We start from the raw sequence: 57671 nt of genomic DNA, 5'->3' as shown, positions 1-57671 counted from the left end.
TGAGAGCACTTAAAAAAGATTTGTTATGACTTTGCAACAATCTTTTTTATCTCCATAGTTTGTCTCTATATTAACCCCAAGAAATATACCCAGATTGAGATCCTGATTTTATGGCCAAGATACTTGCCAATGCCTTGCTTCCTTTTGCTTTATTTAGTTCGGCTATGGTCTTGTTAGGCTGCGAGCAAGCTGTAGAGCCGCCTGTTCAACCCGATGAGATTAACGCTTCCAAGCCAGAGTTAAATTCTGAGCAGCCAGTATCTTCGGAAACAGCAGCTGAACGGAAAAGCGGTAACATGTTTTATATCGTTCGTGATGTGGCAGATATGCAGCTTAAAGCCGGTGATTATGTTGAGCAACTTAAACAGACACAATCTGAGTTACAAACCGCTCTCAATGACCAGGATCAGCTCAAGCTTCAGGCCACTGCCAACGCATTGAAACAACAGCTAAATGGCTTGAATCAAACGCTCAACAGCCTGAATTTAAAGAGCCAAGAGATTGATTCTATTCGCCAAAATATGATACAGGCCAATCAGCAAGTATTGGCTACTCCTTTATTCAAGGGCGACATTGACCTCACCCAGGTCGACTTCAAGAAAATTGAACAGCAGCTAAATAGCGTCCAGCTTGAAATGATTAAACTGGCAGGCATGCTGATTCCGGACAATCAGAAGCAGTCCACTCAGGAAGGTTAATGTCCAGATCGCCTAGCTCCATTCACCTCTAGCAAATGGGGCTGGGCGATTGGCTGGCTAAAGCCGCATATCCACTACAATACGACCATCAATTTTGCCATGTGTCATCCGGTCAAAAATATCATTGATATTTTCAAGAGGTTCCACATGAATATGAGCCTTGACCTTACCGTGTGCCGCAATGTCCAGGGCTTCTTTTAAATCCAGCCGGGTTCCCACAATAGAACCGCGCACGGTAATACCTTCAAGCACCATATCAAAGATTGACAAGTCAAATGTTCCTGGCGGCAGACCATTTAATACCATGGTTCCACCACGACGAATGATGGCAATCGCCTGTGCAAATGCCTTTGGTGATACAGCAGTGACCAGTACACCATGACAACCGTCTCCGGTCGCTTTCATCACTTCTTCTTTCACATCCACTTTCAGGGCATTAATAGCAACATCTGCACCTAAACTTTTAGCCAGTTCCAGTTTGCTGTCATCTATATCAATGGCCACGATATTAAAACCCATGGCTTTGGCATATTGAACTGCGACATGACCCAAACCGCCAATACCGGAAATGGCCACCCAGTCCCCAGTTTTGGCTTCGGTCATTTTCAGGCCTTTATAAACCGTCACACCCGCACACAGGATCGGGGCTATTTCCAGCAGGTCGACTCCTTCAGGAATCACTCCCACATAATTGCCATCGGCCAAACAATATTCAGCAAAACTGCCATTCACTGAATAGCCTGAGTTTTGCTGTTGCTTACATAAGGTTTCCCAGCCAGCATAGCAATGATCGCAGTGCCCACAAGCAGAATACAGCCACGGAACACCCACAATATCACCCACCTTTAAGTGCTCAATACCTGCACCCACTTCAACCACTTCACCCACGCCTTCATGGCCAGGAATAAAGGGTAAAGTCGGTTTGACCGGCCAATCACCGTGTACCGCATGCAAATCGGTATGACAAACACCCGTGGCAATAATTTTCATTAATACCTTACCGGGCGCAATTTTCGGAATTTCCACCTCTTGGATTTGCAGCGGCTGATTAAACTCAGTGACCACCGCTGCTTTCATTGTCGTTTTCATATTTATTTTCTCCCAATTACTCATATCAAGGAGCCAACATTTTTAAGCGCTCTTTCTTCACTATATCGAATAATAAATAACCAATAGTTAGAGATTTGTAGAAAATTTGCGTACTTCCAAATATGATTATCAGAAAGAAAAATACCGGGAGAGGACTGAAAAACTTAAAGCAGAGGGAGAACACGCCTCTACTGCAAAACACTGGATTGCCAAGATTAAGACTAAAAAAATGTTGTGGTTTAATATTTCTTGGATTCTAAAATTTAATACCAACCAAATTGTTAAGAGGGCTATCAAGCCCAGCTTTCTACGCCAAGTATCTTCCTCAGCTGTCAAAAATTACAAGCATCTAACCAGAATCAAGTTTTGGATCAAACTTTAAGGTCATCAATATTGTCAGAAATAGACAATGGCCTCGTGAGCTTATTGCTTGATAAAATTTTATTCTGCTTTTTGAGTGTTACGCCAGGCTTTAAATGCTGCCTGCATGGCATGCTGTTGATAAGGCTTGACCACACGACTTTCGAGAGTTGAAAAATCGCCTTTATAGACCAGATCCACCACCGATTTTGCCAGTTCCCGAATGCTGACACTACCCCGATGTTCATATTGCAAGATTTCTTGTGGTGTCAACACCACATCCCAGCAAGACAGTGCGGAACCCAGATCTACCGCGATACTGAGGTAATAATGAGCATCATCCTGATAGAGTTCCCAAAAGTGGGGTTCATGAGCAATAAGGTTCATATCAATTCATTAAGCAAATGATAGACTTAATATATTACATGAGCTGAATGAGAAGCTATGCAACTTTAGAGAGTATTTCTAGCCTTGCTTTCTATAGGATGAAACATAAAAAAACCACCCTTTCGGGTGGTTTTTCAATCTCAAACCGACAATTACATTGCGCGGTTTTTGATTTTGCGGATCGTTTCCAGCTGAGCAGCAGTTTCTGCAAGAGCAGCCAAAGCAGCAGCAGCATCCAAATCGCTCTTTTGATTGGCCAGCAATTGTTCAGCGTGTTTACGCGCTTCAATAATTGCCGCTTCATCCAAGTTTTCTGCACGGACTGCTGTATCAGCAAGAACCGTAACAACATGCGGTTGAACTTCTAGAATACCACCAGATACATAGATCAACTCTTCTGTACCATTTTCCAAAATAACGCGGATCGCGCCAGGTTGGAGCAAAGTTACTAGCGGCGCATGACCAGGCATAATACCCAGCTCACCACCAGCACCTTTTGCAATTAGCATAGTCACAGTGCCTGAGTACAAAGACTCCTGAACACTTACAACATCACATTGCATAGTCGCCATGAGAATCTCCTAAATTAGAGTAGCTAATTAAAGTTTCTCGGCTTTAGCAATCACTTCGTCAATACCACCAACCATATAGAACGCTTGTTCTGGAATGTGATCGTATTCACCAGCTAGAAGACCTTTAAAGCCACGAATCGTTTCTTTAAGCGGTACAAGTTTACCAGGCGCGCCAGTAAATACTTCAGCTACGTGGAACGGTTGCGAGAAGAAACGCTGGATCTTACGTGCACGGTATACAGTAAGTTTGTCTTCTTCTGACAATTCGTCCATACCAAGAATCGCGATGATGTCTTTCAATTCTTTATAACGTTGTAAAACGTTTTGAACTGAACGAGCAATCTCGTAGTGCTCTTGACCAACGACCAGTGGATCTAACTGACGTGAAGTTGAGTCTAGTGGATCGATCGCTGGATAAATACCAGAAGATGCGATGTCACGGCTCAATACAACAGTTGCGTCCAAGTGAGCAAACGTTGTCGCAGGCGACGGGTCAGTCAAGTCATCGGCAGGTACGTATACCGCTTGGATTGACGTAATCGAACCAGACTTAGTCGATGTAATACGTTCCTGAAGAACACCCATCTCTTCTGCAAGTGTAGGCTGATAACCTACTGCAGATGGCATACGACCTAGAAGTGCTGATACTTCAGTACCCGCTAGTGTATAACGATAGATGTTATCTACGAACAAGAGTACGTCACGGCCTTTACCGTTTTCGTCTTTCTCATCACGGAAATATTCAGCCATGGTCAAACCAGTCAACGCTACGCGTAAACGGTTACCTGGTGGCTCGTTCATCTGACCGTAGACCATTGCTACTTTGTCTAGAACGTTAGAATCTTTCATTTCGTGATAGAAGTCGTTACCTTCACGAGTACGCTCACCAACACCAGCAAACACAGATAAACCTGAGTGTGCTTTTGCGATGTTGTTGATCAGTTCCATCATGTTTACAGTTTTACCAACACCGGCACCACCGAACAGACCAACTTTACCACCTTTCGCGAACGGGCATAGCAAGTCAATGACTTTAATACCAGTTTCTAAAAGGTCAGTAGAAGCCGCTTGTTCTGCATAAGAAGGCGCTTGACGGTGAATTGGTAAACGCGCTTCAGTCGCAACCGGACCAGCTTCGTCGATTGGGCGACCAAGAACGTCCATGATACGGCCTAGAGTCGCTGTACCTACTGGTACAGAAATCGGCGCGTTAGTATTCGTTACGTTCAAACCACGCTTAAGGCCTTCAGTAGAACCCATTGCAATAGTACGAACTACGCCATCACCAAGCTGTTGCTGAACTTCTAAAGTAGTTTCAGTACCATCTACTTGGAGAGCGTCATAGATCTTAGGAACGCTGTTGCGTTCAAACTCGACGTCGATAACCGCGCCGATGATCTGAATGATACGACCGCTATTCATTGCTGTCTCCTCAATTCAAAATAATGTTAAACGGCAGCGGCACCACCAACGATCTCAGAAATTTCCTGAGTAATCGCGGCTTGACGCAGCTTGTTATAAATAAGTTGCAGGCTCTTAATGATCTCGCCTGCGTTGTCTGTCGCTGCTTTCATAGCGACCATACGTGCAGACTGCTCACATGCGATGTTTTCAATCACACCTTGATACACCACAGACTCGATATAGCGAACCAACAAACCATTTAAAAGCTCTTCAGCTTCAGGTTCGTAGATATAGTCCCAACCGTATTGACGGTTAAGATTCTTGTCTTCTTCAGCAGCTGCCAAAGGAACAAGCTGTTCGATCTTTTGATTTTGAGTCATGGCATTGACAAAGCCGTTTGATACCAGATAAATACGATCTAACTCGCCTTTATCATAAGCATCCAACATCACCTGTACAGAACCAGATAACTGCTCAAGACTCGGTGTATCGCCTACGTTTGTAGTCGCACCCAGCACTTTACCGCCGTAGTTTTTAAAAAACGAAACCGCTTTTTGACCAATTAAAGCAAATTGAACTTCAATTGACTGCTCTTGTTGCTGCTGGACGTGTTTAACCACTTTCTTGAACAGGTTAATGTTCAAACCACCAGCCAGGCCGCGATCTGAAGACACAATGATATAGCCAACGCGCTTAACCGGGCGGTCTACCATATAACGGTGTTTGTATTCAGGATTCGCTTGAACCAAGTGAGCAATTACACGGTGCATATTTTCGGCATACGGACGGCCTTGAGCCATGCGCTCTTGCGCACGACGCATCTTAGAAGCTGCTACCATTTGCATCGCGCGAGTAATTTTCTGCGTGCTCTTGATACTAGCTACTTTGGCGCGAATTTCTTTTAAATTTGCCATACGCTTAACCTAGTATTCGAAAGCCCTTGCGAGCTTCCGAAGGTTGATTCCGTGAACCAAACCAATACTAAATTCAACAAGGTTGAAAATTAGTAAGTTTGAGTCGCTTTAAAGCTTTCAATACCTGCTTTGATTGCAGCTTCGATGTCTTTGTTATAATCACCAGTGTCATCGATTTTTTGCATTAACGCAGCATGCTCTGAACGGAAGTAAGAAATTAACGCAGCATCAAAGTCTACGATTTTCTTCACTTCAACATCAGCCATGTAGCCTTCGTTAGAGGCATAAATTGAAACAGCCTGGTCAGCAATTGAGTATGGAGCATATTGTTTTTGCTTCATTAACTCAGTTACACGTTGACCATGTTCAAGTTGCTTACGAGTTGCTTCGTCAAGGTCAGAAGCGAACTGAGCAAACGCTGCCAATTCACGGTATTGTGCTAAAGCGGTACGGATACCACCAGACAATTTCTTGATGATCTTAGTTTGCGCTGAACCACCTACACGAGATACAGAGATACCCGCGTTCACAGCAGGACGGATACCTGAGTTGAACAGAGATGTTTCAAGGAAGATCTGACCATCAGTAATCGAAATTACGTTTGTCGGTACGAATGCAGATACGTCACCTGCTTGAGTTTCAATAATTGGCAATGCAGTTAGAGAACCAGTCTGGCCTTTAACTTCACCATTAGTGAATTTCTCAACATAGTCAGCAGATACACGAGAAGCACGTTCAAGTAGACGCGAGTGTAGATAGAACACGTCACCTGGATATGCTTCACGACCTGGCGGACGACGAAGAAGCAATGAGATTTGACGGTAAGCCACTGCTTGCTTAGACAAGTCATCATAGATGATCAGTGCATCTTCACCGCGGTCACGGAAGTATTCACCCATTGTACAGCCAGAGTACGGAGCCAGATACAGCATTGCTGCTGGATCAGCTGCAGCAGCTGCTACAACAGTGGTATACGCCATCGCGCCAGTTTCTTCCAGCTTGCGTACTACGTTGGCAATCGTCGATTGTTTCTGACCGATTGCTACATAGATACATTTAATGCCAGAGTTTTTCTGAGCGATGATCGCATCGATCGCCATAGCTGTTTTACCAGTCTGACGGTCACCAATGATCAACTCACGCTGACCACGGCCGATTGGAATCATTGTATCTACTGATTTATAACCAGTTTGTACAGGCTGATCCACTGATTGACGCCAAATTACGCCTGGTGCAACTTTTTCTACTGCATCAGTTAATTTCGCATCGATCGGGCCTTTACCATCAATCGGGTTACCCAAAGCATCGACAACACGGCCTAGAAGTTCAGGACCAACCGGAACTTCTAATACGCGACCTGTACAACGCGCTTTTTGGCCTTCTTGAAGGCTTAAGTAGTTACCTAAAACAACGACGCCCACTGAATCCTGTTCTAGGTTCAGTGCCATACCGTATAAGCCGCCGTCGAATTCGATCATTTCACCGTACATTGCATCAGCAAGGCCGTGAATACGCACAATACCGTCGGAAACCATAACAATGGTTCCTTCGTTCTTAGCGGTCGCGCTGGTGTCCAGATCGCCGATACGCTGTTTAATGAGCGCACTGATCTCGGATGGATTCAGTTGTTGCATTGCGCTATACCTCAATCTTTTTAAAGTTCAGTCTTCTTATATGCAATTAAGCCAGAAGACGAGTACGCATTTTTTCAAGCTTGTTAAGCGCAGAATCATCTATCACTTGGTCGCCTGCACGAATAACTACACCAGCAATAAGCTCTGGTTTTACTTCTACAGAAACATTTACCGCAGCTTCGAATTTTTTCTCGAGCGCTTGCGCTAACGTTTGTTCTTGTACAGAAGTTAATGGGAATGCTGATTCAATTACAACATCCACAGTATTGTTATTCTGTGATTTGAGCTGTTCATATTCTGCAGCAATTTCAGGAAGCAGAGTCAGACGGTCATTTTCTGCAAGCAATGTCAAAAAGTTAGACACTGCTGCGGTCTGATCTTCACCTAAAATTTTAGCAAAAAGAGCCACCTGCTCGGCAGGTGTAAGCTCAGGGCGATTTAGATAAGCTGAAAATGCTTCGTCTTGCACCGCAGCACTGAGCACTTCAAGTACAGTTGACCATGAGTCAGTTGCACTCTGCTCAGAAGCATAAGCAAATGCTGCCTTAGCGTAAGGGCGTGCCAACGTCAAGAGTTCAGCCATAATCCGCCTCTCTTAAAGTTTAGCAGCCAGCTGAGTCAGCATGGCATTGTGAGCTTCTGCATCAACTTGTTGGCTCAGAATTTTCTCTGCACCCGTCACTGCAAGAGCAGCAACTTGTTGACGTAATTCTTCGCGAGCAGAATTGATTTCTGTATCAACAGCTTCTTTTGCTTGTTGACGAATACGCTCACCTTCCGCAGATGCTTGGGTACGAGCTTCTTCTACCAATTGCGCTGCACGACGGTTCGCTTGTTCGATCAATTGAGCCGCTTGTGCCTTTGCTGCATCTAACTCAGCTTTCACTTGTGCTTGCGCGTCTGCAAGGTCAGCTTTCGCTTTTTCAGCAGCATTTAAGCCATCAGCAATTTTACGCTGACGTTCACTAATCGCATTGATTAGTGGTGGCCAAACGAATTTCATGCAGAATGCGACAAAAATCGCAAACGCAATCGCTTGGCCAAACAATGTGAGGTTGATATTCATTGCAAATTCCTCAAATAGTGAATTTCGGAATTAAGCTGATTAACCTACAAATGGATTAGCGAAGATGAAGAACAAGCCAATACCAACACCGATCATAGGTACAGCATCAAGAAGACCCGCGATTAAGAACATACGAGTTTGAAGCTGTGGAGCCAATTCTGGTTGACGAGCTACTGCTTCAAGGAAGCGGCCGCCTAGAAGACCAAAACCAATCGCAGTACCTAAAGCACCGAAAGCGATCAAAATAGCAGATGCAATTGCAACTAGACCTAAAGTGAGTTCCATGATAATTCCTCAGAGGTTAGGTTTATACCCAATTAAATTAAAAATTGTACCTAACCATCTTATGACAGTTAGGCAATTAACATTAATGCTTTTCGCTTGCCATGCTTAGATAAACAATGGTTAGCATCATAAAGATAAATGCTTGCAGGGTGATAATCAGAATATGGAAAATCGCCCAAGGCACAGACAATGCCCACTGGATCCAGAACGGTAATAATGCGATCAAGATGAAGATCAACTCACCCGCATACATGTTACCGAACAGTCGTAGAGCCAATGAAACTGGTCTCGCCAAGAAAGTGGTTAATTCCAGCAACAAGTTGAATGGAATTAAAAGCACTTTAGCAACTGGATTCTTTGGATTGAACGGATTCAGTGCCAACTCACCAACAAAGCCTCCAATACCCTTTTCGCGGATACTGTAGAATAAGATCAGGAAGAATACAGAAATTGACATACCTAAGGTAACGTTTGGATCTGTAGTCGGAACAATCTTAAAGTAAACTTGATGAGGATCTACACCAAGCATCGAACCAATCAACTGCTGAGCTGTATAAGGAATAAAGTCAACAGGGATTAAGTCCATCAAGTTCATGAGGAAAATCCACACGAAAATAGTTAATGCCAATGGTGCAATCAGACGTGACTTACCGTGGAAGGTGTCACGTACACTTGAATCTACAAACTCGATAATCATTTCAATTGCAGACTGGAACTTGGTCGGAACACCAGAGTTTGCAGCTTTCGCCACGACCCAGAACAGCAAACAGAAAATCAGACCCAGCCCGATAGACCAACCCATTGAATCCAAGTGAATAGCAGTGAACCCCATCTGTTGAGCTTCAGCACCGCTCTCGGCCAACTTCCATGTACCGTCCGGCATTTTGCCGTAGGTCATATTGGTCAAGTGATGCTTGATATACTCGGTCGAAGTAAGGGCATGTTCTTCAGCAGCCATAAATCACACCTGGTCAATGTCAAAAAACTAATAGAACAAGCGAACATCGCGTGCTGCTTGATATCTCGCCTGCTCAAAAAAAACTTTTCAATTTTTTGTTGTGCTTAAACTCGTTTTTGTAGACGTGACACCCAAAACGGAGCGACCCACGACATGGCCTGAACGAGCATAAAACCACAAAACAACGCCACCGCTGACAACGGCTTAACATTGCCTAAAATTAAAATGAAGCCAACAATCACGATTGCAAACTTGCCCATCATACCTTTATACATGTTCGAAAGAACCTGTTTAGAGGCACGAGCTCCCGCTGTCCGAAACGATTGCCATGAAAAATAACAGGTCGCAAGCCAACAGACGAACGCCCCTAAAGCGGCACTCAAGGCTGCGGTTGAGTCTTTCACGACCCAGCCGATCAAGGCTGAAACAGGGATCATACACGCTTGTAAGAGGACTAAAGCTTTCGCTAATCGTCGGTCAATCAAGCGACTAGTTCGGCTCATTATTTATTCACTCACTGCAAGCATGCTTGACAAGTTTAGCTGATGATTATTTTTAATCGCAGGCATTATAGAGTTACACCCCTGAACATGCAATCTTTTCCCGACCTTAGTCGTGTTTTTTTCCACAGGCCAAATGCTGGCAAACTAATCAAAACTTGTCTATTTTTTAAATCATTAGCGCGCACTTAACACGCAGTTCTGGGTTTGTCCAGCCAATTTCTGCCAGCCCTGTATAAAGTCCCCTACCCCATTCATGCTTTCATCCACCGTCTGAAAGACAATTGGCTGGAGTTTACGGTACTGACTTTCTCCGGCATGTGCTTCGGCCAGCAGGCACATTTTGGGTTGTGGACGGTGATCATGCAGGAACTTGATCTGTGCCATGGTCGGTGCCACATGCGGATCATCGGTCATGGCGCCCATGAACTTGAGGTTCAGCGGACGTTCCAGATACTGATAGGCATCGTGATAGGCCCAATAAGGACGGGCTTTGCTGACAGAGTGGTAACGCTGGGCTGTGGCCAACATGTTTTGCGCAAAGTCACGTGCATTGTTCCAGTAAATTTCACGATATTGCGGTAATTGCTGGGAACGCAAGGCCGCAATAAAGAAACCGATACGGACTGCATTATTCGGATCCAGCCAGACATGGGTATCGACCGTCTCCTTTAAGGCAGCACCTTTAGGATTACGCATCGGCAAGATACTCAGGATCCCTGATTCCAAAAGAGCGATACTTTTTTTATTGTCCAGCACTTTGGACAGCGGCGCTTCATGGGCCTGTCCCAGCCAGATCACCAGTCCGGCATCTTGAATGGTTTTACGGTGTGCCGGAGTCAGACTGACATCATGACCACTTTGATTGGCCAGTAATAAGGTTGGCTGCTCCGCCCCCTGGGTAATTTTCTTGGCAATCAGATAAATGGGCTGCGTCGAAACCACCAGACTTTGTGACCAGCTGAATGTGCTGAATAAAGCCAGACTACACAGGGCAAGGAAACGGAACATGAGTAGAACTCACCTAAAAACGAGGAAATTGTTAAGTGTTATAATATAACAAAATAGCAAAAATACCTATGCCTGATCGAAACTCCAGGTACTTCATGCTAAGATTTGAAATCTTTTTAATTTTCAGTTTCGCACTTGAGGTGAACTATGGGTTCATGTTCGCACGAGCACCACAACGCATTGCATGGCGTGCACGATCATTCAAATGTCGAGCGCCGTCTTGCAGAAGCGGAAAGTATTTGTGCAGCAACTGGAGCACGACTGACGCCGCTGCGCAAAGAAGTGCTGGAACTCATCCTGAAGGCGAGCGGCCCTATGGGCGCCTATGATCTACTGGCACAAATGAAAAATGCCAGTGACCGTCCTGCTGCACCGCCTACCGTCTATCGTACCCTCGACTTTCTATTAGAAAAAGGCTTTATTCATCGCCTGACTTCTATTAATGCCTATATTCCCTGCTGTCATCCGCGTGAAGGTCACCAGGCTGCCTTTTTAATTTGTACGGCGTGTAAGGCCGTCAAAGAAGCTTCTGCACAGGATCTGCTGAATCAGCTAGATGCTCTGGCCGCCTCTGATGGTTTTAGCTCACACCACAGTATTATCGAGATTTCAGGAACCTGTCAGCAGTGCCAGAACAAAGCATGAGCTCCGATCCTCTGATCCAACTTTCGAATATTTGGGTCAATATTGATGAGCGCGACATTTTAAAAGCCGTAGACTTTTCTTTACAAGAGAGAGAAATTGTCACGCTGATTGGTCCGAATGGTGCAGGTAAATCTACCTTAATTAAAGTCATGCTCGGAATTGTAAAACCACAATCCGGTAAGGTACTGAGCAGCCGGAGCTTAAAATTTGCCTATGTACCACAAAAATTCAATCCATCGCACAGTCTGCCTTTACGTGTCAAAGATTTACTGGCTCTAGAAAAATGTCCAGCCAAAGTTAAAGCAGAAATTATTCGTGATACAGGCATCAGCAAGCTGGAAAATTCCAAGGTGCAGCAATTGTCAGGTGGGGAACGGCAACGTGTATTACTGGCACGCGCCCTGCTGCGCCAACCGGATATTCTGGTTTTAGATGAACCGATGCAAGGTTTGGACATTCAGTCTGAAGCAGAACTGTATGACTATGTACGCAGTCTGCCAGAAAAATATGGCTGTGCCATTTTGATGGTGTCGCATGACTTACAATGGGTGATGCAAGGGACCACGCGTGTCGTCTGTTTAAATAAACATATTTGCTGTAGCGGCTCTCCAGACACGGTACAGCAGCACCCTGAATACCAGGCCATTTTTGGTAGTAACCGGGTATTCTATCAACACCATCACGAGCACTGCGCGCATGGTGATTCGGCCATCCCCTGCCAACAGGACCCTCGTCCACATATTCACCCCGAGCCGGAAGCTTAAACCATGATGGACTGGCTAGACCTCCTTTTACCTGCCTGGATCATGGGAACGCTCCTCGTGTTCCTCACAGCCCCACTTGGCTGCCTGATGTTGTGGCGCCGTATGTCCTTTTTCGCTGATACCATGGCACATGGGACTTTGCTCGGTGTGGCGATCGCGGGGGCCTTAAGCTTACCGCTCTGGATCGGTGTAACCTTTCTGGCTTTACTGCTGGTGGCTATTCTCTGGATATTGCATGACCCACGCCTGCCGAATGATGCTTTGCTGGCCCTGTGTTCGGCGACTTTGCTCTGTTCAGGTCTGCTGTTTATCCAGCATTTACCCAGTTTAAGACCGGAACTACTCAGCTATTTATTTGGTGATCTACTTACCATTTCATGGGCAGATTTACCGACCTTTGCAGCGGTCATTATTCTGGCCCTGGCGGTGCTCTATAAAAACTGGCAGGCACAGATCCAGATCGCGATTGATCCGGATATGGCAGTCAGTGAAGGGGTGAATGCCAAATGGCAGCGCCTGATCTTTATGCTGCTCTTGGCTTTATTTACCGTACTCGCGCTGCGTGCAGTAGGCTCCTTACTGATGGGTGCATTGCTGGTCATTCCAGCCTTAACTGCCCGACTGTTAGCTCATTCTCCCAAACAGATGGTGATCTGGGCTTTTGTGATTGCACAGATTGGCGTGACGGTTGGGCTGTGGTCAAGTGCCGGCTTAAATACTTCGACCGGCTTAACCATTGTCCTGACCATGGCCATGTTATTTGCCCTTATATTTACCCTACAAAAAGTTAGAAAATCAAACTAGGCTGCCATGACGAAGCGTTACTTTATCAGTGCCTGTCTGCTTGGCCAGAAAGTTCGTTATGATGGACAAGACTGTCTAATCAAAGAAATCGTTGAGCAGCTCCTTGCTCAGCAATATGTCAGCTTATGCCCAGAAGTTCATGGCGGCTTGGCCATTCCACGCCCGCCCGCTGAAATTCAACAGGGTTCTGGACTGGATGTACTTCATCAGCAGGCATCGGTCTTGGATAGAGAGGGAGAAGATGTATCACAGGCCTTTATACAGGGTGCTTATGCGGCCTTAAAAGTTGCGCAGGATTTTCAGGTTACAGACGCGATTTTAAAAGCCAACAGCCCTTCATGTGGTAGCCATCTGATTTATGATGGTTCGTTTACGGGAAATAAAATTCAGGGAGATGGGGTTACCGCAGCCTTATTTAAGCAGCATGGTATAAAGGTCATCACAGAGGAAGAGTTTCTAGCAAATTTATCCAGTTTGAATTCTTGAATTTTTTGATCGCTGTCCGAGAAGCCCTATACTCAGCCATTCTAAAAACAACAGCTTATTGATGAATATCCAGACCATTGATCTTTTGACACGCTACCATATTTAGGCGACTCAACGTCTGACGGCAGCACTTGAACCTCTCTCTGATGAGGACTTCTGTAAGGACTGCGGTCTATTTTTTCAAAGCATTTCCGGTACTTTCAATCATTTATTGCTGGCTGACCACTTATGGTTTTCCCGTTTCTATCACGGGTTTTCACCGATACTACCTTTAAATCATATTCTTGAACCAGATCGTACGGCCTTGCTCAAACGACTCAATCAAAGCTGTCTGCAATGGCAAAGCTTAGGCACTGCTTTAAATCAAGACCTTTTAAATAGCTTAATCAGCTATCGAAGCTCGCGTGGCCAAGCTCTGCAACTTCCTTATGCTGCCACATTAATACACGTTTTTAATCATGCCACCCATCACCGTGGGCAAATCACTGCTGCCCTCATAATGCTAGACTACGCCTCGCCTGAACTGGACATGATATATATGCTTCTAGATAAGCAAAACCCCTCAACTCATTGATGTACCAGACTTAATAAAAATGCCGCGCCCGCAAATAAGACCGCAAAACTCCGATTCATCACCTTTTGCTGTTTCGCTGAACTAAGTAAGCGTAAAACTTTGGCAGCAAGTCCGGTATAACCGGCCATCACAATCAGATCAATGATAATCATGGTTGCGGCCATAATTACATACTGAATCCATTGCGGTTTGGACAGATCCAGAAACTGCGGCAATACAGCCAGCAAAAATACAATCGCTTTGGGATTACTCAGATTGACCAAGAAACCGTTTAACAGCAATTTTCCGGCTGATTTACGGGCCAGTTCATGCTGAATCTGGATAGATTGCACTGGTGCTTTCCATTGTAAAAAAGCCAGATAAAGTAAATAGATAACTCCAAACCATTTCACCAGCAAAAATGCCCAAGGTGTTGTGGCAAAAAGCACTCCTGCCCCGGCTGCTACAATTGCAATTTGTACCAGCAAGGCCAGCTGTAGGCCCAGCGCATTCCAGTATCCCTGACGAAAGCCATAATTCAAGCCACTCGACATGGACGCAATTGCACCCGCACCCGGTGAAATACTAATCACCCAGCAGGCCAACATATAGGCAAACCAAACTTGATAGGACATGACATAGCTCAGTAGCAGTTTTGCCGAGTATTATATGACTTTTCCAATATCTTCAGGTCAAAATCCTGGTGAAATTCAAGTCGAATACTATTCACTCTGTAGCGATTCAGGCACAATAGTTTGATTGAAAAACAGAAATTTATTACAGGATTCATGAATGTCTGCCCAATCTGTAATTTTGCCATTACCCTCAGATCATGCTCGTTTTATTGTGCTACGTCTGCAAGATTTAAGCCTTGAAGAACTTAAACAACAATTAGAACTGTTATTTAGTACCCGTGACCGTTTGATTACCCAGCATCCTCAAGCACAAATTAAAACCGCAGTCGCTTTTGGCCCTGAGCTTTGGTCACGACTTTATTCACAAAGCCCTGCCGGCTTTCAACAGCTTGAGCCGATTCAGGGTTCATTTGACATGCCAGTCGTACCTGCAGATGTTCTGATTCATATCGCCAGTGCACGCGCAGATATCTGTTTCGCTTTAAGCCAGGCTTTTTTTGAAGGCATCCGTGACAAAGTTCATGTTCTGGATGAGCGTGTCTGCTTCCGTTATTTTGATGGCCGTGATATTACCGGTTTTATTGATGGGACAGAGAACCCGCAATTTCCTGATGACCGTGCTGAGGTCGCTTTACTCGGTGAAGATGCAGGCATTTTCCAGGACGGTTCATTCATTTTCGCACAGCGTTATGCACATGATCTGGAAAAATGGAAAAAGTTAAAAGTTGATGCCCAAGAACAAGTGATGGGTCGTAGTAAACTGGAATCCATCGAACTGGAGGATGAGGTAAAACCTGAAAATGCGCACGTTGCACGTACTGTAGTGGAAGATGAGGAAGGTGAGGAAATGGAAATTCTGCGTCATTCTCTACCTTATGGTGATGGCCGTGGTGACCAAGGTCTATTCTTTATTGCCTATACCAAAGACTTAACCATTATTGATGCCATGTTAGAGCGCATGTTCGGTACCTCTGGCGATGGAATCCATGACCGCTTGCTACATTTTGTAACTCCAATGGATGGCGCCTATTACTTTGCACCGAGTGAGGAGTTGCTGGAAGAGGTGTTGGAAGGGTAAGAATAAAAAAGCCGGCGTAGGTCTGATTTTTATAAATATTTGAATTAATTAAATAACCTGAATCGCAGATAAGAAATTCACTTAAAAAAAAGGTGGCTGAAAACCATTAGGGAGTTACCACACCACCTACGCCTTCAGCCACCATGTTCCATTTCACATATTTCTTCTGCATCATTGATGATTTTTTCAGAAATTTGAAGCAACCTATTGGAATTTTTTAAAATACAGCAACAAACGTTTGAGAATGGGATCTTTTCTTAGCCTCGCTCTTTAGTGAGGCTTTGATGTTTCTAAAGCTTTCATTTTCCTGTACGCATGCCTTAAACTGCTTGTGCAGTCACTTGTACATACCGCACCACGCCGTCCTGATAAAGCTTAGCGCAAAGCTTCGCAGTCATCTGAATTTTAAAATCATCCAGCACTTGCGCTTTAATGTTTGGTTTGGATTTGTTTGAATTTAAAGTTGTTTCAACATAATTCGCAAAGCCTGAAAATACGGCTTCAGTCAGATCTTCAATCTGAATATTTTTAAATTCAAATTGGGTTAGACAGTCCTGTAGGACCTCTACACTCATTAAGTCGTTTAAATTCACATCAGCAGATTTAAGCAGCAGCTGATATTGACGTTGTTTAAATGGACTTAAATATTCCCAGTTTTTGGTCAGGACCAGATGATGAAAACCGATTCGTGCATTTGAATTCAAAACATTGCGAAGCTGCGCCAGGAATAACGGCACAGGGCTATGATAGGCCGCATCCAGACTAAGCACGACATCAAAACGCTGGGGCAATTGCATGTCTTTTAAATGCAGAAAAGATGTCTGATAAATAGCATTTAGCTCGGGAAGATGCTGTCGAATATTGCTGACATAAGCAGGCTGTAACTCGACACCTGCCAGATACTGGACCTGATACTGCTGTTGCCAATGCAGCAAACTGGCTCCCTGACCACAGCCCAAATCAAGTAATTTATCTTTTGAATTTAAATGGACGGCTTGCGCCAGATGGTCAGCCAGATGACGGCAGGCCGTGACATAATCCTGCTCACCTGCCTGCCAATATCCCAAATTGCTCCAGGGCAACTGTGCCTGATCTCCCAACAATGTTGCCTGAATGGCATATTTATGTTGAGGAATAGCTTGACGCAGTCGCTGGAGCCATTTCATTTTAGTAACCGAGTTGTGGAGCAACCTCTACTTTAGGTTTGAGTCCTTTAAATGGCAACGGCGCACCCAGAATTTCTGCAATTTTCATTGCCGAAGTTACGGCCGATTCCAAAATCGGCAAGCCGTCGCATGACCAGGAACCACAGAAGAAGACTTTACGGTTCAATTCCAGATGGCGTTGCTGTAATTCCTGATTTAGGGCGACCGTATTGGCATCTACCACCGCACGGGTCAGCTTCACCGAAGAAATGATTTTTTTCGGATCAATGTCAGTGACTGGACGCCAGGTCTGAAATACCGGAGACTTACCCACCAGGGTCGGTTCAATGGCATTCAGCCAGATGGTAAACTGCTGACGGGTGAACTTACGGTCCATCATATAGCTCAGTACAGCCCAGTCTTTACGCTTCGGCGGCATCACGCTGCTATCGCTATGAATTACCAGCTCACCCTGTTCAAACTTAAATTTCTTTAACAGCGCAATGTCATCTTTGAATTGTGACTGATCGAGAAATTCTTCAATATGCACGGTGGGTGTTGCCACCACCACCCGGTCAAAACTTTTTACCAGACTGGCCGAATTCTCTACCAGTACCTTGTCATCCTGCTGCTTGATAGACACAATCCGTGCGCCGCTTTCGATTTCAATGCCTTCAATCAGTTTATCGACCAGCGCTGGCGTGCCGCCCTGTAGACGCAGCAAGGCATCCCCATCGGTCAACTGACGCAGGAAGGTGAGTAAAGGTTTGGCTGGCCATTCTCCGATGGTTTTCGGATTACAGGTACAGATGGTATACAGTACCGGCATCACCGCACCATGCCAGAATACTTCCTCGATTTCGTTACGGTTAATAAATTCTGCCAGGCTGATGTCCTGATGATCGGATTTAAAAAATTTCGTCAGCGCTGTTTTGAGTTGCAACAGGCCTTTGACCAGTCGCCAGCCATATTGCTGGATCCCTTTACGGTTATTGATAATTGGAATATTGCCAATTCGGCTGCGTGAAGTGGTTAGCCAGGTTTCGGTCCGGTCTTCAAATAACCAGCTACAGGCCATGTAGGTACGTACCGGATAGGTTTTAATGCCCAGATGAGTGGCCAGGCTCAGCGTATTCTTCCACAGATAAGGATTCATCACACGTAAAGGGGCATCAATCAAGCCACCTTCAAACTCGAGGCTATGGCTGTCCATGCCGCGACCCTGAAGCGCTTCAAAGATGGTGATATGATGTCCTGCGTCCTGAAGAATTCTGGCTGTAGCCAGTCCGGCCATGCCACTACCAATTACTGCGATATCCAAGCTGATCATCCGTCATTGAAAAACTGAAAGAAATTATGAACCATGCACCCGGCAAACAGGTTATTAAAATCTTCCAGAATATTTTTTTTTCGTAAACCTCTATTAACAGAAATTTCCATGATTTTTTATCCCGCTCAGCACCTTGGAATAATTTTTAAAATACGACTGGTTATCTTTATTTTTAATTTAGTTATAAGAAAAAAATATTTAAAAACATATGTTTTTTTTAACCATTATTTTAACAACCGGTTTACAAAAAATCCGCTAAGTGTATAATGTAGCCATTATAAAACTATAAATTCATCCAGAAGTATCAAGATGGATTTATAAGAAAATCACTCAAAACAATAAAAACTACAGCGCATAAAAAGATCAAAGCCTCTGCAAAAGCAGAGGCTTCTTTGTTTTCTGGACTGAAATATCTTTAGCTCTTCACGGGAATTTTACCAAAGCGGCCCTGATTGAAATCTTCAAAGGCTTGAATAATTTCAGCTTTATTATTCATTACAAATGGACCATGCCCCTGGATTGGCTCATTGAGCGGTTCACCACTGAGCAGCACAAACTGGCTGTCCTGATAGGCCTGTAACTGAATCACAGAATCACTGTCACGGGCAAACATAACAATGGAACTGTCCAGCACTTTTTGCGCGCCATTCACCACCAACTCCCCCTTTAACAACACCAGTAGAGTGGTATGGTGTGCGGGTACATCGAGGAAGGTTTCATATTCTGCTTTTAGCTCCCCATCCCATACATTAACCGGGCTGAAAGTTTGGGCAGGACCATGATGTCCTCCATATTCTCCTGCAATCACCCGGATATGCCCGGCCTCATGGTCCATTTCAATGCGTGGAATCTCTGCTTTGGTGATCGCCTGATAAGCCGGCGCAGTCATCTTGTCCTTGGCTGGCAAGTTCACCCAAAGCTGTACCATTTCAAACAGGCCACCCTGCCGGGCAAAGTCTGGAGAATGAAATTCCTCATGAATCACACCTGCACCTGCAGTCATCCATTGCACATCGCCTGCCTGAATCGTGCCGCCACCACCACTGGAGTCCTGATGTGTGACCTCACCCTGATAAGCCAGGGTCACCGTTTCAAAGCCACGATGTGGATGTGAACCTACACCGCGCTGTACCGTCGCGGGATCAAAATGGTAAGGCGCAGCATAGTCCAGTAATAAAAATGGGCTGATGGCCTGACCTAAGCGGTCATAAGAAAACAGGTTTTTGACTGGAAAGCCGTCACCTACCCAGTGCATGTGCTGGTTACGGTAGACACCGATCACTTTTTTCATCTTTTCACTCCTATATAGACGATAGGATAAACATATGCTTATTTTAAGCATTCGCCTGCGCCCAAGATAGAGTAAGATTAATATTCAGTATTCCAAATATAGGACAGTAATATCTTTAAACCGCTAAAAAAACTTTCTATAAGTCTTTAAAAACAATAGAAATTAGGCTTTGTCCTATTTTCAAGATTAAGCTTCCTGTAACCTGGGCTTATTTTGTCTCATTTTCATGACTATTATGGAGCTCAGGGACGTCGGCAATACATAGCTCAAGCCGGTGTCTCCAATACTGAATAACGAGGAGTATAAAAATGGCTAAGCCCTATGTACGTTTAGACAAAGACAATGCAGCTGTTCTGTTAGTAGATCATCAAACCGGTCTGCTCTCTCTGGTGCGTGACATTGATCCGGACAAATTTAAAAACAACGTGCTGGCACTGGCTGCCGCTGCAAAATACTTTAATCTTCCTACTATTTTAACCACCAGTTTTGAACAAGGCCCGAATGGTCCTTTGGTCCCGGAACTGAAAGAAATGTTCCCAGATGCCCCGTATATCGCCCGTCCTGGCCAAATCAATGCCTGGGATAATGAAGACTTCGTGAAAGCGGTTAAAGCAACCGGAAAAAAACAACTGATCATTGCAGGCGTAGTCACTGAAGTATGTGTGGCTTTTCCTACGCTTTCAGCACTCGCAGAAGACTTTGAGGTTTTTGTCGTCACAGATGCTTCGGGTACATTTAACCATCTTACCCGTGATTCTGCTTGGGATCGTATGTCTCAGGCAGGTGCACAGCTTATGACCTGGTTCGGTACTGCATGTGAATTGCACCGTGACTGGCGTAACGATATTGAAGGTTTGGGGGCTTTATTTGGCAACCATATTCCTGACTATCGCAACCTCATCAACAGCTATAACCAGAATATTGCAGAAAAATAATCCCATCGAGTACTTAAAAGCGGCCTTCGGGCTGCTTTTAAACCCACTGACCCTTGCTCCGTTCAGAAGAGATGCTTTGGGAATTGGTCTGATTTATCCTATGCTATAACTTTGAGATGAATTCAATATGCCGGGCTAATACATGCATTCATTTGATGACTATTATTATTTTTATCTGGTCGTGAAACATGGCGGCTTTAGTGCAGCCAGTGAAGCCGCCAATATCACCAAGTCCAAACTCAGCCGGCGTATTCTGGACCTTGAAGCACAATTCAATGTCACCTTAATCCAGCGTTCCACACGCCATTTTAAAGTTACGCCCTTAGGTCAGGAATTCTTTCAGGAATGTGAAAAGATCATTCATCAGGTCGAATGCGCGCACAGTGTCCTGCTGAAACAGAGGAGCGAACCGCAAGGCCTGATCAAGCTCAGCTGCCCGTCACTCATGATGCACTATCAGGTGCGCAGCTTATTAAATGATTTTTTGCAGACCTATCCTCAGGTTCAGGTAGAAATGGAGCTGACCAGCCGGCGTGTCGATGTGCTGCATGATGATATTGATCTGGCAATTCGTACCAACTTTCAGGCGAATGAAGACTCCAGCATTGTGGTTCGTGATGTGATTAAAACCACGCACTGTTTAATCGCCAGCCCAAGTCTGCTAAAGAACCGCCAGATTGAGTCTCCGGCAGATCTACATCAATTTCCAACCATCGTTCTGGGCACACAAAAACCACACCACTCTTGGCTTTTACAGCATATCAACGGTCATGAACAAATCGAAATTCCCTTACAGCCACGTATTAAAAGCAATGATTTAGCCGGAGTATATTATTCGGTGATGGATGGCTTGGGAATTGCCGACCTGCCTTATTTAACCGTTGAAAAAGATATACAGGCAGGCCGCCTGATACATATTTTGCCTGAATGGTGTTCCAATATGGGCACCGTACAACTGGTCTATGCCTCACGCAAAGGACAACGTCTGGTGATGGAAAAGCTAATCGAACATCTGATACAGGGTTTAAGGACTACCGCCACCCAGCATAGAGGCTATATCAGCTGAGTCTTTTACAGCCTAAATAAAAAATCCAGCCTGTAGGGGCTGGATCTTGGCAGTTAGATCGAATCGATCAGATTTTACCGACCAGGTCAATTGAAGGAGCCAGTGTCTCTTCACCTTCTTTCCACTTCGCAGGACATACCTCACCGGGATGGGCATACACATATTGTGCTGCTTTGATCTTACGCAGCAGTTCCTGGGCATCACGGCCAATACCACCGGCATTGATCTCAACGATCTGGATTTTACTATCCGGATCGATCACAAAAGTACCCCGATCTGCTAGGCCTTCAGCTTCGATCAGCACATCGAAATTTTTAGACAAGGTCCAGGTTGGATCACCAATTAATGGATACTGGATTTTACCAATCACGTCCGAAGTATCATGCCAGGCTTTATGAGTAAAATGAGTATCGGTAGATACGCCATAGATTTCCACAGCCAGCTTCTGGAATTCAGCATAGTTATCCGCCAGATCACCTAATTCGGTTGGACACACAAAGGTAAAGTCTGCAGGATAAAAAAAGACCACGGACCATTTTCCTTTCATGTCCTGCTCAGACACTTCAACAAACTGGCCGTTGTGATAAGCAGTGGCCTTGAATGCTTTGACTTCAGTATTGATTAAGCTCATTCGATTTTCCTATCTATTGCTAAAATTGTGTATTCATTCGATACAGCTAGAATACAGAAAACCAATCAATAGGAAAAACCGCAAATTTCCATAAAAACTATCGGATTTTTAGATTAAAATTTTCTATTGAATATTCAATTTTTATTTATTTCTTCAATAATAAAGAATCCCAGCTTTGTACGGGAAGCTATTTAAATTCCCGCCTTCTTTGGAAAGTTTTATTTTTAAGGCCAGGCCAGTGAGCGATTCTCCACCTAAATAAAAAAGCCCACCAGATTGGCAGGCTTTTGAGCGGATCATCTACCGGTTTTCAGTACTTAAAACGGATATATATACTAAAAACAAATATATTCTTATATTACAATTGATTATATTAAAACGTAAAGTATTTTGTCAATTTTTTTATTGTAAATTTAACAAAACTACTTACTGCACAATACGACTAATATGTCACAAAGACACCTCCATAAAATTAGTGTTAATTAAATGGTCGTTTTCTTTACATTTAAAACATGATCCTAAAATTACATTTTTTATTCAAAAGAACGTAAAGAAATTGCGATAATAAATCTATGTAAAGTTTAGGTACGTTTTATTATGATTATTGGATATGCTCGGGTCAGTACACATGACCAAAATCTAGATTCACAATTAGATGCACTCCAGAAGGCAGACTGTGAACAAATTTTTCAGGAAAAGATAACTGGAAAATCTAAGGATCGTCCTGAATTGTTAAGTTGCTTGAAAGCCCTAAGAAAAGGTGATGTTCTGATTGTGTGGAAACTTGATCGCCTTGCCCGTTCATTAAAAGATTTAGTCGAGATTATTACTGACTTAAATCAGCGTGAGATAGGCTTTAAATCGCTTACAGAAGCAATTGATACCACCTCTGCTACTGGCAGGCTAGTGTTCCATATTTTTGGGGCATTAGCTGAATTTGAGCATAGTTTAATTCGTGAACGCACCATAGCAGGCTTGGATGCAGCAAGAGCTAGAGGACGTAAAGGTGGACGCAAACCATCCATGTCTGAAAAAGATATTAAAAAGGCCCAAGCTATGTTACGAGATCCTCAAATTACTAAAACAGAGGTAGCAAAACATTTTGGAGTAAGCCGAGTCACGCTGAATAACTCACTGAATAAATCTTAGAATTGTTCTTAGTTGCTATCTAACAAGAATTTCATATATTGGGGATGTATTTTCTTAATATCTATTCCTAACCCTTGGAATAGTAAACTAATTGCATCTTCCTTTTCTTTTTGCAGTCTATTATTAAAATCTTTTAAATTTTTGGAATCAGCATCACTATAACAATGCTGATAGCCTGAAACTATCTGCTCCATCCTAGTTATAGTTTTACTAAAGTTTAGCTTCATTTTAATATTACTATTGATATTCGTTAGATGACTTAGATTATCTCTAACATTTTCAATAACATGAGGTGGAATATACCAATCATATTTTGAATTCTCATATCGTAAGTCTAATCCTAAAAAATTTACTGTTTCATTTTCAGAAATAATCTGTGTTTTTGACTTTTCATCAATTTCAGGAAGTGTTAAACCTAAGTTACTCAATTCTTGGAAAACTAATTCAAATACCTCTTTACACTGCTGTTCGGAATCAAGAAAAAATATCAGATCATCCGCATAACGGACATGTTTATATTTTTGCTTAATAAGCCAATTATCAAAATCATTTAAGTAAAATGATGCTAGTAAAGGTGATAGAGGCATCCCTTGTCTGACACCTTTCCCAATCTTAGACTCAATTAGCTTTTTATGCGTCTTTGCATATTCATGAGGAATACTTGGATCGCAGCAAATTATGGATTCAAACAAATAGAGTATGTCAGTTGGTATATTTTCTCGTATTTCTTTTAGCAAAGTTGCCCGAACTAAATTATCAAAAAACGATGCAATATCTGTTTTTAAAACAAAGGGCTTTGTATTTCTTAAATCTTTTGCCTTTTGTCTTGCTCGAAATATACCTACACCTGAAACAGAAAAATCGTTAGATTTAAGTACAGCTAACTCATGTTTTAAGTTCTGGGCAATGTAATCAATTAAAATCATCTGCACTAGACGATCTCTAACGGTTGGTATGCAAATTAAACGTGGCTTTTTACTAGGATTCTTTTTATTCTCAATAATTACAGGATACAGTTTTTGAAATCTATAGCTTTGAGTTTCAATTAATTTTATTAAAGACTCTAATTGAACATTTAAATTATTCTCAAATTCTTTAATTGAAACATAGTTGGTATGATATTTTTTATCATAATTTTTAATATTTTTTTGTTTGAAAATTTTAAATTTTTCATCAAAATTTTCTTTAACAAAGTCTTTAAAAAACATAATTTTATATCTCTTTCTTCTCCATTGCGTCCTTGTAAAGCTATCTCGCAACGGTTAAAAAGGGACACATCCATTCAAATGGTAATAGCTCTTCTCATCGGTGATAAGACTAGCCAGTCCATCCTCATGGTTCTGTTCTGATGCACATTTCTGTGTTGTCGAGCGAACCAATGGTTTACAACAGTGTGAGCAATTTATTGCCATCTTTTTTCTTGAAATGCTGCTATCAGTATAACATAAAACAACATCGAGAATCAACACGAAAAACTCCACAATTATCAACATAACCACCTGATTTTCCTGATAATTTTTTGACAAAAATATCAAAACCAACTGAAACAACCACTTGACAATATAGAGAATATCGGTTCTCCAAACCGCCCGTAGCCCCACGCCCACCATCTTGAAAAAGCCAAGTACCCCCCAAGTAATGATAGCAAGGGGACTGTTACATCCATTCAAATGGTAATAGCTCTTCTCATCGGTGATAAGACTAGCCAGTCCATCCTCATGGTTCTGTTCTGATGCACATTTCTGTGTTGTCGAGCGAACCAATGGTTTACAACAGTGTGAGCAATAGTAGGGTTTTAACCGACCATTTAGATATTTGAAATATATAAGAGTATTTGTATATCAGCAACATACAATAAACAATCAACTGTAATAAATAGTAAAAAACCATTTAGATAAATCTAAATGGCTTTATATTTCTAAATATCCAACTTCGGTAAACTTCTCACAATCTTCATTGTTTCCAAACTTACTGTAATCACACGCAAGAACAAATCCAATGGGTATCTAGCATCACCCATAGTTTCAATTGCCCAATCATTCGCATCATTCACAATACCACTGTCTTTATGTGTAGAAACGCCTTGACGCTCCATTACCCATTCAAGTGCAGACTTACCGTTTACCACGTAGTCATAAGCCTCTAACGGTATTTCACGGATAGTAATGGCATTGTTATAAATCACCGTATCCTTTTGGTCTTTTTTAGGGAATTTCATTTTGGTCACATAGAAGTCTTTATCTTCTAGTTGCTTTAATGATTTACTGCCTAAATCTAATTTAGCTTTGTAAGGCTCTACGGTTTCGTAATTTAAATGCCAATGTGCCAAATCTCGCCCTGCTTTAGAAAATGCCCAAAAATCTTCAGCTTTTTTCACACATGGGATACGTGGTAATTCTTTAGGGCTTTGTTGCACAAAGATTTGAAATGCAAAGCGCCCCTAATTGAGCCAAATTTAAGGCGTAACTTGGGTAAGTGGTCGACCTAATTCCGTAAATCTGTTGAGGACTGCTACACGTGCATGAATTTCATTCACCTGACTAGGAAAGCTTCTTGCCATTAATTTATCGCCTAATAATTTGATGCAATCCATCTTGGTTTCCACCAAACTGCGGCGATGATAGCCTGACCATTTTTTCCATAATGTCCTGCCTAAACGTTTAACTGTTCGAAGTAATTCATTTCGCTCTAGCGAGCTACTCTTTGTATCTTTCCATGGTTTCGCATTTTTTCTAGGTGGAATCACCGCATGTGCTTGCCGATCTGCAATGACCTGACGGCATTGCTTGGTGTCATAAGCTCCATCGGTATAAACAGAGTCAATCTGCTCATCTTGTGGAATCTGATTAAGTAAATCACCAAGCACCTGTGAATCACTGACATTATTGGTTGTGAGCTGAACTGCTCGTATTTGTAGGGTTTTGGCATCTATACCAATATGTAGTTTACGCCATTGGCGACGATATTCAGCTCCATGTTTCTTGCGTTTCCATTCGCCCTCACCTAGAAACTTCATGCCTGTAGAGTCTACGAGTAGATGCAGCCCATCGCTACTTTTTTGGTAGCTGATTGCAATATCAATATGCTTTTGTCTTCTACAAAGCGTACTGTAATCTGGTGCGGTCCAATTTAATCCGCAAAGTTTAATCAGACTTTGCACAAAGCCAGTGACTATACGTAAAGATAGACGGAATAAGGATTTAATCATTAAGCAGCATTGGATAGCTGCGTCGGAGTAGGTTTGATTTCGCCCTTGTTTGCCTTTTGATGGAGCATACCATTGCGTAGCAGGATCAAACCAAATGGCAATATTTCCGCGACTCATGAGTGCTCGGTTATATGCGGGCCAATTGGTTGTGCGGTAGATTTTGTTGTAGGCTTCTTCATTTGAAAATTATATCGCTGAAAAAGCCTTGACAGATAGGTTTGTGCAACAAAGCCACTATGGACATAATATTAAAGAAAGCATCATAAAAGTCTATTCAAAAAACTTCACAGCCATGTTATCTAATCTCTCTTTCACCACCTCCCAATCAGGCATCACTTGAGTCAAAAGTTGGTAGAACCGATCACTATGGTTATGCTCAACTAAATGGCATAACTCATGCAGAATCACATAATCAATGCAGATTGTAGGCGCTTTAACTAGATGAGGATTGAGCGTAAGTACACCTGATGGAGAGCAGTTTCCCCACTGTGTTCGCATGGTCATCAAACGAATATCAGGCTGAGTTTCAACCCATAAGGCCTGTTCTAGAATACGTTGCAAACGTATTTCAAATATGACTTTTGCTCGCGATCTATACCATTCATTTAAGTGAGATTTAATACTTTCAATATCCGTATCTAAGGTGTTTACCTCCAATCTTCCCCTCAGAAGTTTTACACCTTTTGGCTTGGTATCATCATGAATCACTTTTAATTGATACTGTTTACCCAAATAAAAGTGGCTTTCACCACTTTTATATTGGCGAGGCGTGATAAATCTGCTTTGCTCACGGAACTCTCGTAATTGTTTATAGATCCAACGACTACGCTGCTTTACAGCTTCAATGATTGTTTTATCATCTGCATTTAACGGTGCCGATACAACTACCCGACAATCAGCATAGACTTTAATCAGTATCTTTTCAGTACGGCTAGGACTTTCAAGCACCTCAAAATCAACAACTTCACCACCATAAATGATGCTTAACTTTTTCTCATCTAGCATATTCATCCTAGAGCCCATTTAAACCGACCCGAGTAATTTGTACGATCATTTCCACAATTTTTTTGGCTTGATCCATACCACTCCCAATGGATTTACATTCACGGAACATCTGCGGTAATAGTTTTTTACGGATATCTGCTTCAATATTTTGTGGATTAATTGAGTTTTCAGCTACAGAACTCATCACAGAACGATCAACCTCAAAAGCGAGTTGAATCCACTTATCTTGATTCTGTTGATCTGTTATCGAGAATGCTTCAGGTAATAGTTTCTTAAAGACACCGAAATAAGCTTGAGCATGCTTATTGCCACTGAACACATCAGGAATTTCATCTAAACGACGAGCTTCAACTTGTTCTTCGAACTCTCTAAACAGCATGTGTTGCTTCAATGGGTGATCAAACTCTTTCTCAGCCTCTTCAATAACTTGACGTAACAGCTTAGAGAAAGCCTCCTGAGCATAGGGATCATCACGCAATTGCTGCTCAATCATCTTCGTTACACGAGTTTTGATGATATCCGTTTCATTACGTGTTTTCTCTTCACTCCAATCTTCAGGCTGAGCTATTTTACCCATCTTGCCGACTTCATAAACTCCATCAGGGTCTTTTACCTCAATACCCACAACATGTTTATCAAGAAGTTTTTTGACTTGCTCAGCATACTGATCATAGTCAATCGTCTCTCCAGCATCTCGTTTCACAATCTGACGCAAGCTTGTAAATAGTTTGACTGTTTCTTTGTAGTGCTGACGATCTGCATCAGAAAAGCTTTTATCTTCAAAGAAGGTTGCTGACTGCAACGCAACTTTTAAACAACTGGCAAATTCTGTAAGTGCTTCATAAAAATCATCACGAACTTTCAAGTGAATATCGACTAACTCACCCTCACGTTCTTCAATGCGTGGGACTAAAACTTGGCGCAACTGCTCTGGATCATTTTTATTTTTGACATCAGCAAAAATTGCCCAAAGTGCTTTATACAAACGAGGTAAACGTTTGTATTCAGAGCTCATTTGCGTATATAAGCCTGTAAGATCATTGATATCATAGCCACCTTGGGTACGGGCAGCGAGATCTTGATAATCAAGAATCGTAGCGTCCAATTCTTTTAAAATACCTCGATAGTCGATCAATAAACCAAACTTTTTCATTGGATGAAGTCGGTTTACACGCGCAATTGCTTGAATCAGATTGTGCTGTTTTAAATTTTTATCAATATAAAGAACAGCATTTTTAGGTTCATCAAAACCTGTTAAGAGTTTATCCACCACTATCAGTAATTTCAGCGAATCATCTTTTTCAAAACGCTCAATTACTTGTTTGGTATAAGTTTGCTCATCCTGAGTGCCGACATTGTCTTTCCACCATTGGGTCACTTCAGGGGTAGTCGATTCATCAACATCAGTATTTCCTTCACGACTATCAGGTGGGCTCATCACCACAGCAGACTCAAACAAGCCTGCTTCATCCAAGTACTTTTTATACTTAATCGCTGAAGCCTTGCTATCGCAAGCAAGCTGTCCTTTTAAACCATCATCAATATTTTTCACAAAGTGATTGGCAATATCTAACGCAATCAGGCGAATACGATCATCCGCAGTATAAATCTCACCTTTTCTCGCAAATTTACGTTTTAAATCTGCTTTTTGCTGATCATTTAAACCTTCTGTTATCCGTTCAAACCACGTATCAATCGCTCGTTCATTGACATCTAAATCAGGAATTCGTTCTTCATAGAGCAAAGGCGTTACGGTTTTATCTTCTACCGCTCTTTGCATCGTATACGCATGAACAATAGGACCAAACTTGTTAACGGTCTTTTCATCTTTAAGCAATGGTGTACCTGTAAATGCCACGAATGCCGCATTTGGAAGTGCGAGTTTCATACGTACATGGTTTTCACCACCTTGGCTTCGATGCCCTTCATCAATCAAGACAATGAAGTCTGAACTTTTATTGACACATTCAGGAAGTTTGGTTGCTGAGTTAAATTTCTGAATCAAAGAAAACATGATTCGCTCTGTGCCTTTGCCAATTTGTTCAGCCAAGCGTTTACCTGAAGTCGCCATGGCGTTTTGCTTGTCTCTTTTCCCTGTCAGTTCGCCACCAGAAACAAAGGTTTTACTGAGTTGATCTTCTAAATCAACACGGTCAGTAACAACCAAGATACGGCATTGTTTTAAAGCCTCATGTAAGATCAAAGCTTTACTAAGAAAGACCATGGTAAAAGATTTACCTGAGCCCGTTGTATGCCAAATCACACCACCTTCACGACCACCCTTGCTATTCTTAGTACTAATACGCTCAATGAGTCGTTTAATACCAAAAATTTGCTGATATCGAGCAACAATTTTTCCTGCTTTCTTATCGAAAAGCATATATAGGCGAACCATTTCGAGTAGTCGTTCAGGCTTTAATAGACTAATCAGCAGTTGATCTTGACCTGTAACAGCTAAGTCTCCACCTGCAATTAGGTTTTCATACCAATTTAAGTCATCGACTGGACGATAAGAAAATAGGCTCTGTTTTTGTGAAGCAGTTAATTTCTTATTTTTAAGCGCATACATCTCTGCATCAGAAATATCTTCTTCTCGCCACGCTGCCCAAAACTTAGCAGGGGTATTACATGTGCCGTAACGCCCTTCATGTCCATTTATAGAAAGTAGTAGTTGGCTATAGGCAAACAGATGTGGAATTTCATCAGGTCGCTGATTACGAAGCGTCTGAGAAATGCCTTCATTAATCGTTGGACCTTTCTTAGCCTGACTATCAGGGCGTTTTGCTTCAATTACCCCTAAAGGAATACCATTTACAAAGCAAATGATATCGGGTCTTCGTGTATCTACACCACCTGAGCGTGTGACAGCAAATTCTTCAGTATATGAAAAATCGTTGTTATGAATGTTATGCCAATCAATCAATGGAATCGTAGGGCTAACCTTTTTTCCATTCACAAATTCGGTGACAGGAATGCCATAGAATAAGTGGTTATACATTTTTTCGTTGGCAGTCAGTAGCCCTTCATTCAAAGCAGGACTACAGATTTCGGCAATTAAGTTATCAACTGATTTTGGCGATAGTGGATATTCTTTGCCTGCGAATGGAAAAGTACGCTTAGAGAGCTCTTTACGTAAAATTTGACGTAAGACAACTTGGTCTTGTTTTCCATCACGGGCAACGAGTGCCTGTGATGGGGATAAGAATGACCACCCCAAATTACTCAGTAGAGTCAAAGCTGGAAGCTTTGCACTGTATTCTTCTTGAAATTTTGGCGTGTAAAGTTGATTCATTCTTTTGCTCTTGCTTTAGTTTCACATGTACTGTGATAGTTAAATATGTTTCAAAACTCTAAAAATCAAAGTCTATCGAATATTGATCCTTTATATGGAGAATGTAACTTCTCATACAAACGAGTCGCATAATCATCTGTCATTCCAGAAACATAATCACAAATAACTCTCATTCTTTTAGAATCTGAATCTTGTCGCTCATAACGAGATAATGTTGAACTTGGCAGAAGTCTTTTGGGATCAGAAGCCAGTGTATCAAACAACTCCATAACTAATTTTTGCCCTTTAAACTCAAGCTGTTGAACATTGGTACTTTTAATTACTTTGTTTTCCACTAATTCAAAAATATGATCTAAAAGTAATCTGTGCTCTTTATTTAACACTGCATTCCATTTAATCAAATTACAAGATGCAGATGAAATAGCCGAAGTTTTCACCTCAATATTTGTAATAAAGAAATTGACTAAATCCCCGATTTGATCCTTACGTTGATAGCTTTCTTTTGAAAACAGCTTCTCGGCTATAGTAATGCTATTAAATCCACAACTATTAAAACGTTCTTCTTTAAGAACATTACTATCCTTTTCTTGAGCTTGATTATGATCTTCCCAATCTGTACGAGTGATCATTCCTAAAGAAATAGCATCTTCCAAGTCATGTAAGCTGTATGAAATATCATCAGCAAGCTCCATAATAGATGTATCCAAAGCTTTGTTGGCTGGTTTCAAATGACCTGATTTATGTGGTTCTAATTTAGTAAACTCAATTATGTTTGAATTTAGAGGTTCAAGAATCCAATCTACAACTTTATCTTCGGTATCTAAATAACATTTAGGAGGTTTCTGTTTTTTAGACTCAGATAACCAACGTGGAGATTTGAGCTCCCCATAGGCACTTTCTTGTACTGTTGCTGTATAAGAGGATGGATATTTTAGTACCCCTAATAGCAAACGACGGGTTGGATTTAAGCCATAATTCTCAGTGTACTTGTCTAATTGCGTGAGAATTCTTAATGTTTGCCCATTTCCTTCAAAACCACCATGTTCACGCATACGAATGTTTAGAGCGACTTCACCACCGTGACCAAAAGGTGGATGACCAATATCATGAGCTAAGCAAATCGCATTCATTAAAGCTTCATCTGGCAAAACATCATAAATTTCCTGATCTTGATTTTTATATTTTGCTTTTAAACTTCGCAAAATACCTGTTCCAATTTGAGCAACTTCCATTGAATGGGTCAGGCGGGTACGATAAAAGTCACTCTCTCCCAATCCTAGAACCTGAGTTTTTGATTGCAAGCGTCTAAAGGCTGCTGAATGAATTAAACGAGCATAATCTCGCTCCCACTCCGTACGCTTATCATTGTCTCTACGTTTATTTTCTTCACGACGACTTTCCCATACATCTAACATTAACAACCCTCTGATTTAATTAAAATTTAATATTACATATCCAGCATCTAACTACAGGTTTATTTATTTAATAAAATAATCAAGCACCTGATTTAATTATTAATATTTCCACCCTTGATCAGCCTAAAGCTCAACTGATAACGATAAAACTCAATATTCTGAGCCACACTCAATGCACGACGGATTCTTAAGTCATCTTCTAGTGCAATGATGACACCTTTAACTTGCTGATCGGCCTCAGCCAATTCATCTTTGACATAACCCATATAGCGTTGAATTTGCCCCACAACACGATCACTTGCACGACCACGCTTTAGCTCAACAACAAGTAATGTTTTCTTATCTTTACTGATTGCCAAAATATCGATAGGTCCTGTATCGGATGGATACTGCTGTCCGACCAATTGTCCCTCTTCGGTATAGATGTCATACGTCAAACCCAATTCAGTTTTAGACCAATTCTCTACCAAGAAATGCTCTAAATGCTTTTCTAAAGCAAAAGCTGTTGGGTCTTCAAGTACTTCATCGGGTTCGAGATGTTCAACTGTTTCTTTTCCATCAATAAGCGTTTTAAGCTCTTCTGCATACTTGGTGATATTACAAACCGCACCTGCTGATCCCGATGAGTTCTTTAGCTCTTGAGACATCAGTTCTCTAGGTAAAGTCTGTTCAAACCATTCAACTTTTCTGCGATGGCTTAGTTCACCAGAAGGCACGTAGTAGTAGTCTGAAATGACTTTACCTACTAAGTAATGACCATCCCCACGAGGGGTAAGAATGATATCACCTTGTTTAATTCCTTTTGAAAGGGTATGTAACATGCCACAGGCTAAGCCTGCCGAAATTTTGGTTTTGTCAGGTAAAGCATTGAGATAAACAGGAATAAAACAATGATTAAACTCGCGCCAATCATCAGGTAAGTCATGTGTTAAGTCTTGGTCAATGTTCCAGTTGGCGGCAATAAAGCCGCCTTCTAGAAACTCTTGAGCAAATACAGACTTCGCACCCGCCATAATGCGGTAGTAGCTAGGCGTCATTTGCATCATTAGGCACCCACCTTGACACGTTTTTTGCCTGTCAAAAGTTGTTGCATGAGTGCTTTTTTCTCTTGCTTTAAGCAATCAAGTTTTTTTTGCAAGGTCTCAATTTCTTGATCAGCACTTGAAAGCACAGAAACAATCTTGTTTTGCTCTTCTATTGAGGAAGGTATTTTTATTTTTTCCTTCAAATACAAGTTAAAATTGAAAGTCATTTTTTCAATATGTACACCATAGCTACACAAAAATGCCTTCCAATACATAAATTTTTGCTTACTAAACCATGTAAAAAACTCAATATCGATTTTCGATTTATCTTTGGGCACTAATGCAATATACGAGTCTGATATATGACAACCATGGAATTTTTTAGTAACCAGACCTGTTGCACCATGAACTATTTGCATTTTTGAAATCAAAAAATCACCCTCAAAAGCAATATTCATCTTTTTTGTGAGAATCTCATATCCTTTAAGAGTCTCACGAAGAATAACTCCTTCTGATCGGCGCTTTACACTGAGAAGTTGATAATCACTCTCATCACACCAATTGACTGGACGTTTTACTTCCTTAAGTAAACTACCAATTTCATATTCTTTCCACTCATCTAAAAATGGGAACCCATCACTTGCCAACAATCTTTTTCCCCCTGTCAGCAACTGCTGCATCAACGCTTTTTTCTGCTGTTGGCTATTTTCAAGCAGTTTTTCAGTCGCTGAAATTGCTTGATCCCAAGTTGAAAGGATTTGGGCAATTTTTTCCTGTTCTTGATAGGGTGGTAAAGCTATTTTTAACTTTTTAAAGTACGGCAATCCGATTGTTTTAATAGTAGAACCAACAGCCTGACGCTCAAACTCCGTTTTATTTAACTGTAACCAATTATATAAAAACCAACTATTTATTTTATGAGAATTATCACATTTCCATGCAATAAAATGCTGACTAACAGCCATAGGCTCATACATAACTGCACTTTTACCAATGCCAGCATCACGAGATAAAACAACCGTTTCAGCAGGTAAAAGTACAGCCGAACTATTTTTAACACCCTCTTCTGAAATTTCTTTAGACGTGTTAAAAATGTACCCTTTATCTAAACGGTTACTATCAGCTAAAGAAATCCATTTGATTCCTCCATCCCAATATTCAGGAAAAGACTGGCTAGGAGTATGTCCACTACAACGTACTGCAAATTTATCTAGCAAATCATACTTCCATTCTTTTGGAATAGAAGTAGGATCGATTTTACGCGCCATAACCCAACTCCTCTAAATACTTCGCCATTTGAACTTCAAGCTCAGCAAGTTGAGTCTTCAATTGCTCACGCTCAGCACGAACAGCAACCAAATCAATCTCTGCTTCTTCTTCAAAGGTATCCACATAACGAGGAATGTTTAGGTTGTAATCATTGTCTTTGATTTCCTGCAAAGTCGCCAAATACGCATACTTATCTACACTTTCACGAGCACGATAGGTTGCAATAATCTTGGCAATATTATCTTCGGATAAGTTATTTTGATTCTTACCTGACTTAAACTCACGACTTGCATCAATAAACAAAATCGAATCATCAGACTTTTGCTTTTTGAAAATTAAAATCGCAGCAGGAATGCCCGTACCGTAGAACAACTTTTCAGGTAAACCAATCACCGCATCTAATAAGTTTTCGTTAATCAATTTCTCACGAATCTTCCCTTCAGATGAGCCACGGAATAACACGCCATGTGGAACCACAACACCCATACGACCCGTAACAGGTTTTAGCGTCTCAATCATGTGTGAGATAAACGCATAATCACCTTTGGTCTTTGGCGGTAAACCACGACGGAAACGATCAAACTTATCATTTTCAGCTTGCTCATAACCCCATTTATCTAATGAGAATGGCGGGTTTGCAGTCACAATATCAAATAACATCAAGTCGCCATTTTTATCCAATAATTTTGGATTACGAATGGTATCTCCCCACTCAATTTTGTGGTTGTCTTCGCCATGCAAGAACATGTTCATTTTGGCTAATGACCACGTTGAACCAATCGCTTCTTGCCCATAAAGCGCATATTCTTTGCTGTTGTGATTTGATACAACTTTACGACCACACTTCATCAACAGTGAACCAGAACCACATGCAGGGTCACAAATACTGTCGCCTTTCTGTGGATCAAGTAACTCCGCAATTAAGTCCGATACTTCAGGTGGTGTATAGAATTCACCGGCCTTTTGACCACCACTCGCAGCAAAGTTTTTAATCAAAAACTCATAACCGTTACCAATCACATCAAGTGAACCAACACGGCTTGGTTTGAGATCCAACTCAGGCACAGCAAATACTTCTAAAAGATCTTTTAGAATCGTATTTTTTTGCTTTTCTTCGCCCAATTTATCGGTATTAAACGAGATATCCTGGAAAACACTTTTACCTACATCTTTGAGCTTTGTACCATTGGCTTCTTCAAGTGCATGTAAAGCCATATCAATACGTTCACCATTACCAGGCTCAAAGCGACGCTCATGCAAGGTATAGAAATTAGATTCACGAGGCAGTACAAAACGCTCATTTTTCATCATTTCTTCAATCAGTTCAGGCTCATCACCATATTCATTTTTATAATTATCGTAGTGGTCTTGCCATACATCAGAGATGTACTTTAAGAACAACATTGTCAAAATATAATCTTTATAGGTATCTGCACTTACCGTGCCACGGAATACATCACATGCCGACCACAGGGCTTTATTGACAGTATCTTGATTGATTTGAGTAACCATTATTTGTTTCCTTGGAGCAGTTGTTTAAACATGCCCATCATCATTTGTTCACGATTTTTAAGTAATTGTTGGGTCAAGATCTGCTCTTGCTCCCAAATACGGTTTAATTCGATTATGTGTTGCTGAATGTCCAAGCTAGGGACTTCAACTTCAAACTGGCTGACTGTGGATACGCTGAGCATCGGCATCTTCGAACCCTGACTTTCTTTGCGTAACTCATATTGCACATGAGGTTGATTCAAGTACCAGCATAAGTACTCAGGCAGTACATTTTGATTTGGCATCAGAATCAAAAATTGACTACTCACAATGAGTGGTCGTGCTTTTGATTGATCTTGATGACCTACAAAATAATGTGCTTTGAGATACTCTCCACGACAGGGCAACAAGATAGACTCAGGGTATACGATTGCATTATCCTTACCCTGCCAATCAATTTGCGGTAAAGCATCAGCAAAAAGCGTATAGCCACATGTATCCGTTGCTATATTACGAATGTCTTTGATCTGCAATACGTGGGCATTGCCTAACTCGACTTCCTCAACTTTTTCACGGAATGTAAAACCTGTTCGAATCTCTGCAAGGTCGCTCAGTTTTACGGCTTTTTTTACATTTGACATAAATATTTACTCTGAAAGAGATTGAGCCACCCTTGACTCACATAGTTAAGCAGCCTTACCTAAGTTATCTTTTAACCAAGTGGTCATCTGACTATTCCGATCTGAATTTACTTTATGCCAAGCTGCTTCACCTTTTAACCTTGTAACTAATAAACCATCATCAGCATCTAGAACCGTCTGAAGATCATTGCGAATGTCCACGGCAGATTTGTCAGAAATAACAAGCCAACAGGATTCTAAAGGACGACACCAATTCGAATAAGATTGGATCTTTTTATACAGCTCATCATAGTTACGTTGCTTACGCAGGTCATAATTGATCTGATATACTTTCATTTGTTCTTAACTCCTAATGTTTAGTCACGTTATTGGTTTTGAATTCGATGACAGGCGGCCACCTGTCATCACAAATTAAATACAGTAGGTAGACTATGCAACCCCTGTTACATCAGGATAATGGGGCGTTTTTTACTCAATGTCAATTGTTTTTTTGCAGTAGAACACCTACTAAAATGGAAACCCATAAACAAATACTACTATTTTCATTGCAAAATATTGTTTTTAAACATAATTTTTATTAAAACCAAGCTAAATATATTTCTATTCAAAAAAACTAATGATTTGAATATCTAAAGCTTTTGATATTTCATAAAGCTTGAGCACAGTAATGTTAACCTCACCTCTCTCTATCCGCCCCATATAACTACGATCTAAACCACACATAAGGGCTAACTTTTCTTGAGAAAGGCCTTTTTCTTTTCTAGCCTTACGTATTTTTTGACCTAGTAAACTTGCTAATTCTGTCATTTGATTTAAATGCTCAAAAAACAGAACTATCATCATTTACGGATTAAACATCCACGGCTTATAATCCTCTTTTTAATAAGTGAAAATTGTTCAGTTATGGCAAGAAATACTCATTTACCACTGTATGATGATTTTTTAGACTTATTCATAAATCACGAAGTCAATAATTGGCAAGCTAAAGATTTTTGGGAGAAAATGCTGACATCTAGACCAAACATGCCAAAAACTGCTAAAAGACGTATGTACTCAGGCCTAAAAATCCTACTGAATTTTAAATATTTGGAAGTCAATCCCACTACATCTTCAAAAAAATCCTTTCGTTATAAAGAAACACCTAGACTTAATGATTTAAGAAATCATTATAAAAAACAGAAGCTTCAAGATATTTTTATGTCAAAAAAAAGTGATTTATTGATAGAATTGGAGGAAAAAGAGAATAATATCGAATTCTTAAATACTTTATTAGCTAATGATGCGACGCTAGAAAAATATTTCATTACCCATAAACATGAGATTGAGAAAAATATAAAAAAAATAAATTCTAATATCAAATTAATGGAAGATATATTAAGTTAGATAAAAAATTGATCATAAAATCGTCATTTCAATAAAAATAAAACATGAAGTGACATTACAATAAAGGCATAACTATTATTTAAAATTATAGATCTCTAGGCGTGTCTAGTTCAAATTCACCATCATCAGTAAATAGCCGTTTGGTTGTATAGCCATTACGTGTATTTTTGCCTATACGAGGACTATTCTTCTCATAGCCTAAATGTTCAGTCAGTTCAGCATTGAGTGCAGTTTCAACGATGAGTTTCTTTAAAGCTTTACTGAAATTATTCAGGTCAGCTTCTGTTTTTAAGTTCTTAGCAAATTCTTTTGCCAATGCCAGCATTGCTTCATCTTTCATGGTAAACACCTGTGTTGCCCCCCAACAGGAGCCTACTTTAGGCTCTCGTACCTAGGAGTTCTTTTTAGACAAAGGCTCATTGAGCTTATCAATACTCACCCCATACTTATAGGCGTTGTATTGCCACACTACGAACTGTTCCAACAACAAAGCGTTCTCTTTTTCCAGTCTGGCATTCTTAACCTCCAAAGCTTCAATTTTAGTTTGAGCAATTTTTAAACTAGCAGGTAGTTTCTGTGTTGTATTGCTCTTAACCTTTGACACTTGTGGTTTTTTGCATTGATCATAGGCAGTCTTAATACGCACATATTTCTGTAAAGTTTGACGAGTTGGTGCAGGCACAAGTTCGAGCTGTAGCTCAATGGCCTGACATAGCCGCTCCCAAGTCAATTTCTGATCTAAAGGCCAATAATCAAGAAGCTCAACTATATTCTCGATGTCTTTATCGGTTAAATGCTGTGCCATATCAAATCCATAAATCCATTTGCAATGCAGGACTGAGCAAATGTGGTTCATCCTCTATCTTTTTCCGTTGAGTATTCTCAATAACGGGGATACGTTTACGACCTGCTTTTTGATACGCTAAATCAAGATGTGTAACATCTTCCGAAGGCGGCAAACTTAAAGGCGTTCCATCAAGAATGTTTGGATCATCTAGTAGGGCAATTAACTGTTCACAACGTTTAATCGTAAGCTCTCTAGTCCCCAACCAGACCGTTGCACCAGTAACATTTTTACTCACAGCTTCCTTATCCTTTGCCCATAAGATTTTTTCTTTTCTAAGTCGATCTTGAAGCCGTTTTTTCTTTTCTTCATCCCCCTTAATACAGACATGTTCCGTACAATTAAGACAATTTCTATACTTTAGGCAGGGTTCATCAATATAAGAATGTGTACAAAATCCAAACTCGGTAGTGTGCATAGACAATGTTGTTTTGGTATTTAGCTCTTGTAGAGTTCGAGGTGTAGCTATTTGGAATGTAAATGTACTATCAGTATTTACTTTACCAACCTCATTTTTCTGCATCTCAATTAAGCTAAAATTACGATCTTCAACCGAAGTATGGTCATATACTCGATTTTGCTTCATATCAGCCCGCCCTGACCATTTAGCGAGTAACATGCTATCCATTCCATTGGTATTTGCTATCGTATTGAGAAGATGCCTAAATTGATGTGTAGTCACACTGTAGTCACCATATCCCCATCGTTGGAAAATGGATTGAACATTTGCTAACTCATGACGTCCTTTCTTCTTTTTTTTGGTGGAAGATAAGCCTTCATTTAAAGTATTAATATGTGGTACCCATAATTCTGAGAAAATAGTTGCATAATAACTATGGAATTGGTTTCTGAAACAACAAAACAAAGCTTCTGACCATTTAACCTGTACGCCATTACCCGTACTAAAAGGTACATAAGGGAAACCTTTCGGTAATCTACTTCGAAGAATTTTGTTTAGATCCTCTAAACTAACCACATAGTCTTCACTTGGTATTCCCCTAACTCGTAAAAAACTCAACGCAGCCATACGCGCGTTTCTAGTAGTTGAATATAAGGATTCATCAAATCCCATAGCCCTTAAAACCTCTACGCAACTAAGCAACTTATTATCAGCAACATCAGGGCACAACTCATGCCTAGGAAATTTTTCACTTGTCTCAAGTAAATATGCTAAATATCTAGGCTTTTCTGACATAGTAATCAAACGTTCAATAGCCCGTTTTACCGTTGGGATCATGGCACTTGGAATGTATTTAATGTCATGCCCATAATTTTTCTGAGCATACCACCTAATACCTAATACTTTCTCTATATTGGAATCATCTGCTATAAGCCCTAAACTGCTCTTAGAAAGCGTTTGGACTTCTTCCTCATGGATACAATTATGCTTTAAGAAAAATAGCTCTGATGCTCGCTCAGGCGCAGCTAGAAGCAAACTCACAGCACTGGTGACAAAAATATCTCTATCTGACAATTCTGAATCTTTGCGTGAAAAAATATCAGCTAATGCAAAAATCGCATCCTCATCAGGAAGTTTAGATGCTCTATGTTCCTCTGACTCCTCATCTAGCACAATCGACTTATCAGCAGGTTTTTTAATTGGATTTTTCCATTCTGGTAAAGCAACTATTTTTAATTGGCGAAGAAAATCCAATAGAATCTTTAGTTGTCTACCTACATGGTAAGCAGTACTCGCTTTATAATTTACTTTTGCATTTTCAGCAGCCAAGTCAAAATCTGCAATAACTAATTTAGTTAAATCAACTTCACCATCTCGATCTATGCATATTTGTTCTATTGCCCGAATTGAAAGAATTGTGTCTTTAGTTTTTAACTTGCTATTAATTCTTTGATACTTAACATACGCCTTTGCAAATTCTAGAATTGAATTATGCAAAAGATTTTCAGGTAATCTATCTTTGGATGAAATACCCGTTTTGACAAAGTGTACTTCACCTTTCCAATAATTCTCATCAAATCTAATATCTTCATTCAATTCTGATAACTGTTTAACAAAATCAATAAACCGCTTAATTTCAGAGCAAGGAGATTGGATATTGTCAGATGGAAAATATATTAAATTATCCATGATTGAACTCCTTACAAGCATCAATAACTTACTGAACGGCAATAATTGTACGGTCATTCACAGCAGCGACTTCAAGGCTACAACCCATATTAATTAGATCATCTCGCTCTTTAATTAATTGCTCTAGAACCAAATGATGAGGTGCTTTTGCCCAAGGCATAAACTTGCTACACAGATAACATGCGATTGGTGCATAATCATTGCAGTATTGATTTGTACCACATGAACCAACGTCACAATCTTGTTCTACAGAAGAAATCCTATTCGCATCTTTAATTTGTGATTGGGCTTCAATCTCATCTCTTACAACTTTCCCCTGAAAAGCATCTGCATATTTGCGTAAACTATCGTCCATTATAGATGATATTTGCTGTGCAATTTCGGGCACACTCTGCACATAACAGTGAGCATTTTGCGTATCATGATGATCTAACAACTTTGCAATGACATTCACACCCGCTTTCTGCCTAGCTGCATTTGTTCCAAGCGTATAGCGAAATCTATAAGCATTAACAAATATTGGATCACCTGTTTCCCTTGAACGAACACCAAGCTTTCTTACCGCATCTTTTAACTTTTGAGTTAATTGAACCGTAGGCAAATGAATAATTTCTTTTGGCAAAATTTCTGAAATTTCATGCCGATTTTCCCAATCCAAATTAACCAATTTCTCAAAATCATAAAATAGCGGTAGCTCTGCAAACTCTTGTTCAGATAGCTCTCGTTTTATTTCTTTACTTAATTTCTGCTTTAAAATTCGAGTATGCTCAAACAATATTTGTACGATACTTTCACGAATTCCTACTTCACTAAAAGCATAACGAAATCCACTAGCACCTCTTATTTTAGCTTTTGGAATATTGAGTACATGAACTTTTTTTTCATCCTTAAACTTATACTTATCGGTCTCGTATAAGTCTTTTACTTTTAACCCAGCAATTTGTATTGGTCGTCTACCTGTCGCACAAAAAACACGAATTAGAGCAGCCTCATAATAGGAAATCTTATTTTCTGCTAAATATTCATTGGTTCTAGTGATAATTGTTTGAAATTCAAATGGGCTAAATGGACCTTCATCTGGATCAAGGGAAAGGACTGCTGCTCCTTTTTCATTGCCACTCAATCTCCATGAATCCATTAGATCGTAAACTTCATCATCTACTGAGGAATAACCCAAATCATATAGTTTCTTCAAAAATACTCGTAGCATAGCTACTTTGTATTCATCTTTTTTTGCCGAATAGAAATTTTTATAATTTAAAAGACCTTTAATTGAAAAATGATTCTCTTCTGTAATATCAAAATATTTACCAATATATTCGCACATGTTTGCTGTATGTGAACTTGAACTATACTTAGCAAAATGAACTAAAGTCATGATCACATCTGATTGGACAGAAAACTCATAATTTCGTATCCGAGAGATATCTATAGTTTTATTGATATCTAATACCCATTTCTGATCATCGATACTAAACTCATAACCTTTGAATGATGTAAACTTATTTTGCGACTTATCTAAACTATCGATTCGAATTGATTTATTCATTTTCATCCTCAAATTTTTCTTGGATACCTAAGCCAATCTCTACAGCACGTTTATTCTCTGCACGTCTTGAATATCTTCTTGCACTTTGTGAGTTAGGTATCCACCCCATCAGATACGCACGATCTCTCTCAGCCTGATCTTCCGTTATTTTTCCAGATTTAATTAAAGTCTGAACTTTATCTGTATATTTATCATTCCATGTATGCCTAAATGCATGTGCATGCACATTGAATAAAACGACTTCAGAAATTTCTGAAAAAATTTTGTCCAGTGCATTAATTGAAAGCGGCTGTCCCTTATTTGATAAGATCAAAAAGTCTGTTAACTCTGCATTAGGCACTGTCGATCTATGATTTAGAATATAAGTATCCAATTTTTTCTTTAGATTCTGGTTGAGTGCAATTGATCGACTTCTGGTTTTAACCAACGGTTGATATAGCCTAGAATCACTTCCATCATGAGGATTACGCTTAATAGTAAGATACGACGTACCACCTTGAGAGGGTGTTATATCTGTAATTTTTAAATTTAATAATTCACCTTTACGACACCCAAGATATAAAAACAAATAGGTAATCAGCTCATTTCTATAAGTAATGTAATCTGAAGTCCAAATACGGTTCTGATTATCAGGATCAACTGCCTTTAAAATTTTATTTAGTTGATCAGTATCAAAAGATTTGTATTCAGCCTGAATATCCATGGACTTACGAGGTCTACGAGATTTTAAAAACTGCTTTGTACTTGTTATTGCAGATGAATGAAGATGCGTCTCAAACCACCCAATATATTCGGCAAAATTAGTTAACCGCCGATATATCAATTGTTTGGATACATAGTCCTGAGTAACAACCAATTTTGCTCTAGCTCGCTCTTTGTTATTACTTTTTGGAAAACTTATGATCTTTTTTTTTGAAGCTGTCCCGCTTAATCGGCTACGATTGAAACTGGTTAAATTTACTAAAGCTTCGATTTCATTTAATTTTAAAAAATCTTTATTTTTAATCCTTTGTTCCAAATCAATTCCTAACTTATCCAATAACTGAAACAGCAACTTAATATCTTCTAGAATAGCTGTAATAGTATTGATTGATTGACCACGATTTCTTAAATGAATGATCGTATATAAATTTGGATAAGTCATAGGAACACCATCACTATTCAAAAGAACAGCGAATCTCTCACCACCACTCATTACAAATCTTTTAACAAACATCATGGCTTTATTTAACAAAATATCTAAGTATTAAATATCATAAATCATAAGTAAAAAAATTTACAGAACCATTCCTAGTATCTGTAAATTTCTTTTGTAACTAACTACTAATAAAGAATAATTTTATAAACTTTACAAAACATGGTCTCTAGTAGGTGTCAGAACGGTAAATCATCATCTAGATCGGCCGCAGGTGCCGGAGTTGGCGCCGGCTGTGCTTTGGGTGCAAAGCCGCCCGGGTTATTGTTGCCATACCCCCCACCCTGGTTGTTATTGAAACCAGCTTGCTGTGGCGCTGAACCATAGCCACCTTGCGGGTTATTATTGCCATAGCCGCCCTGATTATTGTTAAAGCGCGGCTGGTTAAAACCATTGTCGCCCTGTTCACCTTGTTGGCGTGCCGAATCTAGCATCTGCATTTGTTCGCCACGGATTTCTGTTGTATAGCGTTCCTGACCATTCTGATCGGTCCATTGACGGGTACGCAATGAACCTTCGATATACACTTTAGAACCTTTGCGCAGGTATTGTTGTGCAATTTCACCTAAACGGTTGTGCAGCACAATACGGTGCCATTCTGTTTGCTCTTTACGCTCACCGGTATTTTTATCTGTCCACGAGTCGCTGGTTGCTATCGAAAACTGTGTAAGGGAGCCCCCATTGGGGAAAGTTTTTGTTTCAGGATCTCGACCTAAAGTACCAACCAAAATGACCTTATTTACACCACGCATGAGATCTGTATTCCTATTTGTATCTATTTTACTTTATAAGAGTTATGTTTAAATGGCTACCTCTTTACCTAACAAGTGCGTTAATTGTTGTCGCGAGACTTCATTAACCTGCTGTTTGTCGACCTTGACAAAGGCCACTTGCTGTTCAGACATCACCACAACCTCTTCAATACCACGAATTGCCAAAAGCTGAGAAGTCCATTCGTCTGTTTGTCGGGTCTCCGGTAAACGAAGTACCAGTGAGGAAAGATAACGAGGTTGTGCCAATCCAAAACTCATCAATAGCCAAATTATAGCAATTGCCGATAAGATACTCCAACCCAGCAACGTATTGTTCAAAAGCAATAATTGACCACCAATCACGCCACCAAAAAATGCACCCAAAAACTGGCTACTGGCATTGACGCCCATTGCGGTGGCTTTGGATTGAATCGGGGCTGCCTTGGACAACCAGGACGGCAACAAAGCTTCCATCACGTTAAAGGCAATAAAGAACAGGCCCAGTCCGGCCAGCAATATATATTTGGATTCAAAACCGAAAATCAGGATCAGCAGGCCCAAAATAATGCCGCCAATTGCCGTCAGGAAAATACCGCGCATCTGACGGTATTTCTCTGCGAGTACAATACTTGGAAACGCAAAAAACAGGCTGATCAAGAGTAAAGGCAGATAGACCCAACCATGACTCGACAACGGTAAACCGCCAAATTCGATCAGCTGTGAAGGTACATAGATAAACATCGCAGTGAGCAATAAATGCAGGGTGAAAACTGAAATATGCAGACGGTTCAGGTCGCCCATTTTCAGCACCTGTTTTAGCTGGGTCAGATACCCCTGCTGGAAGTTTTTATGATGACGGCTGACTTTAGGTACCATCAACAGCATGGCGATTGCAGCCAGTCCCATAATGGTCGTGACCCAAAACAGGCCAGAGATACCGACCAGTCCGGTCAGCCAAGGCCCCAAGCTAAACGCGACCACAAAAGACAGGCCGATACTCATGCCCATTACTGCCATTGCTTTCATACGGTTTTCTTCACGGGTCACATCGGCCAGCAAGGCCATGACCACAGCCGAGACTGCGCCGCCACCTGCAATTGCACGTCCAATGATGACTCCATAAATGGTGTCGGACATGGCGGCAACCGCACCGCCCAGGGCAAAAAGCAACAGGCCCAGAACCACCAGGGGTTTACGGCTATAACGGTCAGCGATCAGGCTAAACGGTATTTGCAGCAACGCCTGAGTCAGGCCATAAATACCAACCGCCAGACCGATAAGCGCAGGCGTAGCATATTCATATGACTGCCCTGCTACTGAAAATACAGGAATAATCATAAACAACCCCAGCATGCGCAGCGCAAAAATACTGCTCAGGGCAAAGGTCGAGCGACGTTCTAAAGCATTCATCATAAATTCAGGCGATTCAGCGAATTAATCTTGGTGCACAGATTATAGGACATTCCATCCCCAGTAAGGCATGATTTTTATTTGAAATAAAAATCAGCAGGGGCTGAAAAGCAAAAAGCGCAGCCAGAGCCACGCTTTTCAATATCAGAATTCCTTATTGATGCAGGGCACTTTCTTTTTTCTTATATTGAATAGAGGCAATGACAGCCCAGACAATAAAGGCCACCCCAATCAGGCCAGTCACAATTTCAGGAACATGCAAGCCGGTTCCGCTGGCAATCATGATAAAGGCCAGAGCACCAATTGCATAATGCGCTCCATGCTCCAGATAGATATAGGCATCCAGTGTGCCTTTTTCTACCAGATAAATGGTCATTGAACGGACGAAAATCGCACCAATCGCCAGCCCCAGCATAATAATGACCACATCAGAGGTGATGGCAAAGGCTCCGATCACCCCATCAAAACTGAAAGAGGCATCCAGCACTTCAAGATACAGGAAACCACCAATACCGGCTTTGACCACACCCGTCGGTACGCCATTTTCATCATGACGAATGGCATTGCCCTGTTCATCAATTTCCGGCTCACCGCCCAGTAAATGACTGAGGACCTGCACCCCAATATAAATCACGATGCCCCAGATTCCAGCCATGGTCACTGCCAAGCGTTTATCTTCTACCACATTGCCAGCCATAATTAACAGCACCACCAGGGCAATAAAGACCGACATGGCCGGAACACTAGCCAGGTTGGCAAGACGGCGTTCCAGCATTCTGAACCAGTGCGTGTCTTTCTCTTCATCCAGGAAGAAGTTCAAAAACACCATCAACAGGAAAGCGCCACCAAAAGCAGCAATCTCCGGATGATGGGCCATCAAACGCGCCGAGTATTCTGCAGGATTATTCAGGGCCAGCCGTACCACTTCCATAAAGCCCATTTCCGCAGTCACCGCGACAATGGCCACAGGGAAGATTAAACGCATACCAAATACGGCAATCAAAATCCCTATAGTCAGGAATAACATTTTCCAGAATGGATCCCATCCCCGTAGGACTGAGGCATTGACAACCGCGTTATCGAAAGATAACGACACTTCCATAATCGCTAAGATAGCGGTGATGGCAAGCGCTGTGAGCATGGTTTGCAAGCCCGCTTCCGGACCATGGGTATAACCCCAATAAGCAGACAAACCAAGACACACGATCGAGAATGCGATTGAGAAACCAAAATGTTTCAACATACATATCGACCTTGAATCAATTAAATAAGACGTATTTTTTCAGTAGAACTGCAATACGGACACAATAAACTGTGCCAATTATGAAACTTTTGTGGCCCAAACCAAAGCACTTCCTGTGGTCTTTTGTATTATTTTCTCAAGGCAGCCTCCCTGGTCTTTTAAACAGCCGGTTCTTTGCTATAGTGCTGCATGGCTTAACTTAAACTGCTAAGGATTTCAGCATGAGTTTTTCACAACAGGTTTGGCAACGTAATCTTGCGCTCTACCAAAAGACACTGGCTCTGCCGTTTAACCAGCAACTGGCACAGGGAACACTCAGCCGTGAGGCTTTTAGTCATTATGTGATTCAGGATGCGCATTATCTGCTGGCTTATGGCCGTGCCTTGGCTGTCTGTGCGGCGAAAGCGTTTGAAGCCGATGATGTTATCCAGTTTAGTGAGGCGGCTAAAATTGCCATTGTGGTCGAACGCAGCCTGCATGATGGCTTTATGCAGGATTTTGGTATTAGCAAGGCGCAGTTTGAAAATACCCCGCTGACACTGGCTTGCCATCATTACACTTCTTATTTACAGGCGGTGGCCTGGGCAGAAAGCTATCCGGTGGTGGTGGCTTCCCTGCTGCCGTGTTTCTGGATTTATGCAGAAGTGGGCAAGGACATTATTGATAATGCCGCCCCGAATAACCCTTACCAGGCCTGGATTGATACCTATGCCGGTGAAGAATTCCATACCGCAGTGCGTAATGTAATTAGCACTATTGACCGTATTGCCGAGCGGGTGGATGCCGATACACTGGAGAAAATGCATCAGGCCTATACCGATGCAGCCCGTTTGGAATGGCTGTTCTGGGAGAGTGCCTTTGAACAGCGCCAATGGCCAGGTCTGGATGACGTGAACTAAGTTTTCGTTTCTAAAATCCATCCAAAATGCCAGTCAGTGAACCATTGACTGGCATTTTTATTCATCAAGCGATGAAATATGCACAATCGCCGTTCTCCCTCACTTACAGTTTTTTTTTATCTCCATATTTCCTCTGCTGTTAAGCCTCTCAATCACCGCAAAAAACTTCCTCTTCTGATACTCGCAGGTCTTGGTTTTGATAATTTTTTTTAGTTTCGTTCCACTTGCTGGGTCTTTGCTGCAATGGTCTGTTTGCTCTGGATTTTTTGAAGAAGACTATACTCAATTTTTGAAAAATCAACTCAACTTCTAGGGCCCACTGCTTCATGATATTCCGCATGATATATGCTTTGAAAAAATCAAATCCGCCTCACTACCCTACCTGCCAAGCGAGCAATGAGCAAAAATTAACCACAATCAAGCACTGGTCTTTATATAGTGGACGTGACCAATATCCGACATAACTTGACGTTTAAAATACTTTTATTTGCACTTGAACATTTTTCATTCGGTATCATATAAAGGTTTTTGATGAATATTCTAGGATCATTGCATGAGCCAAAGCCACATCCGTATTCGAGGTGCACGTACACACAACCTGAAAAATGTGAGCCTTGATATCCCACGCGACAAGTTTGTGGTGATTACGGGACTGTCGGGTTCAGGCAAGTCCTCACTGGCTTTTGATACGCTCTATGCCGAAGGCCAGCGCCGTTATGTAGAATCCCTGTCTGCGTATGCGCGCCAGTTCCTCTCCCAAATGGAAAAGCCGGAAGTCGACTCAATTGAAGGCCTAAGTCCCGCCATTGCGATTGAACAGAAATCCACCAGCCACAACCCACGTTCAACGGTCGGAACAATTACCGAAATTTATGACTATTTACGTCTGCTCTATGCGCGTGTCGGTACACCCTATTGTCCTGAACATGATCTGCCGATGGTCGCGCAAACGGTCAGTGAAATGGTCGATGCGGTTAAGGAACTGGAAGAAGGTACTGCACTGTTATTATTAGCGCCTGTGGTGCGTGAACGTAAAGGCGAATACACTGCCCTGTTTGAACAGCTGCAAAGCCAGGGCTTTGTCCGGGCCCGTGTCGATGGCGAGATCATGGAAATTGATCCACCACCCGAGCTGGATAAAAAGAAAAAACATAGTATCGAAGTGGTAGTTGACCGCTTTAAGGTGCGTGATGACCTGGGCAACCGTATTGCCGAGAGCTTTGAAACAGCCTTACGTCTGGGTGGAGATATCGCGATTCTATCCTGGATGAAAGATGAGCATGAGGATCGGGTATTTTCTGCCAAGCACTCCTGTCCGGAATGTGAACGCGCAGTGGCCGAACTGGAACCGCGTCTATTCTCCTTTAACAACCCTTTTGGTGCTTGTCCGGTCTGTGACGGTCTGGGGACACGCAGCCATTTCAGTACGGAGAAACTGATTCCGAATGCAGAGGTCAGCATCAGCCAAGGCGCGATCCGCGGCTGGGACCGTCAGCGTCCTTATTATTATGGCATGCTGCAAAAAGTCGCCGAGCATTTTGGCTTTTCTCTGGATACTCCTTGGGAAGAGCTGGATGCCAACACCCGAAAGAAATTCCTGTATGGAAGCGGCAAGGAAAAAATTGACCTGAGCTATATTGATGAACGCGGCCGCCGTCATAACCGGGTCATGCCTTTTGAAGGGATTTTGCCCCACCTAGAACGCCGTTACCGTGAAACAGAAAGCAATTATGTGCGCGATGATCTGGCACAGTACCTGTCGAATGCCGCCTGTGATGCCTGTGATGGTTCACGTCTGAATGAGATCTCGCGTAATGTGAAGATTCTGGACAAAACCATCGCCGACATTACCCGCATGTCGATTGGTGATGCCGAAAGTTATTATCAGAGCCTGAATCTGGAAGGTGCCCGTGGTGAAATCGCAGACAAGATCTTCAAGGAAATTCGTGAACGTCTGCACTTTCTGGTGTCAGTCGGCCTGAATTATCTTAGTCTGTCACGTTCTGCCGAAACCCTGTCGGGTGGTGAAGCACAGCGTATCCGTCTGGCTTCCCAAATCGGTGCCGGCCTGATGGGTGTCATGTATGTCCTGGATGAACCTTCGATTGGCCTGCATCAGCGTGACAATGACCGCCTGTTACAAACCCTGATCCGTTTGCGCGATCTGGGCAATACCGTACTGGTGGTTGAACATGATGAAGATGCAATCCGCGCCGCTGACCATATTATTGATATTGGCCCGGGTGCCGGGGTGCATGGCGGACATATCATTGCGGAAGGAACCTATCAGGAACTGGCAGAAAACGAAGATTCCCTAACCGGAAAATATCTGTCTGGCAAACTGAAAATTGAGGTGCCAAAAAAACGCATCCAGCCCCCTAAGCCGGGAGAACAGATCAAATTGATGGGCGCCGCCGGGCACAACCTAAAGAAAGTCGATCTGACCCTTCCGTTGGGCATCATGACCTGTATCACCGGGGTATCCGGTTCAGGTAAATCGACCCTGATCAATCGAACCCTTCTGCCTTTGGCAGCGACCCAGCTCAATGGTGCGACCACGCTGACCGCTGAAAAGTTTGATTCAATTGATGGCCTGCAATATCTGGACAAAGTGGTGGATATTGACCAGAGTCCGATTGGCCGTACACCACGTTCAAACCCAGCAACCTATACCGGCCTGTTCACGCCGATTCGTGAGCTGTTTTCACAAACTCAGGAAGCCAAAGGTCGTGGTTATACGGCGGGTCGTTTCTCGTTTAACGTGAAAGGTGGACGCTGTGAAGCCTGTGAAGGGGATGGGATGATCAAGGTAGCAATGCACTTCCTGCCAGATATGTATGTGCCCTGTGATGCCTGTCAGGGCAAGCGTTATAACCGTGAAACGCTGGAAGTGAACTATAAGGGCAAAAACATCTCAGATGTGCTGGAAATGACCGTCGAAGATGCCATGCATTTCTTCGATGCCATTCCGGTGATTCACCGTCGTCTGGAAACCTTGCATCAGGTGGGTCTGGGTTATATCCGTCTGGGTCAGTCTGCGACCACTCTTTCTGGTGGTGAAGCGCAACGGGTGAAACTGGCGCGGGAGCTGGCCAAACGCGATACCGGTAAAACCCTGTATATTCTGGATGAGCCTACTACGGGTCTGCATTTTCATGATATTGCCAAGCTGCTGGATATCCTGCACCAGCTCCGCGACAAGGGTAATACCATCGTGGTAATTGAGCATAACCTGGACGTAATTAAAACCGCCGACTGGGTGGTGGATTTGGGACCTGAAGGTGGTTCGGGTGGCGGTATGATTGTTGCCGAAGGAACACCGGAACAGGTGGTAAAAGTCAAAGCTTCACATACGGGTAAATTCTTGAAGCCGCTATTGCAGTGATTTAGAAAGGGCTCATCAGAGCCCTTTTTTATTCTTTTAATCTTTTTATGACATATTCAATATTTTTTTGTCTTTCAGGGCTAGATACTTTTACCTCCTCATCAAGTACTTCAAATATTAAAGTATTAATTTGTGGCTGTAATTCAACACTGATTTGCTGACTAAGTATCTTTTTTAAAACGCCTAATGTATGAAATTTTTTAAATCTTTCGTCTTTTGAAATTCCATTAAAAATTAAATTTTTCCAAGTATTTTTAGTTGTAAGCGGCTTTGTTGTATACAGTTTTAAAAGATAAAGTTCTCCTAGCTCACTCAAACTTAAGTGACAACTTAGGTGTGAGGTTGACCTGATTCTATAAATTTATTTAAGGCGGCTATACGTGCATGAATCTCATTGACTGAGCTACTGAAGTGTCTTGCGCTCCGTTTATCTCCCTCTCATTTTATGCAATACCTTTTAGTTTCTAACAAACTATGTCGATGTTACCCCAACTACTTTTCCCCATCCTTTTTCCTAAGCGTTTGCAGGTTTTTAATAATTCATTTCTATCTAAAAATTCCGATTTTTGTCTTTCTATGGGTTTGTATTTTTTTCTTGGTGGAATTATGACAGGTGCTTGATGATCTGAAATGAGCTATCGGCAGTATTTAATATCATAAGCGCTATTGGGATAGATAGAATCTATGCCTTCATCAGAGGATGATTTGATCAAGTCAACCACTGAGTACCTGTGAATCACTGATATCGTTCGGGGTGAGCTGAACTGCATCTCTTTGCAGCGTTTTAGCATTTATACCAAGGTGAAGCTGAGGCCATAGGCAACGATATTCAGGCTGATGTTTCTTCTGTTTCCATTCACTTTCACCTAAAAACTCCAGGCCAGTAGAATCTACAAGCCAATGAAGTCTATCACTACATTTTTGCTAGCTGTTCGCAATATCAATTTTTGTCTTGTACGAAGTGTGGAATAATTTGGTGCTGTCCCACCGAAACCGTCAAAGAGAATCGAAATAGCAATTTGATCACTAAACAGCATTGAATGGCTGTATCGGTATAGCTTTGATTTCATCCGTGTTTACCTTATGACTGGGTATTCCCTTGGGTCTGAAGATTAAAATTTCTCTATCTCTCTATTTCAGGCCTTCGTAGTTTTTAATTTTTTACTGGGCCTTTAAAAAATAGCTCAAGCTACCACAAGAGGTTTGAGCAAAATTCAATTTAAAAAAATTAAATAAACTTGTTTTTAACCTATTTACACCTGCCACAATTAAGTGCATAATGCACCGCATTAGGGCGAGTTAAATTATTCCTCAGCAGATTTTTTGATTTACCCGGACATTTTGGCGAAAAAACCTCAATTTTCTTTGAAGATTGAGGTTTTTTTTTGTTGTTTATTGATATCTCGCTTTTTGATCTGGTAAAAATGAATCATTTTGGTGCGTTTTTTATTTTTTCATAAAGAAGCTTTGTAGGCTTATTTGCCTTCTATTCATAAATTTAAAATAAAAAAAAGCCCAACCTTGGGGAAAGCTGGGCCGATAAAACGAAAAAATTGTGGAGAATCAGTCAGAATCCTATATAAGTATGAACCATGACCTGATTTCTCTATTATGTGCGATTTCGCCTGCAAAGTAAAGCCTATTATTTTAGTCGGATTTAAGGTTGTCCACCTTCATTAATAGTGACATTTATCACAATAAATTAAAAAACAATGATCTAAATAAATAATTAACAGAAAAATTGTATATTTAAAATACTTGGACTTTTTATCCTCTATCCTCTCTAAAGCAGAAATTTAAAATTGTTTATACCAATCAAAATTAAAATTTAATCGTTTTTAAGAATAATGAAATCTTCATGATTTAGCTTTTTTTATCATTTTATAAGCTGAACCCTAAGCATAGCTTGCTGTAATTAAAGGCAATTTTAACCTAGCTGAAACATGTTTAAATAAGTAGACTTTTACACAAAATTAATACAATTTTTTAATCGTAAAAAACAAGGACTTAGCAGCTGATTGACTTAATAAATTGTTACAATACAATAGCTCCCCTGTTGTATATCTTCTGTAACTAAACGGTAAATATCATGAAAAAACTCGGTTTAGCCACTGCTTTATTATTAGCCATGACCGGCGCTCAAGCATATCAATTTGAAGTTCAAGGTCAGTCAGAGTTCATCGACAATACTGTTAATGACAAAGATTTCACTGGTGCTGTTCAAGGTACTTACTACTTTAAAAATGTAGATGCATCTAAAGGTCCTTTAGCTGAAGCAGCTTTCTTAAACCAGGCATCAAATGTTTCTTTAGCATATACATATGGCGAATACGATGTAGACGCTGATTTTAAAGACCAAGTTTCTCATACTTTTGGTGCTAAAGCTGAAGCTTATGTTCCAACTAAATTTGTTCCTGCTTATGCAAGTGCATCTTATAGCCACACCATTACTGATGGTAAAGGCGGTCAAAAAGATGACCAAGGCGACCGTTATGCATTAGAATTGGGTGCTGTACTTGCACCTAACTTCTTGGTTGCTGTAGGTTATACTAGCGTCGCTGACCAAGTTTCTTATGACGCATTCAACATGTTCAACAATGGCGTTGTGAAAGCAGCTCTAGAATCTCAAACTATTAATGAAGACCAGGATGCGATCACTGCACGTACTAAATATGTAGGTGCAATTGATGGTACGAACATGTCAATTGGTTTTGAAACTGGTTTAGTATATGGCGAAGATACTGCTTATAACTTAGGCACAACTCTTTTCCTTAACCCTGCTTTAAGCGTGGGCGCATCTTATATGGAATCTAGCTATGCTGGTTCTCCAGACAAAGCTTGGGGCGCAAACGTAAACTACTTCATCACTCCAGCGGTTGCAGTTGGCGCATCTTATGTAAATGCGAATGCTGAAGGCGAAGCGCGCGATACGCAAACTGTAGGCGTAAATGCTAAATTCCGTTTCTAATTTCTGATTAGACGTTGAATAGAAAAAAGGACGCTGATGCGTCCTTTTTTTATTGGGCGAAATATTTATTCTGGTGAACGAATCAGGCTCAGGAAATGCAGATGACGTTCATATTGATCAATGATGTCCTGTAGTAAATCTTCCTGTGTCCATTCCATTACATCATAGCCCTGCCCACCTTCTTTTAAAAAGACTTCAGCCTGATAAGACTGGTCATCCTCAAGCTCGGACATAAAAGTGGGACTGATCATTTGTGTCATTACCACCTGATAGATAAAATTCATCTCATCCTGATGGTCGACACGCAACTCAATCCCCTCTTCCAGCGCATGAATCTTGACCTGTATTTGACGGCGTTTCAGCTCGGTCTGAAAACTACCAAAAGCCTTGCTTGCCGTAGTATCAATAAATGCCTGCACCTCGGCCTTACTATGCGGATAATGCATAATCAGCCCCAGCCTTTGCTGCCAGCTGCGCGGATTTTGAATCGCACGCGGCGTAATGCGTGCAGCCTGCACAGCATGCATTTTAATTACATCCAACCTCAGTGCTTTAAGTAGTCCCCAGCAAATGAGCAGCATGATCAGGGTAAAAGGCAAGGCACTCATGATCGTGGCAGACTGTAAGGCCTCCAGACCGCCGACCAGCAGCAAGGTAATCGCCAGCAAGGCCATCACCAAAGTCCAGAACAGACGTTGCCAGACCGGTGAGTTTTCAGTTTTTGCTGTCAGATAATCAGTGACTAGTGAACCAGAATCGGCTGAGGTCACAAAGAACAGCATCACCAGCAAGGTTGCCACAATACTGGTGACGGAACTAAAGGGCAAACTGCCCAGAAATTCAAACAGTGCGACAGATGAATCACGCTGCACCGCTTCAAGCAGACTGGTATTGGCTTCATGAATAATACTATGCAGGGCGGCATTGCCCATAAAGCCCATCCAGATCAGGGTAAAGCCTGTTGGGATCAATAGCACCCCAACAATAAATTCCCGGACTGTGCGTCCTTCTGATACACGCGCAATAAACATGCCCACAAATGGTGACCAGGAAATCCACCAAGCCCAATACATGATGGTCCAGCCTCCAATCCAGCCGCTAGGCTGATAGGCATACAGGTTAAAGGTCATGCTGAACAGATTGGAGACGTATTGGCCTGTAGCCTGAATCGTGGTCTGTAAAAGATAAATACTTGGGCCAGCCAAAAATACAAAAATCAGCAACAGCAGGGCAAGCAACAAATTCAGCTCGGCCAGACGCTTTACACCTTTATCCAGACCAAAAAACACTGACAAGGCAGCCATGCTACTGACCACAATAATCAGGACAATCTGGGTACTCGGCTGCTGCTCAATACCAAACAGATAATTCAGGCCTGAGTTGATCTGGGTTACCCCGAATCCCAAGGTGGTGGCGACACCAAAAATTGTGCCGATGGTGGCAAAGGTATCGACTCCATCCCCAATCGGTCCATAAATTCTGTTGCCAATCAATGGATATAAAGCGGAACGGATTTTTAAGGGCAAATTATGCCGGTAAGCAAAATAGGCCAGTGCCAGACCGACCAGGGTATAGACGGCCCAGGCATGCAGACCCCAATGGAAGAAAGTAATTCGCATCGATTGCTGGGCAGCCACCAGTGTCTGAGGCTCACCAATCGGTGGCGTGACATAATGCATGACCGGCTCTGCAACGCCAAAGAACATGAGTCCGATACCCATGCCGGCGGTAAACAGCATCGCGAACCAGGAACCACTATGATAGGCGGGCTGGCTATGATCAGGTCCAAGCTTGATTTTCCCCATATCGGACAGCGCAATATAAATCAACACAATCAGGAAAATAGCCACGGATAACACATAAAACCAGCTAAATGAAGAGGTAATCCACTGATTTAACTGTTGCGTGAGTCCTTGAAAAGTATCCGGCGCAAAGAGCACCAGTCCCAGAAAAATGGCAATAATGACCACGGTACTGACAAAGACATTCGGGTTGACATTAGCCAGCCAGGAAGATGGTTTGGAAGACATATATCCCTCTTTTTTTCAATCTATGGAAAGAGCGAGAGACTCAAATAATTATTTGCAAGTAAAAACTATGAGAGAAATAAATAGAGTGTATTGATAATTCCTGTAGCTCGGCAACAACGCATATTCTTTCTGCTTTTCGCGCAAACCATTTATGAAATATCAATAGACCCTAATATAAAGGCAGATAAATAAAATCAATTTGAATCCGGCCTTATTTTAAAATAGGGTGAAAAATAAAGCCGTCAGCTTAATGTAACAAGAAAATCAAACCTGTCTGGCTTTACAGAGCGGTGTTTTTATCCTGTTTTTGCTATTTTTTCTTGGGGGGAATATAGGCAATATATTGTAAGGCAATCAATCGTGAAACGATCAGCGCCAGATACATCACCCCAAAAAACATCTGGATAATTGCCAGCATGCGGGCAATCGGGCTAACCGGCATCAGGTCAGATAAACCGGTGGCAGACTGGACACTAAAACTCAGGAACAGTAAATCCAGCCAGGGTTGGTAGGCATGTAAATCGGGATGTGCAAAACTGTAGGGCACCAGCAACTGGCAAATGCTATATAAAAAGGCAAAGCCCCAAGCCAGCAAGGTAAAGACTGCGCCTGCGGCAAACAGCTCATCTTTGGTCAGATAACGATCATGAAACATATAGCTCAACAGGCCATAAGCTGCACTAAAATAAGCACTGGCTTCAAACAGGTTGGCCGTGATATGAATCCAGTTATCCTGAATCCCCAAAGCAATTAAGGAAGAAAAGAAAATCGCACCTGCGACAAAGGTCAGCCCTAAAATCGTAAACATCGGGGTCTGTCGAATGACTTTGGCAATGACCAGCAGCACCAGAACTCCAAGCACCCAGGTAACAGCACGATAGGACACACTTTCATAGGCCAGCACCGATAGGATCAAAATCAGCAATTGCAAACAGAGCAGCCATGCAGATGGCAAGTGCTCAAAAGTTGCCCAGAATCGTTTTAATGCCTGCTTCATACTGCCCTTCTTCTTGGAATTCATATTCGCAATTTAATTATTATCAGCCTCAACATAGCATGTAGCAGGTTTACGGGTGTTTAACAATTTGTATGAAAATTCTCTGTACACGACAAATTTCACAGAACCCTTATCCTATCAGGGTTCTGCCTTCTTAAAATTGCCAAAATTTCCTTAAACTCTTCTTTTTT

Annotated in this window: 51 protein-coding genes and 5 pseudogenes; 15 read left to right on the top strand and 41 right to left on the bottom strand. The window is 41.6% G+C overall.

The window, feature by feature from the left end:
* Window positions 1–110 precede the first annotated feature (110 nt).
* The gene (locus NI467_RS08915) at window positions 111–698 is read left to right on the top strand and encodes a hypothetical protein (protein ID WP_151204704.1); all 588 of its coding nucleotides are present in this window, start codon (window positions 111–113) and stop codon (window positions 696–698) included.
* A gap of 57 nt (window positions 699–755) precedes the next feature.
* On the opposite strand, the gene adhP is transcribed toward NI467_RS08915, so the two are convergent.
* From adhP to NI467_RS08855, 12 genes are all read right to left on the bottom strand, one after another.
* Window positions 756–1787: an alcohol dehydrogenase AdhP gene (adhP, locus tag NI467_RS08910; RefSeq protein ID WP_151204705.1), complete on the bottom strand. Its 1032-nt coding sequence runs from the start codon at window positions 1785–1787 to the stop codon at window positions 756–758.
* Between the two features lie 441 nt (window positions 1788–2228).
* Entirely contained in the window at window positions 2229–2534 is a 306-nt protein-coding gene (locus NI467_RS08905; RefSeq protein WP_151204706.1) for a hypothetical protein, read from the bottom strand.
* A gap of 152 nt (window positions 2535–2686) precedes the next feature.
* A complete protein-coding gene (locus NI467_RS08900; RefSeq protein WP_151204707.1) occupies window positions 2687–3106 on the bottom strand; it encodes a F0F1 ATP synthase subunit epsilon in 420 nt (139 codons plus the stop codon).
* A 27-nt stretch (window positions 3107–3133) separates the two neighbouring features.
* The gene (gene atpD / locus NI467_RS08895) at window positions 3134–4528 is read right to left on the bottom strand and encodes a F0F1 ATP synthase subunit beta (RefSeq protein ID WP_151204708.1); all 1395 of its coding nucleotides are present in this window, start codon (window positions 4526–4528) and stop codon (window positions 3134–3136) included.
* A gap of 26 nt (window positions 4529–4554) precedes the next feature.
* Window positions 4555–5424, bottom strand: coding sequence for a F0F1 ATP synthase subunit gamma (atpG, locus tag NI467_RS08890; protein ID WP_151204709.1), 870 nt, complete (start codon window positions 5422–5424; stop codon window positions 4555–4557).
* Window positions 5425–5513: 89 nt separating this feature from the next.
* Window positions 5514–7058 carry a F0F1 ATP synthase subunit alpha gene (gene atpA, locus NI467_RS08885; RefSeq protein ID WP_151204710.1) on the bottom strand — a complete coding sequence of 515 codons (1545 nt, stop codon included), beginning with the start codon at window positions 7056–7058 and terminating at the stop codon, window positions 5514–5516.
* A 46-nt stretch (window positions 7059–7104) separates the two neighbouring features.
* Complete coding sequence (locus tag NI467_RS08880) at window positions 7105–7641, bottom strand: F0F1 ATP synthase subunit delta (protein WP_151204711.1); 537 nt, start codon at window positions 7639–7641, stop codon at window positions 7105–7107.
* 12 nt (window positions 7642–7653) lie between these two features.
* Window positions 7654–8124 (bottom strand): F0F1 ATP synthase subunit B, encoded by a 471-nt coding sequence (locus tag NI467_RS08875; RefSeq protein WP_151204712.1) that lies wholly within the window; start codon window positions 8122–8124, stop codon window positions 7654–7656.
* A 39-nt stretch (window positions 8125–8163) separates the two neighbouring features.
* On the bottom strand, window positions 8164–8409 hold the full coding sequence (atpE, locus tag NI467_RS08870) for a F0F1 ATP synthase subunit C (RefSeq protein ID WP_000424060.1): 246 nt from the start codon (window positions 8407–8409) through the stop codon (window positions 8164–8166).
* Window positions 8410–8491: 82 nt separating this feature from the next.
* Entirely contained in the window at window positions 8492–9367 is an 876-nt protein-coding gene (gene atpB, locus NI467_RS08865) for a F0F1 ATP synthase subunit A (protein ID WP_151204713.1), read from the bottom strand.
* Between the two features lie 104 nt (window positions 9368–9471).
* Window positions 9472–9870: an ATP synthase subunit I gene (locus NI467_RS08860; RefSeq protein ID WP_151204714.1), complete on the bottom strand. Its 399-nt coding sequence runs from the start codon at window positions 9868–9870 to the stop codon at window positions 9472–9474.
* 174 nt (window positions 9871–10044) lie between these two features.
* Window positions 10045–10878, bottom strand: a complete 834-nt coding sequence (locus NI467_RS08855) for a metal ABC transporter solute-binding protein, Zn/Mn family (protein WP_151204715.1) — start codon at window positions 10876–10878, stop codon at window positions 10045–10047.
* 147 nt (window positions 10879–11025) lie between these two features.
* Between NI467_RS08855 and NI467_RS08850 the strand changes: the two genes are divergently transcribed.
* From NI467_RS08850 to NI467_RS08830, 5 genes are all read left to right on the top strand, one after another.
* Window positions 11026–11523 (top strand): transcriptional repressor, encoded by a 498-nt coding sequence (locus NI467_RS08850; protein ID WP_151206868.1) that lies wholly within the window; start codon window positions 11026–11028, stop codon window positions 11521–11523.
* On the top strand, window positions 11520–12287 hold the full coding sequence (znuC, locus tag NI467_RS08845) for a zinc ABC transporter ATP-binding protein ZnuC (protein ID WP_151205306.1): 768 nt from the start codon (window positions 11520–11522) through the stop codon (window positions 12285–12287). Before NI467_RS08850 ends, znuC begins: the two co-directional genes overlap by 4 nt.
* 3 nt (window positions 12288–12290) lie before the next feature.
* Window positions 12291–13091 (top strand): zinc ABC transporter permease subunit ZnuB, encoded by an 801-nt coding sequence (gene znuB, locus NI467_RS08840; protein WP_151205307.1) that lies wholly within the window; start codon window positions 12291–12293, stop codon window positions 13089–13091.
* A gap of 6 nt (window positions 13092–13097) precedes the next feature.
* Entirely contained in the window at window positions 13098–13577 is a 480-nt protein-coding gene (locus NI467_RS08835) for a DUF523 domain-containing protein (protein WP_151205308.1), read from the top strand.
* A gap of 118 nt (window positions 13578–13695) precedes the next feature.
* Entirely contained in the window at window positions 13696–14151 is a 456-nt protein-coding gene (locus NI467_RS08830) for a DinB family protein (protein ID WP_227548242.1), read from the top strand.
* Here NI467_RS08830 and NI467_RS08825 read toward each other — a convergent pair.
* The gene (locus NI467_RS08825) at window positions 14145–14765 is read right to left on the bottom strand and encodes a LysE family transporter (RefSeq protein WP_151205309.1); all 621 of its coding nucleotides are present in this window, start codon (window positions 14763–14765) and stop codon (window positions 14145–14147) included. The genes NI467_RS08830 and NI467_RS08825 overlap by 7 nt on opposite strands.
* Window positions 14766–14922: 157 nt before the next feature.
* Here NI467_RS08825 and NI467_RS08820 point away from each other — a divergent pair, with 157 nt between their 5' ends.
* Window positions 14923–15843 carry a Dyp-type peroxidase gene (locus NI467_RS08820; protein ID WP_151205310.1) on the top strand — a complete coding sequence of 307 codons (921 nt, stop codon included), beginning with the start codon at window positions 14923–14925 and terminating at the stop codon, window positions 15841–15843.
* Between the two features lie 143 nt (window positions 15844–15986).
* Window positions 15987–16090, top strand: a pseudogene (locus NI467_RS14920) (IS982 family transposase); the annotation flags it as partial.
* A gap of 73 nt (window positions 16091–16163) precedes the next feature.
* Here NI467_RS14920 and NI467_RS08815 read toward each other — a convergent pair.
* The 3 genes from NI467_RS08815 to NI467_RS08805 form a co-directional block, all read right to left on the bottom strand.
* The gene (locus NI467_RS08815) at window positions 16164–17009 is read right to left on the bottom strand and encodes a cyclopropane-fatty-acyl-phospholipid synthase family protein (RefSeq protein ID WP_151205311.1); all 846 of its coding nucleotides are present in this window, start codon (window positions 17007–17009) and stop codon (window positions 16164–16166) included.
* A 1-nt stretch (window position 17010) separates the two neighbouring features.
* Window positions 17011–18318: an FAD-dependent oxidoreductase gene (locus NI467_RS08810; RefSeq protein ID WP_151205312.1), complete on the bottom strand. Its 1308-nt coding sequence runs from the start codon at window positions 18316–18318 to the stop codon at window positions 17011–17013.
* Between the two features lie 415 nt (window positions 18319–18733).
* Complete coding sequence (locus NI467_RS08805) at window positions 18734–19609, bottom strand: pirin family protein (protein ID WP_151205313.1); 876 nt, start codon at window positions 19607–19609, stop codon at window positions 18734–18736.
* Between the two features lie 308 nt (window positions 19610–19917).
* On the opposite strand from NI467_RS08805, the gene ycaC reads away from it, so the two are divergent.
* Together ycaC and NI467_RS08795 are read left to right on the top strand one after the other, a co-directional pair.
* Window positions 19918–20544 carry an isochorismate family cysteine hydrolase YcaC gene (gene ycaC, locus NI467_RS08800; RefSeq protein WP_253152393.1) on the top strand — a complete coding sequence of 209 codons (627 nt, stop codon included), beginning with the start codon at window positions 19918–19920 and terminating at the stop codon, window positions 20542–20544.
* A 142-nt stretch (window positions 20545–20686) separates the two neighbouring features.
* Window positions 20687–21610, top strand: a complete 924-nt coding sequence (locus NI467_RS08795; protein ID WP_253152390.1) for a LysR substrate-binding domain-containing protein — start codon at window positions 20687–20689, stop codon at window positions 21608–21610.
* A 67-nt stretch (window positions 21611–21677) separates the two neighbouring features.
* Here NI467_RS08795 and ahpC read toward each other — a convergent pair whose 3' ends face one another.
* The gene (ahpC, locus tag NI467_RS08790; RefSeq protein ID WP_253152388.1) at window positions 21678–22241 is read right to left on the bottom strand and encodes an alkyl hydroperoxide reductase subunit C; all 564 of its coding nucleotides are present in this window, start codon (window positions 22239–22241) and stop codon (window positions 21678–21680) included.
* A gap of 597 nt (window positions 22242–22838) precedes the next feature.
* Here ahpC and NI467_RS08785 point away from each other — a divergent pair.
* Window positions 22839–23390, top strand: coding sequence for a recombinase family protein (locus NI467_RS08785; RefSeq protein WP_107908897.1), 552 nt, complete (start codon window positions 22839–22841; stop codon window positions 23388–23390).
* Window positions 23391–23398: 8 nt separating this feature from the next.
* On the opposite strand, the gene NI467_RS08780 is transcribed toward NI467_RS08785, so the two are convergent.
* The 12 genes and pseudogenes from NI467_RS08780 to NI467_RS08725 all read right to left on the bottom strand — a co-directional run bounded on the left by NI467_RS08780 (window position 23399) and on the right by NI467_RS08725 (window position 37543).
* Window positions 23399–24598, bottom strand: a complete 1200-nt coding sequence (locus tag NI467_RS08780; protein WP_107908896.1) for a reverse transcriptase domain-containing protein — start codon at window positions 24596–24598, stop codon at window positions 23399–23401.
* A gap of 710 nt (window positions 24599–25308) precedes the next feature.
* A pseudogene (locus NI467_RS08775) lies at window positions 25309–25791 on the bottom strand (type ISP restriction/modification enzyme); the annotation flags it as partial.
* A 54-nt stretch (window positions 25792–25845) separates the two neighbouring features.
* Window positions 25846–26777, bottom strand: a pseudogene (locus tag NI467_RS08770) (IS5-like element IS17 family transposase).
* Window positions 26778–26868: 91 nt separating this feature from the next.
* Window positions 26869–27609 carry a M48 family metallopeptidase gene (locus tag NI467_RS08765; protein WP_253152385.1) on the bottom strand — a complete coding sequence of 247 codons (741 nt, stop codon included), beginning with the start codon at window positions 27607–27609 and terminating at the stop codon, window positions 26869–26871.
* A gap of 1 nt (window position 27610) precedes the next feature.
* Window positions 27611–30895, bottom strand: a complete 3285-nt coding sequence (locus tag NI467_RS08760; protein ID WP_253152382.1) for a type I restriction endonuclease subunit R — start codon at window positions 30893–30895, stop codon at window positions 27611–27613.
* Between the two features lie 65 nt (window positions 30896–30960).
* Complete coding sequence (locus NI467_RS08755) at window positions 30961–32310, bottom strand: anti-phage deoxyguanosine triphosphatase (RefSeq protein WP_009391543.1); 1350 nt, start codon at window positions 32308–32310, stop codon at window positions 30961–30963.
* Between the two features lie 92 nt (window positions 32311–32402).
* The gene (locus tag NI467_RS08750) at window positions 32403–33356 is read right to left on the bottom strand and encodes an endonuclease NucS domain-containing protein (protein ID WP_253152372.1); all 954 of its coding nucleotides are present in this window, start codon (window positions 33354–33356) and stop codon (window positions 32403–32405) included.
* Window positions 33356–34603, bottom strand: coding sequence for a restriction endonuclease subunit S (locus tag NI467_RS08745; protein ID WP_253152362.1), 1248 nt, complete (start codon window positions 34601–34603; stop codon window positions 33356–33358). Before NI467_RS08745 ends, NI467_RS08750 begins: the two co-directional genes overlap by 1 nt.
* Complete coding sequence (locus NI467_RS08740) at window positions 34593–36116, bottom strand: type I restriction-modification system subunit M (RefSeq protein ID WP_253152360.1); 1524 nt, start codon at window positions 36114–36116, stop codon at window positions 34593–34595. The genes NI467_RS08745 and NI467_RS08740 overlap by 11 nt, the downstream gene beginning before the upstream one ends.
* Entirely contained in the window at window positions 36116–36736 is a 621-nt protein-coding gene (locus NI467_RS08735; protein ID WP_253152358.1) for a restriction endonuclease subunit S, read from the bottom strand. The genes NI467_RS08740 and NI467_RS08735 overlap by 1 nt, the downstream gene beginning before the upstream one ends.
* 45 nt (window positions 36737–36781) lie before the next feature.
* Complete coding sequence (locus NI467_RS08730) at window positions 36782–37072, bottom strand: hypothetical protein (protein ID WP_168370635.1); 291 nt, start codon at window positions 37070–37072, stop codon at window positions 36782–36784.
* 264 nt (window positions 37073–37336) lie between these two features.
* Window positions 37337–37543 (bottom strand): helix-turn-helix domain-containing protein, encoded by a 207-nt coding sequence (locus NI467_RS08725; RefSeq protein WP_145755889.1) that lies wholly within the window; start codon window positions 37541–37543, stop codon window positions 37337–37339.
* A 96-nt stretch (window positions 37544–37639) separates the two neighbouring features.
* Between NI467_RS08725 and NI467_RS08720 the strand changes: the two genes are divergently transcribed.
* Window positions 37640–38119: a hypothetical protein gene (locus NI467_RS08720; RefSeq protein WP_253152356.1), complete on the top strand. Its 480-nt coding sequence runs from the start codon at window positions 37640–37642 to the stop codon at window positions 38117–38119.
* A 91-nt stretch (window positions 38120–38210) separates the two neighbouring features.
* On the opposite strand, the pseudogene NI467_RS08715 reads toward NI467_RS08720, so the two are convergent.
* The 8 genes and pseudogenes from NI467_RS08715 to NI467_RS08680 all read right to left on the bottom strand — a co-directional run.
* Window positions 38211–38459, bottom strand: a pseudogene (locus tag NI467_RS08715) (transposase); the annotation flags it as partial.
* Between the two features lie 51 nt (window positions 38460–38510).
* Window positions 38511–38924, bottom strand: coding sequence for a hypothetical protein (locus tag NI467_RS08710; RefSeq protein ID WP_253152354.1), 414 nt, complete (start codon window positions 38922–38924; stop codon window positions 38511–38513).
* Window position 38925: 1 nt separating this feature from the next.
* Window positions 38926–41052: an integrase gene (locus tag NI467_RS08705; protein WP_253152352.1), complete on the bottom strand. Its 2127-nt coding sequence runs from the start codon at window positions 41050–41052 to the stop codon at window positions 38926–38928.
* A gap of 28 nt (window positions 41053–41080) precedes the next feature.
* Window positions 41081–42601: a site-specific integrase gene (locus NI467_RS08700; RefSeq protein WP_253152350.1), complete on the bottom strand. Its 1521-nt coding sequence runs from the start codon at window positions 42599–42601 to the stop codon at window positions 41081–41083.
* Window positions 42594–43820, bottom strand: a complete 1227-nt coding sequence (locus NI467_RS08695) for a site-specific integrase (protein ID WP_017402838.1) — start codon at window positions 43818–43820, stop codon at window positions 42594–42596. The genes NI467_RS08700 and NI467_RS08695 overlap by 8 nt, the downstream gene beginning before the upstream one ends.
* Before the next feature lie 155 nt (window positions 43821–43975).
* Window positions 43976–44548, bottom strand: coding sequence for a single-stranded DNA-binding protein (gene ssb, locus NI467_RS08690; protein ID WP_174660430.1), 573 nt, complete (start codon window positions 44546–44548; stop codon window positions 43976–43978).
* Between the two features lie 48 nt (window positions 44549–44596).
* On the bottom strand, window positions 44597–45961 hold the full coding sequence (locus NI467_RS08685; protein WP_174660431.1) for an MFS transporter: 1365 nt from the start codon (window positions 45959–45961) through the stop codon (window positions 44597–44599).
* A 151-nt stretch (window positions 45962–46112) separates the two neighbouring features.
* On the bottom strand, window positions 46113–47201 hold the full coding sequence (locus tag NI467_RS08680) for a DUF475 domain-containing protein (protein WP_151205081.1): 1089 nt from the start codon (window positions 47199–47201) through the stop codon (window positions 46113–46115).
* A 221-nt stretch (window positions 47202–47422) separates the two neighbouring features.
* On the opposite strand from NI467_RS08680, the gene tenA reads away from it, so the two are divergent.
* Together tenA and uvrA are read left to right on the top strand one after the other, a co-directional pair.
* Window positions 47423–48100: a thiaminase II gene (gene tenA / locus NI467_RS08675; RefSeq protein WP_151206879.1), complete on the top strand. Its 678-nt coding sequence runs from the start codon at window positions 47423–47425 to the stop codon at window positions 48098–48100.
* Window positions 48101–48653: 553 nt separating this feature from the next.
* On the top strand, window positions 48654–51485 hold the full coding sequence (uvrA, locus tag NI467_RS08670; protein ID WP_253152348.1) for an excinuclease ABC subunit UvrA: 2832 nt from the start codon (window positions 48654–48656) through the stop codon (window positions 51483–51485).
* Window positions 51486–51513: 28 nt separating this feature from the next.
* Here uvrA and NI467_RS08665 read toward each other — a convergent pair whose 3' ends face one another.
* Both NI467_RS08665 and NI467_RS08660 read right to left on the bottom strand, forming a co-directional pair.
* Window positions 51514–51801 carry a hypothetical protein gene (locus NI467_RS08665; protein ID WP_253152346.1) on the bottom strand — a complete coding sequence of 96 codons (288 nt, stop codon included), beginning with the start codon at window positions 51799–51801 and terminating at the stop codon, window positions 51514–51516.
* A gap of 14 nt (window positions 51802–51815) precedes the next feature.
* Window positions 51816–52566: pseudogene (locus tag NI467_RS08660) on the bottom strand (IS5 family transposase); the annotation flags it as partial.
* A gap of 1008 nt (window positions 52567–53574) precedes the next feature.
* Between NI467_RS08660 and omp33-36 the strand changes: the two are divergent.
* Window positions 53575–54453 carry a porin Omp33-36 gene (omp33-36, locus tag NI467_RS08655; RefSeq protein WP_253152344.1) on the top strand — a complete coding sequence of 293 codons (879 nt, stop codon included), beginning with the start codon at window positions 53575–53577 and terminating at the stop codon, window positions 54451–54453.
* Window positions 54454–54518: 65 nt separating this feature from the next.
* Here the strand turns inward: omp33-36 and NI467_RS08650 are convergent, their stop codons facing one another.
* Together NI467_RS08650 and NI467_RS08645 are read right to left on the bottom strand one after the other, a co-directional pair.
* Window positions 54519–56483, bottom strand: a complete 1965-nt coding sequence (locus tag NI467_RS08650; protein WP_151205085.1) for a choline BCCT transporter BetT — start codon at window positions 56481–56483, stop codon at window positions 54519–54521.
* 310 nt (window positions 56484–56793) lie between these two features.
* Window positions 56794–57480: an ion channel gene (locus NI467_RS08645; RefSeq protein ID WP_253152335.1), complete on the bottom strand. Its 687-nt coding sequence runs from the start codon at window positions 57478–57480 to the stop codon at window positions 56794–56796.
* Window positions 57481–57671 lie beyond the last annotated feature (191 nt).

The sequence above is a fragment of the Acinetobacter sp. S4397-1 genome (assembly GCF_024129285.1).
GTDB lineage: Bacteria > Pseudomonadota > Gammaproteobacteria > Pseudomonadales > Moraxellaceae > Acinetobacter > Acinetobacter lwoffii_C.
Note: the sequence above shows the minus strand (reverse complement) of the source record. Positions and strands in the feature narration are given on the sequence as shown.

What these genes read in the sequence shown, in the direction of transcription:
- NI467_RS08725 (WP_145755889.1), bottom strand. Translation starts at nt 37,543, where the DNA reads ATGACAGAATTAGCAAGTTTACTAGGTCAAAAAATACGTAAGGCTAGA.
- NI467_RS08805 (WP_151205313.1), bottom strand. Translation starts at nt 19,609, where the DNA reads ATGAAAAAAGTGATCGGTGTCTACCGTAACCAGCACATGCACTGGGTA.
- NI467_RS08755 (WP_009391543.1), bottom strand. Translation starts at nt 32,310, where the DNA reads ATGTTAGATGTATGGGAAAGTCGTCGTGAAGAAAATAAACGTAGAGAC.
- NI467_RS08760 (WP_253152382.1), bottom strand. Translation starts at nt 30,895, where the DNA reads ATGAATCAACTTTACACGCCAAAATTTCAAGAAGAATACAGTGCAAAG.
- NI467_RS08850 (WP_151206868.1), top strand. Translation starts at nt 11,026, where the DNA reads ATGGGTTCATGTTCGCACGAGCACCACAACGCATTGCATGGCGTGCAC.
- atpD (WP_151204708.1), bottom strand. Translation starts at nt 4,528, where the DNA reads ATGAATAGCGGTCGTATCATTCAGATCATCGGCGCGGTTATCGACGTC.
- NI467_RS08745 (WP_253152362.1), bottom strand. Translation starts at nt 34,603, where the DNA reads ATGGCGCGTAAAATCGATCCTACTTCTATTCCAAAAGAATGGAAGTAT.
- NI467_RS08915 (WP_151204704.1), top strand. Translation starts at nt 111, where the DNA reads ATGGCCAAGATACTTGCCAATGCCTTGCTTCCTTTTGCTTTATTTAGT.
- NI467_RS08810 (WP_151205312.1), bottom strand. Translation starts at nt 18,318, where the DNA reads ATGATCAGCTTGGATATCGCAGTAATTGGTAGTGGCATGGCCGGACTG.
- NI467_RS08750 (WP_253152372.1), bottom strand. Translation starts at nt 33,356, where the DNA reads ATGATGCAAATGACGCCTAGCTACTACCGCATTATGGCGGGTGCGAAG.
- ssb (WP_174660430.1), bottom strand. Translation starts at nt 44,548, where the DNA reads ATGCGTGGTGTAAATAAGGTCATTTTGGTTGGTACTTTAGGTCGAGAT.
- atpG (WP_151204709.1), bottom strand. Translation starts at nt 5,424, where the DNA reads ATGGCAAATTTAAAAGAAATTCGCGCCAAAGTAGCTAGTATCAAGAGC.
- NI467_RS08695 (WP_017402838.1), bottom strand. Translation starts at nt 43,820, where the DNA reads ATGATGTTTGTTAAAAGATTTGTAATGAGTGGTGGTGAGAGATTCGCT.
- NI467_RS08780 (WP_107908896.1), bottom strand. Translation starts at nt 24,598, where the DNA reads ATGTTTTTTAAAGACTTTGTTAAAGAAAATTTTGATGAAAAATTTAAA.
- NI467_RS08700 (WP_253152350.1), bottom strand. Translation starts at nt 42,601, where the DNA reads ATGAATAAATCAATTCGAATCGATAGTTTAGATAAGTCGCAAAATAAG.
- NI467_RS08645 (WP_253152335.1), bottom strand. Translation starts at nt 57,480, where the DNA reads ATGAAGCAGGCATTAAAACGATTCTGGGCAACTTTTGAGCACTTGCCA.
- NI467_RS08835 (WP_151205308.1), top strand. Translation starts at nt 13,098, where the DNA reads ATGACGAAGCGTTACTTTATCAGTGCCTGTCTGCTTGGCCAGAAAGTT.
- znuB (WP_151205307.1), top strand. Translation starts at nt 12,291, where the DNA reads ATGATGGACTGGCTAGACCTCCTTTTACCTGCCTGGATCATGGGAACG.
- NI467_RS08860 (WP_151204714.1), bottom strand. Translation starts at nt 9,870, where the DNA reads ATGAGCCGAACTAGTCGCTTGATTGACCGACGATTAGCGAAAGCTTTA.
- uvrA (WP_253152348.1), top strand. Translation starts at nt 48,654, where the DNA reads ATGAGCCAAAGCCACATCCGTATTCGAGGTGCACGTACACACAACCTG.
- NI467_RS08820 (WP_151205310.1), top strand. Translation starts at nt 14,923, where the DNA reads ATGTCTGCCCAATCTGTAATTTTGCCATTACCCTCAGATCATGCTCGT.
- ahpC (WP_253152388.1), bottom strand. Translation starts at nt 22,241, where the DNA reads ATGAGCTTAATCAATACTGAAGTCAAAGCATTCAAGGCCACTGCTTAT.
- NI467_RS08900 (WP_151204707.1), bottom strand. Translation starts at nt 3,106, where the DNA reads ATGGCGACTATGCAATGTGATGTTGTAAGTGTTCAGGAGTCTTTGTAC.
- omp33-36 (WP_253152344.1), top strand. Translation starts at nt 53,575, where the DNA reads ATGAAAAAACTCGGTTTAGCCACTGCTTTATTATTAGCCATGACCGGC.
- adhP (WP_151204705.1), bottom strand. Translation starts at nt 1,787, where the DNA reads ATGAAAACGACAATGAAAGCAGCGGTGGTCACTGAGTTTAATCAGCCG.
- NI467_RS08710 (WP_253152354.1), bottom strand. Translation starts at nt 38,924, where the DNA reads ATGGCACAGCATTTAACCGATAAAGACATCGAGAATATAGTTGAGCTT.
- NI467_RS08875 (WP_151204712.1), bottom strand. Translation starts at nt 8,124, where the DNA reads ATGAATATCAACCTCACATTGTTTGGCCAAGCGATTGCGTTTGCGATT.
- NI467_RS08825 (WP_151205309.1), bottom strand. Translation starts at nt 14,765, where the DNA reads ATGTCCTATCAAGTTTGGTTTGCCTATATGTTGGCCTGCTGGGTGATT.
- znuC (WP_151205306.1), top strand. Translation starts at nt 11,520, where the DNA reads ATGAGCTCCGATCCTCTGATCCAACTTTCGAATATTTGGGTCAATATT.
- NI467_RS08730 (WP_168370635.1), bottom strand. Translation starts at nt 37,072, where the DNA reads ATGAAAGTATATCAGATCAATTATGACCTGCGTAAGCAACGTAACTAT.
- NI467_RS08815 (WP_151205311.1), bottom strand. Translation starts at nt 17,009, where the DNA reads ATGAAATGGCTCCAGCGACTGCGTCAAGCTATTCCTCAACATAAATAT.
- NI467_RS08705 (WP_253152352.1), bottom strand. Translation starts at nt 41,052, where the DNA reads ATGGATAATTTAATATATTTTCCATCTGACAATATCCAATCTCCTTGC.
- NI467_RS08735 (WP_253152358.1), bottom strand. Translation starts at nt 36,736, where the DNA reads ATGTCAAATGTAAAAAAAGCCGTAAAACTGAGCGACCTTGCAGAGATT.
- NI467_RS08740 (WP_253152360.1), bottom strand. Translation starts at nt 36,116, where the DNA reads ATGGTTACTCAAATCAATCAAGATACTGTCAATAAAGCCCTGTGGTCG.
- atpE (WP_000424060.1), bottom strand. Translation starts at nt 8,409, where the DNA reads ATGGAACTCACTTTAGGTCTAGTTGCAATTGCATCTGCTATTTTGATC.
- atpB (WP_151204713.1), bottom strand. Translation starts at nt 9,367, where the DNA reads ATGGCTGCTGAAGAACATGCCCTTACTTCGACCGAGTATATCAAGCAT.
- NI467_RS08795 (WP_253152390.1), top strand. Translation starts at nt 20,687, where the DNA reads ATGCATTCATTTGATGACTATTATTATTTTTATCTGGTCGTGAAACAT.
- atpA (WP_151204710.1), bottom strand. Translation starts at nt 7,058, where the DNA reads ATGCAACAACTGAATCCATCCGAGATCAGTGCGCTCATTAAACAGCGT.
- NI467_RS08680 (WP_151205081.1), bottom strand. Translation starts at nt 47,201, where the DNA reads ATGTTGAAACATTTTGGTTTCTCAATCGCATTCTCGATCGTGTGTCTT.
- NI467_RS08685 (WP_174660431.1), bottom strand. Translation starts at nt 45,961, where the DNA reads ATGATGAATGCTTTAGAACGTCGCTCGACCTTTGCCCTGAGCAGTATT.
- NI467_RS08880 (WP_151204711.1), bottom strand. Translation starts at nt 7,641, where the DNA reads ATGGCTGAACTCTTGACGTTGGCACGCCCTTACGCTAAGGCAGCATTT.
- tenA (WP_151206879.1), top strand. Translation starts at nt 47,423, where the DNA reads ATGAGTTTTTCACAACAGGTTTGGCAACGTAATCTTGCGCTCTACCAA.
- NI467_RS08785 (WP_107908897.1), top strand. Translation starts at nt 22,839, where the DNA reads ATGATTATTGGATATGCTCGGGTCAGTACACATGACCAAAATCTAGAT.
- ycaC (WP_253152393.1), top strand. Translation starts at nt 19,918, where the DNA reads ATGGCTAAGCCCTATGTACGTTTAGACAAAGACAATGCAGCTGTTCTG.
- NI467_RS08720 (WP_253152356.1), top strand. Translation starts at nt 37,640, where the DNA reads ATGGCAAGAAATACTCATTTACCACTGTATGATGATTTTTTAGACTTA.
- NI467_RS08650 (WP_151205085.1), bottom strand. Translation starts at nt 56,483, where the DNA reads ATGTCTTCCAAACCATCTTCCTGGCTGGCTAATGTCAACCCGAATGTC.
- NI467_RS08905 (WP_151204706.1), bottom strand. Translation starts at nt 2,534, where the DNA reads ATGAACCTTATTGCTCATGAACCCCACTTTTGGGAACTCTATCAGGAT.
- NI467_RS08855 (WP_151204715.1), bottom strand. Translation starts at nt 10,878, where the DNA reads ATGTTCCGTTTCCTTGCCCTGTGTAGTCTGGCTTTATTCAGCACATTC.
- NI467_RS08765 (WP_253152385.1), bottom strand. Translation starts at nt 27,609, where the DNA reads ATGAATATGCTAGATGAGAAAAAGTTAAGCATCATTTATGGTGGTGAA.